Genomic DNA, 56,751 nt, shown 5'->3' on the forward strand with positions numbered 1-56,751 from the left:
GCGGCCGGCTACACGGGCGGTTACACGCCGAACCCAACCTACCGCGAAGTCTGCTCCGGCGAAACCGGGCATGCGGAAGCGGTCCGCGTGGTGTATGACCCTGCGGTCATTAGCTACGAACAGCTCCTGCAGGTCTTCTGGGAAAACCACGACCCGGCCCAGGGCATGCGTCAGGGCAACGACCACGGCACGCAGTACCGCTCGGCGATTTATCCGCTCACGCCTGAGCAGGATGCCGCCGCGCGCGCCAGTCTTGAGCGTTTCCAGCAGGCCATGCGTGAAGCGGGTGATACGCGCGACGTGACGACAGAGATCGCCGCCGCGAAACCGTTCTACTATGCCGAGGACGATCACCAGCAGTACCTGCACAAAAATCCGTACGGCTACTGCGGTATCGGGGGCATCGGCGTCTGTCTGCCGCCACAGCTAGCATGATTAGCGTTCCAGCGCCACGCGAGCCGCGTGGCGCGTGGCGTTACTGACCGAACCGTAGTCCATTACCTTCCCCTGCAGCAGCAGGTTAAAGACCGGCGCCTGCGGCCGGTTGAGCCGCGTTTGCAGCAGGTGTACGGCTTCAATCCCCAGCTCGCGACAGGGCACCGTCACGCCCGTGACCGGTTTTTCCAGACGGTGCGCCAGGTTCCATGCAAAATCGGTCGTAATCAGCGAAATGTCTTCCGGAATGCGCAGCCCGTGGCGGGTTAACACCCTGACTACCCCCTCCACCATACTGGTGCTGTTCGGGAAAATAACCTCCGGCCACTGGGATCTGTCATGATTCATCAGCCACGCATCCAGCGCCCGCTCGGCCTCCTCTGCGGTAAACCACTCCGTCACCAGCAAATCTCGCTGGGGATCAAAGGCCACGTGAAAATGGCGGTACCCCTCTTTAATGCCGTCCAGACGCGCATACAGCGTTTCTCGCCGCAGGCAGGTGAGCGTGAGTACCCGCCGATGTCCCTGCTCAAAAAGATACTGCATGGCGGTAAAGCCAATCGCCCGGTGATCGGGCGAAACGGCATCCAGCTCACTATCCCGGTCAACGGAATTAATTAATACGCAGGGCTTATTCAGCGTACTGGCGAGTTTAAATATGGTGGAATCATCAGTCCCAATAATAATTATCGCGTTGATATTCTTCTGGCTGGCCTTTTCCATAAATAATTTCACATCGGCGTGCTGCTCTTCTAATCCACAGCAGCTGACCCACACGTTGTGCCGCGCGCAGGCTTCAGCAATCCCTTTCGTCACCTCCAGATAAAAAATATCCCCGCGTCCCTGAAAGGTTCTTTCTGGTGCAAAAACAGCGATACCGTTAATTAATAGTCTGCCGCTCGCCATTGACTCCAGTACGCCTAATTCTCGTGCGGTGCGAACGATCGCCTCCCGGGCTTTATCGCTGGTATACGATTTGCCGCTTAACACCCGCGAAACCGTGCTGACGGAAAAGCCCGTCAGGGCCGCAATTTCCTCCATTTTTAACCTGCCGGGCATAGTGTGACCTCGCTCTCATTCAGTTTTTGCAAATATTTGCAGAAACAGCCTTTTGATTTTAAAACCAAATTTCAAAAAGCCTGGAGATTACTTAACCACCTTGCGAGTATTCTCACAAAAACACATTGTCGCTGCGGCTCGCCTTTCCTATTTTCCGGTCATCACTTCTTTTCAACAGAAATTAAGGTGTGACATGGAGAAGGTACGTTTTGGCATTATTGGAATAGGTAATATCGGTACGGTCCACGCACGCTATTTACTGGCGGGTACGGTCAGCGACGCCTGCCTGACGGCAGTTTGCGATAATGCCGTTGAAAAGCACCCGGCTATTCGCCAACTGGTCGGCACCCTCCCGTTATTCAGCGACGCGCAGGAGATGCTCCAGAGCGGGCTTATCGACGCGGTGATTGTCGCGACGCCGCACTACGAGCATCCGCGCCTGTCGATGCTGGCGATGCGCAACGGCATACACACCCTGTGTGAAAAACCGGCAGGCGTATATACGGCGCAGGTGCAGGAGATGAACTCCTGCGCCCGGGAGTGCGACGTGGTGTTTGGCATCATGTACAACCAGCGCCCCAATCCGCTTTACCTGAAGGTGAAAGATCTTATCGACAGCGGCGAGCTGGGTGAGATCCGCCGCTCCAACTGGATCATCACCAACTGGTATCGCTCGCAGAGCTACTACAACTCCGGCGGCTGGCGCGCCACCTGGAAAGGAGAAGGCGGCGGCGTGCTGCTCAACCAGGACCCGCATCAGCTCGATCTCTGGCAGTGGCTGGTGGGGATGCCGGTCCGCCTGCGCGCGTTCTGTCAGTTCGGCAAGCATCGCGATATCGAAGTGGAAGACGAGGTCACCGCCTACGCTGAGTATGCCAACGGCGCGACCGGCGTGTTTATCACCACCGTGGCGGAAACGCCGGGTACCAACCGGCTGGAAATCGTCGGCGACCGCGGCAAGGTGGTCGTCGAAGAGGGCAAGCTGCGCTACTGGCGGCTGCGTGAGTCCGAAACCGCCTTCAACGCCCGCTGGCAAAACGGCTTCGGTGAACCTGAATGCTGGGAGGTGACGCTCCCCGTCGCCCCGGAATGCAGCGATCATCACGTTATTACCGCCAACTTCTGTGCCGCCATCCTTCGCGGCGAGCCGCTGATTGCGCCGGGTCTGGATGGGATCCGCGGGCTGACGCTCTCCAACGCCATGCACCTCTCCACCTGGACAGACGACTGGGTCGACCTGCCGCTCAACGAGAAACAGTATCTGCGCCTGCTTCAACAGCGTATCAGCACCTCAGTAGCTAAAGAGACCGCCAGCGTCACGCTGGACGCCTCTGGCACCTGGTAACTTCGGAGATAAAACGATGTTAAATGTCGCCATCGTGGGAACAGGGAATATCTCCCATAACCATATTCAGGGCTATTTGCAGTTTGACCAGCGCTGCCGGATCGTCGCGCTGGTCGATATCTACCCGGAAAAAGCCCACGAGAAAAAAACGCGCTACGGCCTGACAGATGCGCGCGTGTATGAAAGCCACCAGCAGATGCTGGCGTCAGAGGCGGATATCCACATCGTCGACGTATGCACCCCGCCTTACGTCCATGCAGAAATCAGCATTGATGCCCTGCACGCGGGTTGCCACGTGCTGTGCGAAAAACCGATGGCCGCCTCGCTGGAGGAGTGCGACGCGATGATCGCCGCACAAAAGGCCAGCGGCAAGACGCTCTCCATCATTGCCCAGAACCGTTTTACCGATGCCTTCTGGCGCTTAAAAGCCGCGCTGGAATCGGGGCTCGCCGGGAAGATTTGCCACGCGCAGGTGGATTCGCTCTGGTGGCGCGGACACTGCTACTACGACCTGTGGTGGCGCGGCACCTGGGAAAAAGAGGGCGGCGGCTGCACCCTGAACCACGCGGTACACCATATCGACGCCATTCAGTGGATGCTCGGCTTCCCGTCAGAGGTGGTGGCGATGATGACCAACGTGGCGCACGACAACGCCGAAGTGGAAGACCTCAGCGCGGCAATTTTCAAATACCCCGGCGGCGCGCTCGCGCAGCTTACCGCCTCTGTTGTGCACCACGGGGAAGATCAGAAGATCGTCATTCAGGGCGATAAGGCGCGCATCTCCGCGCCGTGGCAGGCCTTCGCCAGCGTCAGTGCCGATAATGGCTTCCCGCAGGAAACTAACGATCTGTCGCGAGAAGCGCAGCTCAACGCCGTTTTTCACGACACCCGGAAACTCGAATGGACGCTGCACGCCGGGCAGATTAACGATCTGCTTTATGCCATCGAGCACGGCACGGCGCCGTTAGTGGATGGGTTACAGGGCAAACGCTCGCTGGAGCTGATTACCGCGATCTATAAATCCGCCATTATCCGGAGCGTAGTTTCGCTGCCGATTCAGCGCGATGACCCGTTTTATCGCGCCGGCGGGACCAACGCCCTCGCCCCCCGTTTTTATGAAAAATCTGCAAGCGTCGCCAACTTCAGCGAAGTGGGCGCTATCCCTCTGGGTAAAGATCTGGATCGAGGAGTATCAGCATGAACAAAAATGACGGAATGAACTACGCCCCGGTGGGCAAACCGCAGCCCGTTGTCAGGGAAGGAGAGTTTGTGTTTGCCGCCGCCGCGCTCGACCACGGCCATATCTACGGGATGAGTAACGGCCTGATTGAAGCCGGCGCCACGCTGAAGTGGGTGTACGACCCTGACCCGGCAAAAGTAGATAAATTTATCCAGCAGTACCCGCAGGCAAAAGTGGCGGAGTCGCTGGAGGTGATACTCAACGACGACGAGGTGCGTCTGGTTGCGGGTGCGGCCATCCCGTCCGAACGCTGCGCGCTGGGGCTGAAAGCAATGGCGGCGGGCAAGGACTACTTCACGGATAAAGCACCGCTCACCACCCTTGAACAGCTGGCCGACGCTAAAGCGATGGTGGAGAAAACCGGGAAGAAATACGCGGTGTACTACAGCGAACGCCTGCACGTAGAGAGTGCGGTTTTTGCCGGACAGCTGGTGCAGCAGGGCGCGATTGGCCGTGTCGTGCAAACCCTGGGAACCGGCCCGCACCGGGAAGGCACCGGTCGCCCGGACTGGTTCTACGATCGTCGTTACTTCGGCGGCATTCTGTGCGATATCGGCAGCCACCAGATTGAGCAATTCCTGTTTTACACCGGAAACAGCGAGGCCTCCGTGGTGGCAAGCCAGGTTCGCAACGTTAAACACCCGCAGTACCCGGCATTTGAAGATTTTGGCGATGCCATGCTGAAAGGAGAAAACGGCGCCAGCGGCTATTTCCGCTGCGACTGGTTCACCCCGGACGGGCTCTCAACCTGGGGCGACGGCCGCCTGACGCTGCTCGGCACCGAAGGCTATATCGAAATCCGTAAATATGTCGATCTCACTCGCGGCGAGCAGGACGTGGTTTACCTGGTCAATAAAGAGGGGGAATTCCGTTATCCGGTGGCTGGGCAGGTCGGGTTCCCGTTCTTTGGGGAACTGATCCTCGACTGCCTGCACCGTACCGAAAACGCCATGACGCAGTCGCACGCCTTCAAGGCGGCGGAGCTCTGCGTGAAGGCACAGATGCTGGCCAACGCGACGGCATAACGGGAGGTAACGATGACGATCCTGAACACGGCGGTTATCGGCGCCGGCGCGATTCACGGCTGCCATGTGAACGCCTTACGCCAGATCCCCAACGTCGCGCTGCGCGCGCTGGTAGACATCGACAGCGTCAAAGGACTGAAGCTGGCGATGGATTACCAGTGCCGTTTTTATCAGGATTACCGGGAAATGCTGCGGGATGATGCCATCGACGTGGTCCATATCTGCACGCCGCATTTCGAACATAAACGTATGATCCTGGATGCACTCTCTGCCGGGAAGCATGTGTTCTGCGAAAAACCGGTAGGGATGAACAGCAGCGAGCTCGACGATATCGCCCGCGCCGTTGAGCAGGCTCCAGGCCTGCTTGGCGTTTGCTATCAGAACCGGCTCAACCCCACCAGCCTGCGCATCCGTCAGGCGCTGAACGATGGCGAACTGGGGAAGATGCTCAGTATGAAAGCGGTGCTGACGTGGTCACGCTCGGGGGCGTATTACACCGAAAGCCCGTGGCGTGGACGGCTGGCAACGGAAGGCGGCAGCCTGCTGATCAACCAGGCGATCCATACCCTTGACCTGATGCAGTGGTTCACCGGCGGCGTGACGCGTTTGAAAGGCGTGTTGGATAGCGGTGAACTGGCGGACGTCACCGAAGGGGAAGACAGCGCAATGGCGACGCTGCACTTTGCCAACGGCGCGCGCGGCCTGTTTTATGCCAGCAACTGCAATACCGTGGATTCCCCTCTCTGGCTGGAAATCCACTGCGAACGGGGTTCGCTGTTATTGAATGACAACGTGCTCTGGCGCATCACCCCCGGCGAGCGTCGCAGGCTGGTGAGCGATGATTCCCCTGACGGCTCGGTCAAAAGCTACTGGGGGCTGGGACATCAGCAGGCGATCCGCCGTTTTTATCACGCCATTAATCACTCGGGAGAAACGGACTACACCGATATCCATTCTGCCGGAAAATCACTCGCGCTTGTGGAGGCCCTTTATCGCTCATCTCAATTGAGACAATGGATAGATATCAATAATTAGAACGTAATGTGTCGTCCAGCAGTAAATAAAAATACGACCTGAAAACAGGTTAATCATTACCCTACACTGGATATTATTATGGTCAAACCAACTGAACGTAGAGTTGGTTATGGCGTAGCGCTTGGCTACGGCGTAACCGATCTGTTTGGCGGAGGCGCTTTCGCCATTATCGGCACCTGGCTGCTATTTTTTTACACCACCTATTGCGGACTCTCGGTTATTGAAGCGGGTTCGATATTCGCGATTGCCCGCGTCATTGATGCACTCTTAAGCCCGATTATGGGCTATATCACCGATAATTTCGGCAATACCTGGCTCGGCCGTAAATTTGGCCGTCGCCGCTTCTTTTTATTACTCAGCGCCCCATTAATGTTTTTGTATGCCCTGCTGTGGCTGACGGATATGGGCTACTGGTATTACCTGGGAACCTATCTCTCGATCGAATTGCTGTCGGCGATGGTGCTGGTGCCCTGGGAGACGCTGGCGGCGGAAATGACAAACCGCTATGAAGAGCGTAGCCGCCTCTCCGGCGTGCGTATGATCTGCTCCCAACTGGGTGGTTTCCTTGCGGTTTCCGTCCCCGGCGTGATCATGCAGTTCACGGGGAAAGATAATCCGTTTACCTATACCCTCACCGGGCTGATATTTTCCTGCGTATTTTGCATCGCGGTATTTATTACCTGGTACACCACCTGGGAAGCCAAAGATGTGCAGCAGGAATCCGATTTTAAGGTGGATAACCAGCGCAGCAGCGGAATACTTAATCACCTGAAATATCTGGTACTGGATCTCTTTTCCTCATTCCGCATTCGCGCGTTCCGCCTGCATATTATTATTTATATCTTTTCGTTTACGGCGATGGACGTATTCGGTTCGGTGTTTACTTATTACGTCGTGTACTGTCTGAGCCAGGATGCGGCTGCGGTATCCGGCTGGTTGAGCATTGCGGCCTTCGCCTCGGTACCCGGCACGTACGGGTTTATGCTACTGCTGAACCGGCTGAATGTTACCCCTTCAGCCGCTCTGCGCCTCTCCTACGGCTGTATCTTCTGCGTGCTGGTATTCCTGTTTACGGTCTACCTCACCAAAACGCAGGTGCCGACGCTGCTGTTCTCGGCGGTCTTTATCCTGCTGGGCGCTTCACGCTCTGGCCTCTACTATATTCCGTGGAACATCTACAGCTTTATTCCGGATATCGACGAGATGGTGACGCAGCAGCGCCGCGAAGGGATTTTTGCCGGCGTGATGGTTCTGACCCGCAAAAGCACCGTGGCAATTGCCATCATGATTATTGGCCTTGTGCTGCAGAAGTCCGGCTTCGTGAAGGGCAGCGGCGCACAGCCAGAAAGCGCGCTGGGGGCAATTATCGGCCTGATGATCTTCGCAACGGCAGCCCTTCTGGCGGTGAGCTTCTTTACCACCTACAAATTTAAGCTCACCCGCGAGACGCATAAGCTGCTGCTCAAGGAGATTGCCCGCCGGAAATTGGGCGGAGATTACCGCGACTGCGACGCCAAAACCCGCCTGATAATCAAGCAGTTGACGGGTTATGAGTATGACCAGGTGTGGGGAGGCGATGCCACAAGACGGACGGTGGGAAGCGCCAGCTTATCTCCCGTGAAATAACCTCGCGTACCGGGCAGCCCCCCGCTGTCCGGTCTGTTTTTATGCCGAAATGTGACCTCTGGCAGGTTTACATCTCTTTACGCTCTACCTAAATGAGATTCTTGATCGATCATTTTTCAGTCAATACAGGGTTAGTGGAAAGTTCAGTACTGAGATCTGATTACACGGCATTTTGTCGGCGGGGTAGAAGCTGATCAGGTGAACGAGATTTTAAATCAGGTGGAAAAAAACAAACTGTACTTTTTCCTGATTAAAAGATTACTTAAGGTTTTTTGCCAAAATCGGGAGGACTGAGATTTGATTATTTTGTGCTCTAAAAACCAGTAACCTAATCGCTTTGTATTCACGTACAAGAAAAGCCGCTTTAGCGGCTTTATAAAAAAGACTTAGAGTAATAAGTAAGATGTTATGATGGTTGTACAAAACAGAACAATCATTATTAAGAATAAAGTGAACTTAATTTTTAGCCACGATACTTCCTCGCTAGGTAAATTTTTGATGAAATCATAATGTTCGGGGTTCATATTTCTCACAGGAAAACTTCCCTTTTTAAAAGCAAATGGGAAGATGAAGTACATATCTTTTTGAAAAGCTAAGAATATCCCCCCTGCTTGTGCAAGGATTATACCTGCGGGTACGTATCCAAATCGTTCTTTAAAAAGATCGCACAATAAAAGATGTTGTTTATTCTTCGTCACCGAATATGCACATGCTACAATTGTCGATAAAACAAACAATATGAATATGATAGCAGATACAATTTTCATCATTTTCCTACTGTGTTATAAATTATTTCACCATATTCTTCGCCTTTGTCTGAGAGATACTCTCCGCCTACATACCCCCCACCAGTACCAAGAATTACACCACAAGCTAATGCACCTGCTCCGGCAACTTCTATTGTTAAAGCCCCCAAAATGACAGAGCAGAGGCCAACACCAGTAGTACCGCCAGCATAACTACCAGCAAGCCCCCCTACAAAGCTACCTATTTCCGTGTATTTCTTTTTAGTACATTCGCTTTCACGACCAACAGAACAAGCCTCATTTATTTCATTGATAGAATGCAAAGCACTAAAGCCGATCCCGACATAACCAACATATCGCATAGCTGCTACATATTTTGCCGCTCGCTCTATATGTGTAGCGTAGCCATCAATATCACTTATTCCCGTTTCATTCCATTTATGAGTTATCGATTTAGTTGATAAACCAAGAGCACTTTTTAAGTTGTTGTACTCACCAAGTTTCATACCTTTATTAAGGAAGCCGACTTTAAGTACATGATCAAGTTCCTTGAATAGTTGAGCACGTCTTACATAGAACTGTTCACCAATCAAAGCCCCTCTTGTCATGTATGTATTCTTGTACGTTTCCTGAATTTCTTTCAGGATTTTCTCTATATTTTCGAAATACTTCCCAACAGGTTCAGCAGCAAGCCCTATTCCTTTATCGGCGATGTTGCTAAAGTTAGCTATTGTTGCATAGTGATCGTGTAAGAAGTTAGCCTCTTTATGCGTAAGCGGTTCTAATGCTGTATCAATACGTTGTTTAGCGACCTGCATATGTGCGATCTGATCACTGTCCTGTTTTTCTGGATCAACAACAAGTAGGATAGAACCAGCTTTGTATTCCTTACCTTCTCCATTAAGTGAACGGTAAAGTTCGCGTGTTCCTGCTGGCGGTTCACTTTCGAACAGATATCTTTCATAGGCTCCAGTTTCAGCACCGTAAGGAAGTACACAAAAGCCAGCATCTACTGGTTCACGTTTAGTTTCTTCCTTATGTGGTTTTTTAGCTGTCTGGGCGTGCTGTACGGGTTCTTCCGCTTTTGTTGGTGCAGGAACAGCTAAAGGGGCAGCAGTAACTACAGGGATAGCCTTAACTGCTTTCTTTTCCTCGACCCAATAGGAAGCATTTGGGAATGACGAAATGAAACTTGCGTTACAGGGGCATGTACTACGGCTATGCAAAGTACCTGCTGCGGCAACTCCATGAATCGAGTAAGTGGGGATACCACCTGCGATATGGTATACCTTGCCATCTTTACCACAAGAGACAGAATCGCCATTTCTCGCGGTTGCAATCCCTCCAAAGCTGTGATTTGGGGAACCTGAAAGAATACTACCGCCGCACGTTGTCTTGTCGCCAATCCTCAGAAAATGACCAGTAGCCATAGAATCATCCTTAATGAAGTTTGTTAGCAGGTTTAGAACCATTCACTGCCAGAGAAGATACGATCCACATTTGCTTTTCGATGGAATAGGTGGATACACAGTATTGCGTTGCAGGGCTGATCATCGGTATTGCGGTGACAAGTGCCGTTGATACAGCATTACGAGCGTGTTCTTTGATGAGATCGAGAGGTTGAGAGTTCAGGATCTCCATTGATTCACAGTAGCTGGGAAACTCTTCATGCCAGTAACCATTCATCCCGTCGAACAGGGATTCATCGAATTTCAGGATTACCTTGTTTGTGATGGGATCTAAGCCGTCACCGATAGGGAATGATTCAGGGAATTGCAGAGTTCGGTATAGATCAGATTGCAGTATTAGGTTTCTGAAATCGTCGATTGAGAACCCAAACACAAGCATCATGCCATAATGTGATTTATGCGCTTTCGTGTTGATCATCATTTCTGTAATGTTCAGATCAGAGAATGGGTAAACCTTCCATTCCGACGGGGTTTCTGCCTGATTAAGTACTTCAGCAGCAATTGCCGCATCAAGAATCGAAGTGTAAAGAGCCATCCCCTGAACATCGCCACCGCCAACCCACTGAGTCTCTAACCACTGAACCCCGTCATCATTTACTGTCATCCGGGCAACTGAAAAAAGTAAAGTTGGGCTGATGTAATCGTTTGTACCAGGTGCATAAAAATGAATCTTTTTGGTCATAACGTCCTGTACTCGTGTTGTTTTTTTTGACTCTAATTCTCACATTAACATTACGGTTTTGTACAGAGGTTGAGCTATTGACCTCACGTTTTTGCCATAAATACATAAAACAGAAAGTACTGAGATATCATTTAGTTGCTCTTAAAAAATGGCTACTTTCGCGACCTCGTGCCAGTACAAACAGTTATTGAGATTGATCGAGCACCATATACGCTGGCTGGCACATGCAGCCCCGATTCCACACGGTTGGTCTTAATGATCGACATTAACGATCTATTGTTGGCTTATCCCTGGCCCTTAGGAGCATTTTTCGTATTCGCCATTAGCAGGAAGTGCCTTATAAAAACCTCAGAGAGTTCTACGACACGGCGCTAAGCCACATTTTTGTCCTGGGTCCTAAGACTGACTCGGATTAGTTTTCCAACTAATCGACACTGCCACATAGCCACATAAAAGAGCGTTGAGAGGAAGCCGTCCAGACCCAAAAAATGCACATTTCGCTGTATAAAGATTGGATAAAGATCCGGTAAAGATTGCATGAAAACCCTCTTTAAATGAAAATGGTTCTCATCAAATCCCAAGTACAACACTTATCGATACTTAAGTGCCAAAAACGTGACCTCTGGCAGGTTTACATCTCTTTACGCTATACTACCGCTGAAATAATCGGCTCAACGCTACGAGCTGACGTTCTACGTGTTTTCACACAAATGGTATCAACTCCCCTTCTGAGGATCTGGCGTGAAGCCGGATAAACTATGTTAAACAGTATTTTAGTAATACTTTGTCTGATTGCCGTCAGTGCATTTTTCTCGATATCTGAGATCTCGCTGGCCGCGTCCCGTAAAATCAAACTTAAGCTGCTTGCCGACGAGGGCAACATCAATGCCACCCGCATCCTGAAAATGCAGGAAAACCCCGGCATGTTCTTTACCGTGGTGCAGATTGGCCTGAACGCAGTCGCCATCCTCGGCGGTATCGTAGGGGATGCAGCGTTTTCTCCGGCGTTTTATAGCCTCTTTGTGAAGTACATGTCCGCTGAGCTTGCCGAACAGCTGAGCTTTATTCTCTCCTTCTCGCTGGTAACCGGCCTGTTCATCCTTTTTGCAGACCTGACCCCGAAACGCATCGGTATGATTGCGCCAGAAGCTGTGGCTTTGCGTATCATCAACCCGATGCGCTTCTGTCTGTACGTGTTTCGTCCGCTGGTGTGGTTCTTCAACGGCCTGGCGAACGTGATTTTCCGCATCTTTAAGCTACCGATGGTGCGTAAAGACGACATCACCTCTGACGATATTTATGCGGTGGTGGAAGCCGGCGCGCTGGCCGGGGTGCTGCGTAAGCAGGAACACGAGCTGATTGAGAACGTGTTTGAACTGGAATCCCGTACCGTGCCCTCTTCCATGACGGGCCGTGAAAACATTATCTGGTTCGATTTACATGAAGATGAGCAGAGCCTGAAGAACAAAGTGGCGCAGCATCCGCACTCTAAGTTCCTGGTCTGTAATGAAGATATCGACCACATCATCGGTTACGTCGACTCCAAAGACCTGCTGAACCGAGTGCTGGCAAACCAGAGCCTCGCGCTTAACAGCGGCGTACAGATCCGCAATACCCTGATTGTGCCGGACACCCTGACGCTCTCAGAAGCGCTGGAAAGTTTCAAAACCGCCGGGGAAGACTTCGCGGTGATCATGAACGAATACGCGCTGGTGGTGGGCATTATCACCCTGAACGACGTGATGACCACGCTGATGGGCGACCTGGTAGGCCAGGGTCTGGAAGAGCAAATTGTCCAGCGTGACGATAATTCATGGCTGATTGATGGCGGCACACCAATTGAAGACGTGATGCGTGTGCTGGATATCGACGAGTTCCCGCAGTCCGGCAACTACGAGACCATCGGCGGCTTTATGATGTTTATGCTGCGTAAAATCCCGAAACGTACCGACTCGGTGAAGTTCTCCGGCTACAAGTTTGAGGTGGTGGATATTGATAACTACCGGATCGACCAGCTACTGGTGACGCGCATCGACAACAAGCCGACCGTGCTGGTGCCGAAGCTGCCGGACGCGGAAGAGAAAGTGTCGGCGTAACGTTCCTGCCCCCCACAAACATCAACGGCTCCCATCGGGAGCCGTTTTTCTAACTACTTACTGCATAGCACGTTGGTTAAGCCATCTCAGTTTGCAGACGCATAACCTGACGGTTGACTTCGGACATCACAGACAGGTGCTGTTTGTCCTTCACTTTTGGGACAAGGATCTTGCCCTTATCAAACTCAAAAGCGCCAACATCCTTGATGTACAACCGTCCACGGAACAGGATCTTCACGTACTTCGCCACCTGAAGCGGGTTGTAGCGTTGGAAAATTTTCATTCTTGTATCTCCTGCGAATCATACGCTCTTGCGGTGCCACAATCGGCCCGACTGTCCTGAGCGCAAATTTTGATGCCCAATGACTATAGACCAGAACTACGGTGTTACCCAGTGTGCATAAGTTTATTTACCGTTTGATTACAATTATTCAGAATAATCTTTGCAAAGCGTGATAGAGAGCAGTATAAGCCGTCGTTTTTTCATGGATATGTGCGTTCGCCCGCAAACTGGCATCGGGATTGCGGGAAAACCACATTGATCGCACTTATGATTAAAAGCGTATGACCAAGTGGTCGGATCACCTGCAAACAATAAGGAAACGCCATGACCCTACGTAATATCCTTGCAGCAGCTTGTCTGCTGCTGCCCCTGTGGGCTTGTGCTCACAACATTGAAAAAGGACAACGTGTACCGCCAGTCGGCATTGCAGACCGGGGAGAATTGAATCTCGACAATGATAAGTTTAGCTATAAAGCCTGGAATAGCGCGCAACTCGCGGGCAAAGTGAGAGTTGTACAACATATTGCCGGTCGTACATCCGCAAAAGAGAAAAATGCCAACCTGGTGGAAGCGATCAAGGCCGCAAAATTCCCTCACGACCGCTACCAGACCACCACGATCGTGAACACCGATGATGCTATTCCGGGCTCCGGGATGTTTGTGCGCTCGAGCCTTGAGAGCAATAAAAAGCTCTATCCGTGGTCGCAGTTTATCGTCGACAGCAACGGCATCACCCGTAAGGCCTGGCAACTGGAGGAAGAGAGCTCTGCGATTGTCGTGCTGAACAAGAACGGTCGCGTACAGTGGGTGAAAGACGGGGCGTTAACCCAGGAAGAGGTGCAGCAGGTTGTCGACCTGCTGCATAAGCTGCTGGCTCAATAAATAGAGACGCGGAAGCCGGGGTTGAGGAAGGATTCGCGCGGGGTGTAGTCCAGCGGCTTGCCCTGCCAGTCATGAACGTGCGCCCCGGCGGCCGCAGCCACGGCGTGACCTGCCGCAGTATCCCAGACGTTGGTTGGCCCAAAGCGCGGATACAGCTGCGCCTGACCTTCCGCCACCAGGCAGAATTTCAGCGACGAGCCAATCGAGGTAGTCTGGTGTTCACCCAGCTGTTGCAGGTACTCCTGCAGCTCTCTGTCGCTGTGCGAGCGGCTGATCACCACCAGCGGTGGACGCGCATCGCGCACCTGGATCTGCTTCCGTACGCCGCACTCCTCTTTCCAGGCCTTGCCTTCTGCGGCGCTGTACATCACGTTCATCACCGGCGCGTAGACCACGCCGAGCACCGCTTTGCCCTTCTCAATCAGGGCGATATTGACGGTGAACTCACCGTTGCGCTTGATGAACTCTTTTGTCCCGTCCAGAGGATCGACCAGCCAGTAGCGCTGCCAGTGCTGGCGCTCGTCCCAGCTTTGCGGCGCTTCTTCAGACAGAACGGGGATCTCCGGCGTTAGAGCCTGTAATCCTTTCAGGATCACCTTATGCGCCGCAATATCCGCCGCCGTGACCGGAGAGTCGTCGGCTTTGCTGACCACCTCCATAGGTTTACTACCGTCATACACCTGCATGATGGCATCTCCCGCATCCCGTGCGAGCTGACAAATTTTATCTAGCATTCTCCACCTCTTTGTTAACGCAGTGAGGTTAACTCTTTGTTTTAGTTATATCGTAATGTGAACAATTCCGCTATCTGTGAAGCAATTCCGGTTTCAGGACGCTTTTTTCTGTCAGGATTCACATTTCTGTAAGCAACAAGCGATAGATACATACTCTTTTGTGGTCTGCATCGAAAAAAGGACTCCTCTGATGATTAAGTTTAGTGCAACGCTCCTGGCAACGCTGGTTGCAGCAAGCGTACAGGCGGCGACGGTAGATCTGCGTATTCTGGAAACGACCGATCTGCACAGCAATATGATGGACTTCGATTACTACAAAGATACCCCTACGGAAAAATTCGGACTGGTACGCACAGCAAGTTTGATTAACGCCGCGCGCGGTGAAGTAAAAAATAGCGTGCTGGTGGACAACGGCGATCTCATTCAGGGCAGCCCGCTCGGCGATTACATGGCGGCGAAAGGCCTGAAGAAAGGCGAGATCCATCCGGTTTATAAAGCGATGAACACGCTGGATTATGCCGTCGGTAACCTGGGCAACCATGAATTCAACTACGGCCTGACATACCTGCACGATGCGCTGGCCGGCGCGAAATTCCCGTACGTTAACGCCAATATCATTGACGTTAAGACCCGGAAACCGCTCTTTACCCCTTACCTGATAAAAGAGACTGACGTTGTCGATCAGGACGGTAAAAAGCAGACGCTGAAAATCGGCTATATCGGCTTCGTACCGCCGCAGATCATGACCTGGGATAAAGCCAATCTCGACGGTAAAGTGACCGTTAACGACATTACCGAAACCGCGCGCAAATACGTGCCGGAAATGCGCGAAAAAGGCGCGGATCTGGTCGTGGTTGTCGCCCACTCGGGTCTCTCCGCCGACCCGTACCAGGCCATGGCTGAAAACTCCGTTTATTATCTGAGTGAAGTTCCGGGCGTTGACGCGATCCTGTTCGGCCACGCCCACGCCGTCTTCCCGGGCAAAGATTTTGCCAGTATCAAAGGGGCTGATATTGAGAAAGGGACGCTCAACGGCGTGCCGTCGGTGATGCCGGGCATGTGGGGCGACCATCTTGGCGTGGTGGACCTGGTGCTGAATAACGACGGCGGCAGCTGGAAGGTGACGCAGTCAAAAGCCGAAGCGCGCCCGATTTACGACGCTGCGGCTAAAAAATCTCTGGCGGCTGAAGATAAAAAACTGGTCGACGTGCTGAAGCACGATCACGACGCCACCCGCGAATTCGTCAGCAAGCCGATCGGCAAATCCGCCGACAATATGTACAGCTTCCTGGCGCTGGTGCAGGACGACCCAACCGTTCAGGTGGTCAACATGGCGCAGAAAGCCTATGCCGAACACTTTGTGCAGGGCGATCCGGATCTGGCAAAACTGCCGGTCCTGTCTGCCGCTGCGCCATTCAAAGTGGGCGGGCGTAAGAATGACCCGGCAAGCTATGTTGAAGTCGAAAAGGGCCAGCTGACCTTCCGTAACGCCGCCGATCTCTATCTCTACCCGAACACGCTGGTGGTGGTTAAAGCCACAGGAAAGGAGGTGAAAGAGTGGCTGGAGTGCTCCGCCGGACAGTTTAACCAGATCGATCCGACAAGCAGCAAACCGCAGTCGCTGATTAACTGGGACGGCTTCCGCACCTACAACTTCGACGTGATCGACGGCGTGAATTACCAGATTGACGTCACCCAGCCGGCGAAATATGACGGCGAGTGCCAGACCATTAATCCGCAGGCGGAGCGCATTAAAAACCTGACCTTCAACGGCAAGGCGATCGACCCGAATGCCACCTTCCTGGTGGTGACAAATAACTATCGCGCCTACGGCGGTAAGTTTGCCGGTACGGGGGATAGCCACATCGCTTTTGCGTCACCGGACGAAAACCGCTCGGTATTGGCGGCGTGGATCGGCGCAGAGTCGAAGAAGGCGGGCCAAATTCACCCGGCGGTGGATAACAACTGGCGTCTTGCGCCGATTCATAGCGAGACAAAACTGGATATCCGCTTTGAAACGTCACCGTCCGATAAGGCGGCCAGGTTCATTAAGGACAAGGCGCAGTATCCGATGAAGAAGGTTGCGACGGATGATATCGGGTTCGCGATTTATCAGGTGGATTTGAGCAGGTAAAAGCAAAACGGCAACGCACGTTGCCGTTTTTGGTGTTTGTTCCCTCTCCTTGTGGGAGAGGGGCATCAGGCCTCACATACCCGGCTTTTACGCCGCACGCTCATCCCGATTCGCCATCACCTTCGGCGTATTGACCTCAATCCAGTCTGCCAGCGCGGCCACTTTCTCACTGACCTCAATCCCCATCGGCGTCAGGCTATACTCGACATGAGGCGGCACGACCGGATACGACACGCGATCGACAAATCCGTCCTGCTCCAGCGCCTGAAGCGACTGGGACAGCATCTTTTCGCTCACCCCACCCATTTTACGGCGCAGATCGCTGAAGCGGTGCGTTCCCTCCTGCAGGGCCAGCAGAATCAGTACCCCCCAGCGGCTGGTAACGTGCTTGAGCACCTCCCGTGAAGGGCACTGTTCCGCGAAAAGATTGCCATCGCGCATTTGTTCGCTGAGCGTTGGTATCGTTGTTTTCATACTTACCTTTTTGTACGTACTTACTAAAAGTTAGCTATGGTGCTAGTGTGCCACAACACCAGACAAACACGAAGGAGATTCATCATGATCGCGATTACCGGCGCTACTGGCCAGCTTGGCCATCTCGTTATCGAGCAGCTGTTAAATACCGTACCGGCCAGCCAGATTGTGGCTATCGTGCGTAACCCAGCGAAAGCTGAAGCGTTGAGCCAGCAGGGCATTGTGGTTCGTCAGGCGGATTACACCGACGAAGCCGCCTTCACCGCCGCGCTGAGCGGTGTGGATAAGCTGCTGCTGATCTCTTCCAGCGAAGTAGGCCAGCGCGCAACCCAGCACCAGAACGTCATTAACGCCGCCAAAACGGCAGGCGTGAAATTTATCGCCTACACCAGCCTGCTGCATGCGGACAAATCACCGCTGGGTCTGCACGTTGAACACGTCGCGACGGAAAAAGCGCTGGCGGCGTCCGGCATTCCTTATGCCCTGCTGCGCAACGGCTGGTATACCGAAAACTACCTGGCGAGCGCGCCGCCCGCGCTGGAACACGGCGTGTTTATCGGTGCCGCAGGCGAAGGCAAAATTGCTTCTGCGACCCGTGCAGACTATGCAGCGGCGGCCGCCAAAGTCATCGCTGAAGAGGGTCATGCGGGCAAAGTATACGAACTGGCAGGCGACCACGGCTGGACGCTGAGCGAGCTGGCGGCGGAGCTCAGCAAGCAGAGCGGAAAGCCGGTAACCTATCAGAATCTCAGCGAGGCAGATTTCGCCGCCGCGCTGAAAAGCGTCGGCTTGCCTGCCGGGCTGGCAGATATGCTCGCGGACTCCGATGTGGGCGCGTCCAAAGGCGGTCTGTTTGACGACAGCCGTACCCTCAGCAAGCTGATTGGCCGTCCAACCACGTCGCTGGCGGAGAGCGTCAAAGCCATTTTGTAATTGTTACGGATTGGTTATTTTTTGTGGCATCCCCTCGGGTCATCTCTGATAATGAAACGATGACCCATGAGGAGGCTCACCGTGCAAGGCGTACCGGAACAGTTTATTGATGAGAGAGACAGAGCGCGCTTTCGCCACCTGGCGCAGCTGCCGGGCCTTGAACTCTATCACGCGCATATCTCTGACTACGCCTTTGAGCCTCACACCCATGAAGCCTTCGGGATCGGCACGATTGAAACCGGTGCCGAACGCTTTCGCTATCGCGGTACCCAGCATCTCGCACCTGAAAAATCCGTTGTTACCATGAACCCGGATGAGATCCATACCGGGGAATCCGCCACTGAAGACGGCTGGCGCTACCGGATGGTTTACATCGAGCCTGACCTGCTGGAAGAGGTAACCGGCATGCGCCACTGGTGGTTCAGCGACGTAACCCGCTATGACCCGCTGCGCTCGCAGCAAATCGGCAGGCTGATTTACGGCCTGTGGCATACGGACGACCCGCTGGCGCAAAAAGGCTTATTGCTGGATTTGATTGAGACCTTTCAGCCGTTAGCCCATCACGCGCCGGTAGTTCAGGAAGGTGCACACCGGTTCGAACGCGTGCGCGAGTATCTGCACGACAACTATATGCACGCCCTGACGCTGGACGAGCTGGCGAACGTTGTCTCGCTCAGCCCGTACCATTTCCAGCGCCAGTTCAAAGCCCATTTCCACGTTACGCCGCACCAGATGCTGATGGCCATCCGCCTGTGGCGCGCCAAAGCGTTCCTCACCCACGGCATGCCCGCAGCTGAGGTCGCCGCCGCAACCGGGCTGACCGACCAGTCGCATTTAACCCGCGCGTTTACCCGCCGCTACGGCATTACTCCCGTTCGCTACCAGAAGCAGGTCACCCGGCGCTAAAGCGCAATCTCATACAATACGTGCGTATTTGTCCCTCCTACACTGAGTGCAACGTGAATCAAACAGGATGGAAAAATGATTAGTGGCGTGTTGTATGCCCTGCTGGCAGGGATGATGTGGGGGCTGATTTTTGTCGGCCCGCTGATCGTACCCGAGTATCCGGCCATACTGCAGTCGACCGGACGTTACCTGGCGCTGGGGCTGATTGCCCTGCCCCTGGCGTGGCTGGGACGCGCGCGCTTGCGTCAGCTCAGCCGTCAGGACTGGGGTACCGCGCTGGCGCTGACCATGATGGGTAACCTGATCTATTACGTCTGTCTGGCAAGCGCCATTCAGCGTACCGGTGCGCCGGTTTCCACCATGATTATTGGCACGCTGCCGGTGGTCATCCCCATCTTCGCGAATCTGCTCTATAGCCACCGGGACGGCAGGCTGGCGTGGTCAAAAATGGCGCCGGCGCTGATGTGCACCGCTGTGGGACTGGTGTGCGTCAATATCGCCGAGCTGCGCCACGGGCTGGGCGATTTCAGCTTATGGCGTTACGGTTCGGGGATCGTTTTAGCGTTCGTCTCGGTAGCGTGCTGGGCCTGGTACGCCCTGCGCAATGCGCGCTGGCTGCGGGAAAACCCGGACAAGCACCCGATGATGTGGGCGACGGCGCAGGCGCTGGTCACCTTGCCCGTATCACTGGTGGGGTATGTCGGCGCGTGCCTCTGGTTAGGCTATCAACAGCCAGACTTCGCCCAGCCCTTCGGGCCGAGGCCGTGGGTGTTTATTGGCTTAATGGTTGCGATTGCGGTGCTGTGCTCCTGGGTAGGTGCGCTGTGCTGGAACATTGCCAGCCAGAAGCTGCCGACGGTGATTTTAGGGCCGTTGATTGTCTTCGAAACCCTTGCGGGACTGCTTTATACCTTCCTGATGCGCCAGAGCGTGCCGCCGCTGTTAACGGCCTGTGGAATATTATTGTTGGTCGTGGGGGTGGTGATTGCGGTGAGAGCGAAGCCGGAAAAACCAAGGGTCGTTCCGGCGTCGGAGATGTGAGCATTGCCCGGCGGCGCTGCGCTTGCAGGGCCTACAAAACCGTAGGCCCGGTAAGGCGTAGCCGCCACCGGGCAAGTCCTTAAAACGTTTCCCAGTTCCCTTCTGACGCCGCCGCTGCGGGCTGCGCTTTTGGCACATAGGTTTTCACCGGTGCCGCTTTGACCGCCTGGTTGCGGGTGATTTTGAACACCGCCACCGCTTCGTTCAGGCGTGCAGCCTGATCTTCCAGCGCGGCCGCAGCAGCCGCAGACTCTTCCACCAGCGAGGCGTTCTGCTGGGTCACGCGGTCCATCTCGGCGACCGCCTGGCCCACCTGGTCGATACCGCGGCTCTGCTCGTCAGAGGCAGAGGCAATTTCGCCCATGATGTCGGTCACGCGGGTGACCGCGTTGACGATCTCCGCCATCGTCGCGCCCGCTTCATTCACCAACTGCGAGCCTGCGTTGACGCGCTCGCCGGAATCATCGATCAGCGCCTTAATCTCTTTCGCCGCCTGTGCGCTGCGCTGGGCAAGCGTTCGAACTTCCCCTGCGACTACCGCAAAGCCACGGCCCTGTTCGCCCGCGCGCGCCGCTTCCACCGCCGCGTTCAGTGCCAGAATATTGGTCTGGAAGGCAATACCGTCGATCACGTTGGTAATTTGCGCGATTTTGCTGGAACTGGTCGCGATTTCATCCATCGTACGCACGACGCCTTCTACTACATTTCCACCCTTCTTCGCCGTTGAGGAGGCATCCAGCGCCAGACGGGAAGCCTGACGCGCGTTATCGGCGTTCTGCTTCACGGTGGCCGTCAGTTGTTCCATGCTGGCTGCCGTTTCTTCCAGAGACGCGGCCTGCTGCTCGGTACGGGAAGAGAGGTCGTTACTCCCGGCAGAAATTTCACCGGCGCCGGTGTAGATGGTATCCGCACCTTCACGCACCACGCCCACGGTGTTCGCCAGCGAGGTTTGCATCTCCTGAACGTTGCGCGCCAGAATAGCCATTTCATTCTTACCTTCAGCCTGAATCGGCTGGGTTAAATCCCCCGCCGCAATGGCGCGAATATGGTTAATCACCTCTTCCAGAGGCAGCAGCAGCACGCGGCGCATAGCGATCCAGCTGGAGACAATCACCACAATCACCAGCAGCATCACCGCAGAGAGGATCCACAGGATGCGTTTGTAGTCGCTTTCATTATCCTGGATGCCTTTATCGGTAAGCGTTGCCTGCGCTTCGCGCCACTCGCGGTAAACCGCCTGCATCGCGGTCTGTTTATGCTCCGCGTTCTGCTTGAACATCTCTTCCAGATTGCCCTGGCTCAGCAGGACGTTCATTTGCGTCAGTGTGGAGGAGTAAATGCGGTACTGCTCTTCGAGACGCTTGGCCAGATTCTCATCCAGCCCCGGCGTATTCGGCAGGGCGTAGTATTTATCGTAATGGGCTTGCGCATCGGCCAGCAGATTCTTCGCCGTGTTAACCAGCTCATTGAGCTGCCCACCGTTAATCTGAGAGGCCATGCTGCTTTGCAGGCGCAGCATCCCGCGGTTCAGCGTCACCCGCGCCTGATTCAGGCTGATCCACGCATCGGTAAACTCCGCGACGTTTTTACTGGAGAGCTGCGACACGGTGAAGTTGTCTTTATCGTTATTCAGCGCGTTAATAAAAATACCCGCGGAAATCACTTGCATGATGCCGAGCACAAGCAGCACCGAAATAAGAAGAGTAATGACTTTTATACGTTTAAACATACGTTGCCTTTGTTATATGCAGGTTTCTCTGACGAGTATCTATCGGCACGCGCGGCGGGTTGTTTACTGTTTCTCCACCTTTAAAAAGTTTCTAAACCACTTTCCTAAGTCCATTCAGGGAGTTAAACGGGACATTTTTTTGTGATCCCCGTCGCACTTTTTCCCTTCCCTCTAAAGGGTTATAGCGCCGCCATAAAGATGCATTTAATATGCATCTTATATTCTTGATGACGAGGTAACTGCTATGGCCTTTCGCGACCAACCCCTTGGCGAGCTGGCGCTCTCCATCCCTCGCGCTTCTGCGCTGTTCCGTAAATACGATATGGATTACTGCTGCGGCGGTAAGCAGACCCTGGCGCGAGCGGCCTCGCGTAAAGAGCTGAACGTGGAGGCTATCGAAGCGGAACTGGCACTTCTGGCCGAACAGCCTGTCGACAAAGACTGGCGTACCGCCCCGCTCGCGGAAATCATCGACCATATCATCGTGCGTTACCACGACCGCCACCGTGAGCAACTGCCTGAGCTGATCCTGCAGGCGACGAAAGTTGAGCGCGTCCACGCCGACAAGCCTTCCGTACCGCGCGGTCTGGCAAAATACCTGACCATGCTGCACGAAGAGCTTTCCAGCCACATGATGAAAGAAGAGCAGATCCTCTTCCCGATGATTAAACAGGGAATGGGCAGCCAGGCGATGGGACCCATCAGCGTGATGGAAAGCGAACATGATGATGCGGGCGAACTGCTGGAAGTGATCAAACACACCACCGACAACGTCACGCCGCCGCCAGAAGCGTGCACCACCTGGAAAGCGATGTACAACGGCATTAACGAGATGATTGACGACCTGATGGAGCACATCAGTCTTGAGAATAACGAGCTGTTCCCGCGGGCATTGGCGGGGGAATAAAAAAGCCCGGTGGCGCTAGCGCTTACCGGGCCTACAACGTCCTCGAACATAGGCCGGGTAAGCGTCAGCGCCACCCGGCAACATGCTTAACGCATGCCAGCCATACGTTTCTTGCCGATAAACAGCCAGCCCAGCCCCAGCGCGATAAACCACAGCGGCGTGACGATGAGCGCCTGACGGGTATCATCTTCCAGCGTCAGCAGCACCAGAACGAACACGAAGAACGCCATGCACACCCAGCACATCAGCTTGCCCAGCGGCATCTTGTAGATCGATTTCTCATGCAGGTGTGGACGCTGTTTGCGGTACACCAGGTACGAGCAAAGGATAATGGTCCAGACGAACATGAACAGGATTGCCGAGACCGTGGTGATCATAGTGAACGCGCCAATCACGCTTGGGTTCACGTAGAGCATCACCACGCCCCCCAACAGGCACATGCAGGAGAAGGTCAGCCCTTTCGCCGGCACCGCACGTTTAGACAGTTTCGCAAAGGCGCTCGGCGCCACGCCCTCCTGCGCCAGACCAAATAGCATACGGCTGGTTGAGAATACGCCGCTGTTCGCAGACGATGCCGCTGAGGTCAGTACCACGAAGTTAATCAGGCTAGCGGCAGCGGGCAGCCCTACCAGCACGAACAACTCAACGAACGGGCTCTTGCTGGGCACCACGGAGCTCCACGGCGTCACGGACATAATAATGATCAGCGCGAAGACGTAGAACATAATAATGCGCAGCGGAATAGAGTTGATGGCACGCGGCAGGGATTTCTCCGGGTCTTTGGTTTCTGCAGCCGTAGTCCCCACCAGCTCAATCCCTACAAACGCAAACACCGCAATCTGGAAGCCAGCAAAGAAGCCGCTGATGCCTTTCGGGAACCAGCCGCCGTCGTTCCACAGATGGGTAAAGGACGCCTGAACGCCCGTTGGCGACTGGAAGTGCGTCAATACCATCACCAGGCCCACAACAATCAGCCCCACGATAGCGACGATCTTGATCATCGCGAACCAGAACTCCATCTCACCGAACATTTTCACGGTGGCGAGGTTGAGGCTCAGCAGCAGAATAATCACCGCCAGCGAGGCGACCCAGTCCGACAGCCCCGGGAACCAGAACTGCGCGTAGGCGGTAATCGCCACGACGTCCGCCATTCCGGTGACTACCCAGCAGAACCAGTAGGTCCACCCGGTAAAATAGCCCGCCCATGGCCCGAGCAGGTCAGACGCGAAGTCACTGAAGGATTTGTATTCGAGGTTCGAGAGCAGCAATTCACCCATTGCACGCATCACGAAGAAGAGCATAAAACCGATGATCATATAAACGAAAATGATCGACGGCCCGGCAAGACTGATGGTTTTGCCCGATCCCATAAACAGCCCGGTGCCGATGGCACCGCCAATGGCGATAAGCTGTATATGACGGTTTGTGAGATTGCGCCGTAGCGACTGTTCAGACGTCGCCTCTTCTGCAGCGGCGACTTTGACCTGATCTACCATGTAATTTTTCCTGTTTATGCCTGTCTGTGTTGTTAAGGCTCTTCTGGCCTTTAAAAACGTCAAATAAATGACGGTCCCTTTGTAAGGGTTTATCGATATTAGGTAAGAATCGGCGGGATGAATACTATGATTTAGATATTATGTTAATAATATGTTGAAAGTGAGTGTCATATCACTCATACAGCGCGAAACAGCTCACAAAAATACACGCAACAGTTTCGTTTGCAAGATAAAATATTGATTCTGTCGTAACTATAGGTTTTATCACTATTTCCTCTCCCCGAGCGGAGAGAGGAAATAAGAAAAGTCGATTACAGGATTTCCAGCAGTTCGACTTCAAATACCAGGGTGCTGAATGGCGGAATGGACGCGCCAGCGCCACGCTCGCCGTAGGCCAGGTTGTGCGGGATGGTCAGTTCCCATTTGGAACCGACTGGCATCAGGGTCAGGGCTTCGATCCAACCCGCGATAACGCCGTTGACCGGGAATTCAGCCGGTTCGCCGCGCGCCACGGAGCTGTCGAACACGGTACCGTCGATCAGTTTACCGGTGTAGTGAACGCGAACGTGGTCGGTACGCGCCGGAATAGCGCCGTCGCCCTGGTTGATCACGCGGAACTGCAGGCCAGACTCGGTGCTGTTCACGCCTTCACGCTCGCGGTTCTCTTCCAGATATTTCACGCCTTCGGCTGCCATCTCTTCGAAACGCGCGCGACGCACGGCGTCAGCACGTTCGTGAATTTCACGCAGCGCACGGTGCACAACGTCAACCGGAACGGCAGGCTGTTTACCTTCCAGCGCGTCAGCGATACCCGCCACCAGCGCTTCAGGTAACAGACCTTCCAGGCCGGATTCGCTCAGCTGCTGTCCTACCTGCAAGCCGATACCGTAACTTGCCTGCGCTTCGATAGTGTCAAAAGTCGGGGTGGTCATGGGTTTTCCTTCCATCACATTTAAAGTAGCGGGCAGCATATCAGCCATGCCCTTATGGGTAAAACTTTGTCTTAAGTTAGGGTGACAAACCGCGACGAAACAGAAACAATAGAGGCAACCAGGATTAATCCCGAACTGATGTCACGGAAGTCGGGTTTGTTACGTCGTTCAGGCAGTTAGCGAACTATACTTCGAAGCACAGGATATAAAAGACGCGGAGCAGGAGGAGAGCCATGCCCGGGCGATTTGAACTGAAACCTACCCTGGCGAAAATCTGGCAGGCGCCGGACAATTTTCGCATTATGGACCCGCTGCCTCCTCTGCACCGCAGGGGGATCATCATTGGTGCGCTGATGGTCATCGTGGGCTTCCTGCTTCCTTCCGGCGGTGATGATGTCGATACCGCGCCTGTCACCCGCAATGCACAGCTGGATCTTCAGTCGCAAACGCGGCCGCAGCCTGACGCGCAGCCCATGCAGACACAGCTGGTGACCCCGTCTAACGATCCAGGCCAGGTCGCGCCGGTTGAACCTGAACCCGTTCAGGATGAACAGCCGCAGGAGCAGGCCGCGGCCCCGTCTGAGCCGCAAACCCAGCAGCCTACCGGCATTGAGCAGCAGTGGCGTTCCTATCGCGTGGAGCCGGGCAAAACGCTGGCACAGCTTTTCCGCGACCACAACCTGCCACCAACCGACGTGTATGCCATGGCTAAGGTTGAAGGTGCAGGTAAGCCGCTCAGTAACCTGCAGAATGGCCAGATGGTGCAGATTCGCCAGAATGCCAGCGGCGTGGTCACCGGGCTGACGATTGATACCGGAAATGGGCAGCAGGTACTGTTTACCCGCCAGCCGGACGGTAGTTTCATCAGAGCACGTTAATGGCATAGGCCGGGTAAGGCGAAGCCGCCACCCGGCACTTTTGTTCTCAGGCACTCCGTTTATTCACCCACCAGATCCCCGAGCAGACCAGCACCAGCGCAATCGCATATTTGATGTCCAGAATATTTTCGCCGAGAAAGATTGCGGAAAGCACCGTCCCTGCAACCGGAATGACAAAGTTGAACGGGGCAATCATGCTCACCCGGTTCACTTTCAGCAGTGCACTCCACAGGGCGAACGCCACGGATGAGAGCAGCGTCAGATACCCCAGCACCGCGACAGCCTTCATGCTGTACACTTCCAGCGTCCCGCCCGTGGCATAGCCTCCTGCAACCAGCGCAGCCCCGCCTATCGCCAGCTGCCAGCCGGTCATCACCGTTGGGTCAACAGTCTGGGAAATACGTTTCCCGTAAAGCGTGGCGGCAGAGAGAATAAAGGCCGCCAGCACCACGAAGCCGTCACCTTTCCAGACAAACTGGAAATCGCTTAACCCACTGTGGAAATTCACCAGCATCACCCCGGCAAACCCGAGAATACAGCCCAGCGTTTTGTTATAGCTGAGTTTGTCGTTGTGATAGATAAAGTGCGCCAGCAGCACGCTGAAGAAGGTTCCGGTGGCGTTCATGATTGAGCCATTCACCCCCGTCGTGTAGGCAAGCCCTACATAGAAGAAAGTGTACTGGATTGTCGTCTGGGTCAGTCCGAGGATCGTGAGCTGGCCAAACTGCCTGGGCGTGAGCCTGCCAATCGGTTTTCGCTGGGCCAGAGCAAACAGCAGCAGCAGCGCACCGGCAAACAGAAAGCGGTATCCGGCAAAAACAACTTTGGATGGGATGTCATCGGTCGCAATCTGAAAGAGTTCATAACCATTTTTAATGGCCGGGTACGAGCTTCCCCAGAGTAAACAGCAGAGCGTGGCGCAGGCATAGGCCACATTTCGACGGGCAAAGACGGGCGTGGGCAGAGCGGTATCCATGACAAATCTCATAAATAAAATTGCGTTTCATTTTATTATCTGAGAATGCGTCAGGAATAGCTACCATACAAGATAAAAAGAGAATGGCCGGTAGCCTTAAAAAAGCAAAACGCCGGCACAAGGCCGGCGCTTCGACGCGAGCAGAGTAAAATTACTCAGCTACAACGTTAACAACCAGTTTAGCGAACACTTCGCTGTGAACCTGGAAGTCAACTTCGTGCTCACCAGTGGTACGCAGAACGCCGTTCGGCATGCGAACTTCGCTCTTAGCCACTTTAACGCCTGCTGCAGTAACTGCATCAGCGATATCGCGGGTACCGATGGAACCGAACAGTTTACCTTCGTCGCCAGCTTTGGAAGCGATGGTAACAGTGCCCAGTGCGTTGATTGCTTCAGCGCGAGCGTTAGCAGCCGCCAGAACGTCAGCCAGTTTGGCTTCCAGTTCAGCACGACGTGCTTCGAAAAACTCTACGTTTTTCTTAGTAGCTGGAACAGCTTTACCCTGTGGAACCAGGAAGTTACGAGCGTAGCCCGCTTTAACGTTTACCTGTTCACCCAGGCTGCCCAGGTTTGCTACTTTATCAAGCAGAATAACTTGCATTACCTTATCCTCTTAAAGTCGTATTAATGGACCGTGCCCGATTACTGATGACGATCAGTGTACGGCAGCAGGGACAGGTAGCGAGCGCGTTTGATAGCGCGAGCCAGCTGACGCTGATATTTTGCACGAGTACCGGTGATACGGCTTGGGACAATCTTACCGCTTTCGGTGATGTAGTTTTTCAGCGTTGCGATATCTTTATAGTCGATCTCTTGAACGCCTTCCGCGGTGAAACGGCAGAACTTGCGACGACGGAAATAACGTGCCATATGGCTAGTCTCCAGTATCTATCAAATCAATCTGCTCGGCATGCAGAACCATTTTGCTCAGGCCGTTCTTTGCCTTATGGCAAGAGATGAACCCCTGAACGATTACTGCGCTACCGACCGTTAAACTGTGAGTAATGGCCTGGTTTTCGTGTCCGCTAATAATAACGGGCATTTGGCACCACGCCTGCCGGTGAAACCCGGCTTCCTCTTGCACAGAACGATGCTCAAGCACGAACTGGCAATGCGGAATTCCTGATGGACTGACCTTTCGAAGGGGAGCCCTGCATACGATGCCGGACAACGCCAGACGGTTGGTCATCAGAAATTACTCTTCAGAATCCCCAGCATCAGAATCATCTGCGGTTTCGTTTGCGAAATCATCGCGACGCTCACGGCGCTCGTCTTTCGCTTTAACCATCGGAGATGCTTCGGTAACTGCGTTTTTGGTACGCATAACCATGCTGCGGATAACGGCATCGTTGAAGCGGAAGGTAGTTTCCAGCTCATCGATCACTTCCTGCGGCGCTTCAACGTTCATCAGAACGTAGTGTGCTTTGTGCAGTTTGTTGATCGGGTAAGCCAGCTGACGGCGGCCCCAGTCTTCCAGACGGTGGATCGTACCTTCTGCACCAGTGATGGCAGCAGAATAACGCTCGATCATACCCGGAACCTGTTCGCTCTGGTCAGGATGGACCATAAAAACGATTTCGTAATGACGCATCGAATTGCTCCTTACGGATTATTCAGCCTCCTGTCTGGGTCAGCCGAGGCCCGGGGAGGCAAGGAACGTGTTAAAGGTCGGCTGAAAAATTGACGCGTCATAATACTTGCGCGCCCCTGGAAACTCAAGCTGATCGCACAAATAATTCGCACAAAGCGTAAAGCTGGTCTAAGTGGGTGATTTAATATTAAACGCATCCGGAAGCGTTGCTTTTTTGAACAACTGCATCAGAAATGGTCACGTATCCCCGCCGGATGAGTGATTACACTTTAATCAGAGACCCACTGAATTAAAGAAGGAGCATTCCCCTCTCACAGCACGCAGTCGTGGAGCGCATATCATGAAAAAAATCGCATTAGCCATAATGGCTGCGCTTTTGCTCAGTGCAAACGCGATGGCAGCCATCAAAATAGACGGCCGGCAGGCCAGAAACATGGATGATGTGCACAGCTTAGGCGTAATCTATATCAATCATAATTTCGCCACTGAAAGCGAAGCAGATCAGGCACTAAATGAAGAGACCGATGCCCAGGGCGCAACCTATTACCATGTGATGTTAACCCGTGAGCCCGGCAGCAACGGCAATATGCACGCCAGTGCAGATATCTACCGGTAATGCCTTAACGCTAGCACCAGGAAAGCCAACAACGAGAACATAGCCATAGTTGACGTTGCCCCCTGCCCGGGGGCTTTTTTTGTGAATGGCTCCGGAATACCACCGGTTACAACTGTTTTTTGGTATTCCAGAGCACTTATTCACTTCTGCCCGTAGTAGGCATTTGGGCCGTGCTTGCGCATGAAATGCTTGTTCATCAGGTAATCATCAATGCCCTGAAGCTGTGGATTAATGCCGCGGGCAATCCACGCCATTTTAGCCACCTCTTCCATCACGACAGCATTGTGTACCGCGTCGTGAGCATCTTTACCCCAGGAGAACGGACCGTGCTGATACACCACAATCCCCGGCGTATGCAGCGGTTCGCTTTCGCCCAACGTTTCGATAATCACCTTGCCGGTGTTGCGTTCGTACTCCCCTTCTACTTCAGCCTGCGTTAACGCTCGCGTGCAGGGAATGTCGCCAAAGAAATAGTCCGCGTGGGTCGTGCCCAGCGCCGGGATGGGCAGCCCTGCCTGTGCCCAGGCCGTCGCGTGCGTGGAGTGGGTATGCACCACGCCGCCAAGGGACGGATATCGCCGGTACAGCGCCAAATGGGTTGCGGTATCTGAAGAGGGACGCCATTTTCCCTCCACGACGTTTCCGTCGAGATCCACTACCACCATATCCTCTGCTTTCATGGTGTCATACGCCACGCCGCTCGGCTTAATCACGATTAGCCCCTGCTCGCGGTCGATAGCGCTCACGTTGCCCCAGGTGAACGTGACCAGGCCATAGCGCGGCAGATCCATATTGGCTTCAAAGACCTGCTGTTTCAGCTTAAGCATGTTCAACCTCCAGCAAACCCGCCCGCACCATCCGCTCGCGCACCCAGTCCCGCGCTTTTGCTACTTCCGCAGCCGGGTCGTCTGACGTTTCGCTCCACATCTCAATCAGGTAAGGCCCGCAATAGCCTGTCTGCCTGAGCGTCTCGAAGCACCGTTCAAAATCCACCACCCCGGTGCCGAACGGTACGTTTTTAAACACGCCAGGACGGGTATCTTTGACGTGCACCGCCACGATATGCCCGATGCCCGCCTGCAGCTCCATCTGTACGTCGTTATCCCATGCCGACAGGTTGCCGATATCCGGATAAAGCTGGAACCACGGGTTATTCAGATAGTGCGCGTAGCCCAGCGCCTTGCTGATGGAGTTCATCAACGGGTAGTCCATGATCTCCATCGCCAGCGTGACCTGCGCGCGGCTTGCCATCTCAACGCTCTCTTTCAGGCCGTCACGGAAACGACGGCGCGTTTCATCGTTGGCTTCCTGATAGTAAACGTCATAACCCGCCAGTTGGATCACGCGGATACCCACGTCCTGGGCAAAGCGAATGGCTTTGCGCATGATCTCCAGACCTTCAGCACGCACGGCATCATCTTCACATCCCAGAGGGAAACGACGATGGGCGCTCAGGCACATGGACGGCACGCGCACGCCGGTCTCGGCAATGGCGCTCACCAGCGCCAGACGCTGTTCGCGGCTCCAGTCCAGGCGAGAGAGACGCTCGTCCGTCTCATCCACTGACATTTCGACAAAATCGAAACCCAGCTGTTTTGCCAGCTGTAACCGCTCCAGCCAGCACTCCCCCGCAGGGAGTGCCTTTTCATAGATGCCAAGCGGGACCTGTTTTGACAACATACCCGCTCCTTAGCCCCAAAGCTGAGCGATTGAGCGTTTGAACTGACGCGCCGCTTCGACCGGAGATGCCGCGTCGCGAATGCTGCGGCCGGCGATAAAGACGTGAATTGGGATGCCCTGGAACAGCGGCAGATCTTCCAGCGCCAGGCCACCGGTGACGGTGACTTTGAAGCCCATATCCGCCAGACGCTTAATCGCGCTGATATCCGCTTCGCCCCACGCCACGCCTGCGGCCTGGGCATCGCGGCTGCGGTGGTAAACCACCTGCTGGATGCCCGCTTCGCGCCATTCCTGCGCCTGCTCCCAGGTCCAGAAGCCGGTCAGCTCAATCTGCACGTCGCCGTTAAACTCTTTTGCCACGTCCAGCGCGCCTTTGGCGGTGTTGATATCCGCACAGCAGATCACGGTGACCCAGTCGGCGTTGGCTTCAAAGCACATGCGGGAAAGGATTTTGCCTGCGTCGGCAATTTTGGCATCCGCCAGCACGATTTTGTGCGGATAGAGCGCCTTCAGGTCGCGAACAGCGCGCACGCCTTCGCCCACGCACAGAATGGTCCCCACTTCGATGATATCCACCTCTTCCGCAATCAGGCGGGTGGTTTCGTAAGCGTGAGACAGCGTCTGGTTATCCAGCGCAACTTGCAACATTGGTAATGACATGTTCAATTCCTCTTAAACGGCCGCCGCAGTGGCGTTATCAATTAAATCCAGCACGTCCTGCGCGGTGCGGCAGGCGCGTAAACGGTCAAAATTGGCTTCGTCATCAAACAGATTGACGATCTGCATAATGCCCACCTCCTGGTGGGTGTTGGCATCAACGGCCGCCATGGTGATGAGAATATCGACCGGGTCGTTATCTTCGTGGTTAAACACCAGCGGCGTTTTCAGCGTCACCAGCGCGAAGCCGGTTTTCTTGACGCCCTCTTCCGGGCGGCCGTGCGGCATTGCCAGGCCCGGCGCAATCACAAAGTAGGGGCCGTGCTGCGCCACGCCATCGAGAATGGCCTGGTAATAGCGCGGCTCGACAACGTCCGCCTTAACCAGCAGATCCACACTCAGCTTCACCGCTTCCTGCCAGGTGCTGGCGTCGGCCTGTAAAAGGATGGAGTTATTCTCTGCCAGCGAATCACGTAGTTTCATGTGGCGTCCTTACTTCACGTCTTGTGGGAAGTGCTCTTTGATCACTTCCAGCAGTTTTGGCCCGAAATCCGCAGGCGACAGCATGTTGCGTACGCCTACCACATATTTGTTGCCCGACACGCTAATCTCACCGGCAATGTGAGTTGAAGCGATGATGATGTCCGCGCCGTTCAGTTCACTTTTGTATTCACCCACTGCGCAGCTGTTCACCGTGTGGTCGATGTTTGACTGGGTTAAAAACTGGTCCACTTTCATCTTCATGATCATGGAACTACCTTGCCCATTGCCACACACAGCCAGGATACGTACGGTCATAATCAATACTCCTTAGTGAGCAGAAACTTCTGCTGTTTGTTTTTCCGCATCTTCTTCTGCTCGCAGCGAACGGCCAGCGAAGAACATATAAGCCAGAGCAATCAGGATGATGACGGCCATAAAGACCAGCCCGACGGAGGCAAAGCCCTGCATCATCGGCGGTGCCAGAATTGACCAGTCCGCCATACCCATCCAGGCGCTCATACCGGTGAGCTTGACCGCCCACACGCAACCGAAGATTTCCACCATGCCCATCACCAGGCAGATCTTGAGCGCCGCGCGCCAGCCGCCGAAGTGGTTAGCAAACACGCCGATGGTGGCGTTGGAGAAGAACATCGGGATAAAGCCAGGAATAATCAGGATTGAGGAACCGCAACCCACCAGAATGCCCACCGCAATCAGCTGGCCGATGGTGCCCCACATAAAGCCCCAGACGACGGCGTTTGGCGCAAAGCTATAGATAGCCGCACAGTCAATCGCCAGTACCGCACCAGGGATCAGGCGCTGAGAGATACCGTTGAAGGCTTCCGACAGTTCGGCGACGAACATACGTACGCCCTGAGTGATGATGAAAATCGCCACCGCGAAGGAGAAGCCGGTCTGCAGGATATAGACCGTCCAGTGGGTTTTCCCTGCCATCGCCTGCACCACGTCAATACCGAAGGAGAGCAGAATGGCGCCGAAGAAGATGGTCATCACAATCGCGGTCGAAACGATGTTGTCATGGAAGATATTGAGCCAGCCCGGCAGCTTAAGGTCTTCAACGCTCTCTTCTTTTTTGCCCAGGTACGGCGCAACTTTATAAGCAAGCCAGGCGGCAAACTGCTGCTGGTGACCGATGGAGAAGCCGCAGCCGTCAGTCACTATCTGCGTTGGCTTGTACATCATGTTGGAGGTGATACCCCAGTAGAGCGAGACCAGCACGGCGGTGCAGATGATCGTGGTCCACATGGGGTAGCCGAAGATATAGAGAGAAACCGCGATCAGCCCCGCCTGCTGGAACATAATGTGCCCGGTGAGCATGATGGTGCGAATACCGGTAATGCGGCGCAGCAGAACATAGATAATGTTCAGCGCCAGCGCGAGCAGAACCGCATATCCCACCCAGCTATAGGCGTCGCCCATGCGATCGATGGTCGCCATCATTGAGGCGTAGGTATCAGAGATAGCCCCGTTAATGCCGTACACTTCCGACATTTTGGCGACAACTGGCTTAAACGTGCTGGTCAGAATGCCTGACCCCGCCTGTAACAACATGAAACCGATAATGGTTTTGATGGTGCCTTTAATAATCACGCTGACGCTTTTGCGCAGCAGGATGTACCCCAGGCACGTCACGATACCCAGCAACAGCGGGGCGTTGGTCATTACCTGATTAAAGAAAACGGTAAAGACGTTGTAGAGGATCTCCATAACTCTCTCCAGAAATGAGAACACAAGGGGCAATCCCTGTGCGGTTGGTGTCATCACTCTATTAATCACAAATAATCACCACAAGATTGCATTTGATTATTTGTGACGCATCACGCAATTTATTTCCATGCTGTTAGTAATGATTTTCACTACCGTACCGTGAAAATAAATTAATCCTTATAATTCATTAGATTAATGTTTGATATGCGATACTCTAACAAGTAAATAGCGGAGAGTCCGTGAAGTCGCGCAGATAAAATTCCTCATTTTTATCATTGCAAAGCGCGTTAAATGGTGCCAGCATTAATCACAACAAATCACCATGTGATTACTTTTGATTAAACCCAGGAGTCAAAACGATGAGTAAAGTGAAAACCATCACCCGTGAATCATGGATTCTGAGCACATTCCCGGAGTGGGGTAGCTGGCTGAACGAAGAGATCGAGCAGGAACAGGTTGCTCCTGGCACGTTTGCAATGTGGTGGCTGGGCTGCACCGGTATCTGGCTGAAATCAGAAGGCGGCGCCAATATCTGCGTTGATTTCTGGTGCGGCACCGGCAAGCAGAGCCACGGTAATCCGCTGATGAAAAAAGGCCACCAGATGCAGCGCATGGCCGGCGTTGAAAAACTGCAGCCGAACCTGCGCACCACGCCGTTTGTGCTTGATCCGTTTGCCATTCGTCAGATCGACGCTGTGCTTTCTACCCACGATCATAACGATCATATTGACGTGAACGTGGCGGCAGCGGTAATGCAAAACTGCGCGGACGACGTACCCTTTATCGGGCCGCAAACCTGCGTAGATCTCTGGATTGGCTGGGGCGTGCCGAAAGAGCGCTGCATCGTAATGAAGCCTGGCGACGTGGTGAAAATCAAAGACATTGAAATCCACGCCCTGGATGCCTTTGACCGTACCGCACTGATTACCCTGCCGGCCGACCAGAAAGCTGCGGGCGTACTGCCGGACGGCATGGACGAGCGCGCGGTGAACTACCTGTTCAAGACGCCGGGCGGCTCCCTGTACCACAGCGGTGACTCCCACTACTCCAACTATTACGCGAAGCACGGCAACGAACATCAGATTGACGTAGCGCTGGGCTCGTACGGCGAAAACCCGCGCGGTATTACGGACAAAATGACCAGCGCCGACATGCTGCGTATGGCGGAAGCGCTGAATACCAAAGTGGTTATTCCGTTCCACCACGATATCTGGTCAAACTTCCAGGCCGATCCGCAGGAAATCCGCGTGCTGTGGGAGATGAAAAAAGACCGCCTGAAGTATGGCTTTAAGCCGTTTATCTGGCAGGTCGGCGGCAAGTTCACCTGGCCTCTGGACAAAGACAATCTCGAATATCACTACCCACGCGGTTTCGATGATTGCTTCACCATTGAGCCCGATCTTCCGTTCAAGTCCTTCCTCTGATTATGAGGCCACATCGCCAGACCCTGTGTCTGGCGATTTCATATTTATTTTAGTAATTTCACGCTATTTCAAATATCATCTTTTCAAATCAATTCTTATCGGAATAGCTCATGACGGAAGCGCAACGGCATCAAATTTTACTGGAACTCCTGGCGCAAACAGGGTTTATCACCGTCGAGAAAGTGATCGAACGTTTAGGCATCTCCCCCGCTACCGCGCGGCGGGACATCAACAAGCTGGATGAGAGCGGCAAGCTGAAAAAAGTCCGCAACGGCGCGGAAGCCATCAGCCAGCAGCGTCCACGCTGGTCGCCGATGAATATCCATCAGGCGCAGAATCACGATGAAAAGGTACGGATTGCCAGAGCGGCATCGCAGCTGGTGAACCCCGGTGAGAGCGTCGTCATCAACTGCGGCTCCACGGCGTTTTTGCTGGGTCGCGAGATGTGCGGCAAGCCGGTGCAAATCATCACCAACTATTTGCCGCTGGCTAACTACCTGATCGATCAGGAACATGAGAGCGTGGTGATCATGGGCGGCCAGTACAATAAAAGCCAGTCCATCACGCTCAGCCCACAGGACAGCGAAAACAGTCTCTACGCCGGGCACTGGATGTTTACCAGCGGCAAAGGCCTGACCGCTGACGGTTTGTATAAAACCGATATGCTGACCGCAATGGCGGAACAAAACATGCTTAACGTTGTGGGCAAGCTCGTAGTGCTGGTCGACAGCAGCAAAGTCGGTGAACGCGCAGGCATGCTGTTCAGCCGCGCAGAACAGATCGACATGGTGATCACCGGCAAAGGGGCGAACCCCGAGATCCTCCAGAAGCTGGAAGATCAGGGCGTCAAAGTCCTGCGCGTTTAAAGGTGCTGGCGGAAAAATGCCACCGTGGCGTCCAGCGCCGTTGGCGTGATGCGGTGGCGGACGCCCGATTCCCACAAACAGGTCAGATTAGCGTCCAGTCCTTCATTCTTTAACGCCTGTTGCAGGCGGAAGGTTCCGTCCGGCGGCACCACATCATCCGCATCACCGTGCCACAGCAGCAGCGGGCGATCGGCAAGGCGCGGCAATGCCCGGGTCACTTCCCACTCTGCCAGCATCGCCGCAATTTGCGTTAAATCCTGAGGGGGGAAAAGCGTCTTCGCCAGCGAGGTAAAATAGCCCGAGCCCATCAGACAGGCGACAGACATCACGTCAGGATGATGCGTCATAATCCCCAGCGCCGTCATACCGCCCATCGACGCCCCGGCCACCGCCAGCCGATTATCGGCCACCAGCCCTGCCTCATAAAGCGCATCGCGCAGCCCGGCAAACTCGGTCAGGCTGCCGTGCAGAATGTGCCAGAACTGCCCAAGCCGCGCATGTCCATCGCCCGTGAAGCGCGCCCCGTGGTCAGGGGCATCCGGCATCACCACGCGAAAACCCGCCTGCGCCAGCGCCACCGCAAAATAGCTGTAAACCAGTTTAGAGGAGGTAAACCCATGATAAAAAACCACAACAGGCAGCGGTTTATCACGTTTTCCTGCCGGCACGGCATGTAAAATTTCATGTTCACCGAGATGGCGTATTTCAATTTCAATCATTGTCGACCCTGTACGAATGAATGATTCATAATGTTGAGAACTGGGTTACGGTTTGACGCTATTTTCATTCGAAAATAGCGTACCAGATAACACTTCGGGAACATTCCCCCAAAACTAAATTCGCAGACAACTACACTATGGCTAACAGGAAACGAGATATGGTTATGCACAGGTTTGCTGCTTTATTGCTGGTGTTTCTGCTCAGCGGCTGTAGCGCACTGCAAGGTACACCGCAACCCGCTCCCCCGGTTGCCGATCATCCGCAGGAGATTCGTCGTAATCAGACGGAAGGATTACAGCGAATGGGCACCGTCTCCGCGCTGGTTCGCGGTTCGCCGGATGACGCAGAAGACGCAATAAAGGCACAAGCCGTCGCCGCCAAAGCAGATTATTACGTCATTATTATGATCGACGAAACCATCATAACGGGACAGTGGTATTCACAAGCCATTTTGTACCGAAAATAATGGTTTACCTTTGAACGAGATTTACACTGCTTTGCGTCCATAGACATTTTCCTGTCCACAATAAACTCCATGCCAGCGACAAGGAATGGGAGTTTATTCGCGAAGGATTGCCCGGCGGATACCGGAAATATGTGAAATGGAGCTGACGATGAAACGAACTCTTGCTTTGACCTCTCTGTTGCTCTCAGCAGGCCTTGTGAGCACCACCGCGCAGTCAGCAGAATTCGCCAGTGCGGATTGCGTAACGGGTCTGAATGAAATAGGCCATATCTCCGTCAATAACATTTCGGGGAGCCCGCAAGACGTTGAACGTATCGTGGCATTAAAGGCCGATGAACAGGGCGCGTCATGGTATCGCATCATCCAGATGCAGGAAGATAACCATATCGATCACTGGCGGGTACAGGCCATTCTCTACGTATAAGTCCTTCCTGATAAAAGCCACTTATTTTTAGTGGCTTTTCGTTTTTGCAAATTTTTTATCTATTTTTAAACCACTCAAAAACAATAAAATAACATTTTGTTACATTAATTCAGTAAACGTAATCTCCGCTCTGCCGTTGAAGAACCATACCTTTTCAATGATGAGCAATTTATGATCAATTTTTTCCGCCGTGCGGGTCTTGGAACAAAGCTGTCGCTGCTGACGGGCGTCAGTGTCGCCACGCTGTTTCTGCTTTTCACTTTCCTGCTCAGCCAAAAAGCCAGCCAGCAGCTTGAAGCCCTCGCGGTAGAAGATCTGCATAATCAGTCCACCGGTATGGTCGACATGGTGCAGATGTTTAATACCAGCCTGAGCGAGGAAGTCGAAAGCTATACCAGACTGTTTACAACATTTCTGCCCCAGCCGTTTAGCGTCGATACTAATCAGACCCGGACCATTAACGGGCTCACCGTTCCCCTGCTGAAAGGGGGCGACGCTGAACTCCATGAAAACACGACATTTTCTGATGACTTTCTGAGTCGTACAGGAGCAATCTCCACGCTGTTTGTTCGCAGCGGTAATGACTTCATTCGCGTTGCCACTTCCCTGCGCAAAGAGAATGGCGATCGCGCCATGGGAACCGTTCTGGACGCGAGCAGCCCGGCGTTTGCCGCCGTCAGCAAAGGTGAAGTCTACCGCGGCCTGGCGCTCCTGTTTGGCAAACGCTACATCACCCAGTACCAGCCCGTGAAGGATAGTGAAGGCCAGGTCATTGGGATCATCTTCGTTGGGGTGGATATCACTCACTCCTGGAACGTCATGCGCGAGAAAATCCTTAACCGCCGCCTGGGCGAGAGCGGGCACTTCTTTGTGCTGGACCGCAGCAACGGCAAAACGCGCGGTCAGTATCTGTTCCATGCCAGCGAAGAGGGAAAACAGCCGAAGTGGGATAGCGCCACCCAACAGCAGCTGCTGAGCGATTCCTCAGGTACGCTGGAACGCGTAAGCGACGACGGCCGCACGCTGAAAATGGCCTATACGCCGCTGCCCGGCTGGAACTGGACCATCGTCGGTGAAGTGGATAAATCAGTCCTGCTCGCGAGCGTTAACACCATGCGCGACCGTTTCCTGCTGGCCGGCGTAGCGTTGTCAGTCCTCTTCGCGGGCCTGTTTGTGGTGCTTATTCGCCGGATGCTGACCCGTCCGCTGCGTAACGTGATTGACCTGGCCCGCCAGTATGCCGCAGGCGATTTGCGCTCCAGCCTGCCCGTCACCCGTCAGGATGAGGTTGGTCAGCTGGTTGATGCCATCAACGGTATTGGCGATGGGCTACAAAAAATTGTCCTGCAGGTCCGTGAAGCCGCGGGCGAGATCCATCTGGGCACCAATGCGCTGGCCTCCGATACCGGAGACATCTCCGAGCAGATCAACAAGCAGGCCAGCAGCGTGGAAGAAACCTCCGCCAGCATGGAGCAACTGGCCGCAACTGTGCAGCAAAATGCCGCCAACATGGAGCAAACGCAGCAGTTGGTAGGTGAAACCTCACGCGCGGTTCATCAGGGTGGTGAAACGGTAACCCATGCGGTTGCCACGATGGACGACATTCGCGAAGCGTCAAAACGCATCGAAGACATCACGCGCGTAATCGAGTCCATCGCGTTCCAGACCAATATTCTGGCGCTGAATGCGGCGGTTGAAGCAGCACGCGCAGGGGAGCACGGAAAAGGGTTTGCGGTGGTCGCGCAGGAAGTTCGCGCCCTGGCAGGACGCAGCGCTAACGCGGTGAAGGAGATTGAACAGCTGATTGGCGATACGCTACGGAAAGTGGGCGAAGGCCACGCGCTGTCTGAACAGACGCGTCTGGCGATGGATTCCATCATCGTTCATATCGACAACATCAGCCAGCTGGTCACGGAGATTAACCATGCGTCACGCGAGCAGTCCGCGGGGATCGGCCAGGTCAATCTTGCGATGACCCACATTGGCGAAGCGTCGCATATCAACGCCGATCGCATCTCACGCAGCGAGCAAACCGCACGCACGCTGCGCGAGAAAGGGTCACACCTTACCCAACTGGTCAGCCTGTTCCAGCTTAAGCGCTAGCCAACCCTGCCCGTGGCGCGCAGCAGCAGATCGCTTTGCACCTGCTCGCTCATCAGCGTACCGCCACGGGTATCCAGCATCATGCGGCACCACGCCTGCGCCACGGGCGGCGATGCGTGCCGCAGCATCTGGCTTCCGGCGCCCAGCAAAAAGAGCTGCCGCGCGATCTCCCTCCCCTGTGCCTCCTGCGGTTTACGCAGCTTTTGCTGAAGCTGCCGCCAGCTGCGGTCAAAGTGTCGGTCCTGTCCTTTCACCTGGGCAAACTCATCGGCAAGCAGGTCGTGGATCCCTGGCTGCTTCGCCAGCACGCGCAGCACGTCCAGGCACATGATATTTCCCGATCCTTCCCAGATGCTGTTCACCGGCATCTCGCGATACAGGCGCGGAAGTTCACTCTCCTCGCAATACCCTACGCCGCCCAACACCTCCATCGCCTCCGCGACAAACGGAATGCCCGCTTTGCACACGCTAAATTTTGCAGCCGGGGTAAAAAGCCTTGCCCAGGCGGCCTCCTGCGGCTCGGTACGGTTATCCCACGCCCTGGCCAGGCGGAACAGCAGCGCCGTTTGCCCCTCCAGCACCAGCGCCATGCGGCTTAACGCTTCGCGCATTAACGGCTGATCGATGAGATTTTTGCCGAAGGTTTGCCGCTGATGGGCATGGTACAGCGCCACCGAGAGCGCCCGACGCATCAGCCCGTGGCTGCCCAGGGCGCAGTCAAAGCGCGTCAGACCGCCCATTTTGAGGATCTGCCGTACCCCTTCGCCCTCTTCCCCCAGCAGCCAGCCGGAAGCGTCGAGGAACTCCGCCTCACTGCTGGCGTTGGAGCGGTTGCCAAGCTTCTCTTTCAGACGCTCAAGGCGCACGGCGTTGCGCTGTCCGTCGGGCAAGAAACGCGGAACAAAAAAGCAGGACAAACCGCCTTTCGCCTGCGCCAGCACCAGATGCGCATCGCTCTGCGGCACGGAGAAAAACCACTTGTGCCCCACCAGCCGGTAGCTGCCGTCGCTGCATTTTTCCGCTCTGGTGGTATTGCTGAGCACGTCTGAGCCGCCCTGCTTTTCCGTCATCCCCATGCCGATCAGCAGGCCGCGCTTTTGCCCACCCGGCGCGAGATGGGGATCGTAGCGATCGCTCATCAGCGGCATTAACCAGCCATGAAACGGTTTGGGCAGCGACTGCTGCAACAGCGGCGTGGCGGCAAAGGTCATGGTCACCGGGCATAACGTCCCCGCTTCTACCTGAGCATGGAGCACGAAGCGCGCGGCCCTGGCGACAAAAGAGCCTTTTCGCGCTTCTTCCTCCCATGCCAGATTATGTACCCGGTTGGCGCAGAGCCCCTGCATCAGCAGGTGCCACGCGGGGTGAAAGCGAACGTCATCCAGCCGCTCTCCGGTGGCGTCGTAGCGTAATAGCTCCGGTGGATTCACGTTCGCGAGCCTGCCCAGCTCCAGCGATTCCGCCGTACCCAACTGCTGACCAATGCTGGCGAGGAGTTCTATATCCCACTCGGCCCCTTCACGCGCCACCGCATCACGCAGGGCGCAGTCTGAAAGGAAAAGGTTGCTGTTAGAGAGTGGGGCAGGTTGATTAAAAACGGTATGGGTCTGCCAGTGCATGCTGTCTCCCTCCTTCAGTGGCAATGAAGGTAAGTATGGACAGACCGCGTGCACGCTGTATGGGATTGAGGTCACACGGTGGTGATCCCGCTGATATCATTCGTGAAATAGCTCACAGAACATAAGAATAAACTATTTCATTACCCCGCTTATGTTGAATAATTTATTCTTAACCCGTCTTTGTGAGGATCGTTATGCAACAGGATGCGCACAAGCGTGCATTAATTGCAGGCTCCATTGGTAACTTCATCGAGTGGTATGAGTTTGCGGTCTACGGTTTTCTGGCGACCGTGATTGCGAAGAACTTCTTCCAGCTTGAGGGAGAGGCGGGACTGACCAGTCTGATCCTCACCTGGGCCTCGTTTGCCATCGCCTTCTTCTTCCGTCCGCTGGGTGCGGTGGTATTTGGCCGAATTGGCGACAGGATTGGGCGAAAACCGACGCTGATTATTGTGCTGGTGCTGATGACGCTCGCCACCACGGCCATCGGCATCGTGCCCGTCTACGCCAGTATCGGCATTGCTGCGCCGTTAATCATTACGCTGCTGCGCATCCTGCAGGGGCTGTTCGCGGGCGGCGAGTACGGCGGTGCGGTCTCGCTGATGACCGAGTTCGCCCCGCGCGGCAAGCGCGGCCTGTACGGCGCGTGGCAGTCCTTTACCGTAGCGCTCGGGCTGTTAGCGGGCGCTGCTATTGTCGCGCTGCTCTCTGCCGTTCTTACCCCTGAAGACCTGCATGACTGGGGCTGGCGCATTCCGTTCTTCCTTGCCCTGCCGATGGGTGCGGTCGCGCTATGGCTGCGGGTGAGTATGGAAGAGACGCCGAGCTTTGTGCAGCAGCAGGAAAAACCGGCTGCTGCTCAGGCCAGCACTTCCGCCACGCTCAAAACCATCCTGATGGGCATTGGGCGCGTGATGGTCTGGTCCGCGGCGGGATATACCTATCTGGTGATTATGCCAACCTACCTGCAGTCGGCGCTGCACACCGGCTTTAACCAGGCGCTGCTGATCGCGGTGATTTCGAATATCGGCTTTGCGCTGACGATTATCCCGGCCGGGATCCTGAGCGACAGGATTGGCCGCCGCACGGTGATGATTATCGCTACCGCGCTGCTGCTGATCCTCGCCCTGCCGCTGCTGAAAATTCTTCAGGCGGAGTCGAGCACGCTGGCGGTGAAGGCTGGTGTGGTACTCATTGCGGGCGGTCTGGTGGGCATGCTGGCGGGGCCGGGCCCGGCAATGCTATCTGAGATGTTCCCGACTCGCGTGCGCTATACGGGGCTGGGGCTGGCCTACTCTTTGTCGAACGCGATTTTCTCAGGATGTGCAGGGCTAATCATTACCGGGCTGATTAAGCAGACGGGCAACCTGGATATTCCGGCGTATTACGTGATGGCGACGGCGGTAGTGAGTATTTTCGCGCTGATGACGCTGAGGAAGGATGACCATTTGCGGTTGCTGGAGGAGTGAGGTTAATGCCCGGTGGCGCTGCGCTTACCGGGCCTACGGTACCGTGCCTTTGTAGGCCGGGTAAGGCGAAGCCGCCACCCGGCACAACAGGCTACCCGCGCTGGCGCACCGCTTCAAACAGGCAGATGCCCGTCGCAACGGAAACGTTCAGAGACGACACGCTGCCCGCCATCGGGATGCTAATCAGCTCGTCGCAGTGTTCGCGGGTCAGACGACGCATGCCTTCGCCTTCCGCTCCCATAACCAGCGCCAGACGGCCGGTCATTTTGCTCTGGTACAGAGTATGATCCGCTTCACCGGCGGTACCGACGATCCAGATGTTCTCTTCCTGCAGCATACGCATGGTGCGCGCCAGGTTGGTCACGCGGATCAGCGGAACGTTTTCCGCCGCGCCGCAGGCCACTTTCTTCGCAGTCGCGTTCAGCTGTGCGGAGCGATCTTTCGGCACGATCACCGCGTGCACGCCCGCCGCATCGGCGCTGCGCAGGCACGCGCCGAGGTTATGCGGATCGGTTACGCCATCGAGGATCAGGAAGAACGGGTTATCCAGCCCGGCAATCAGATCCGGCAGATCGTTTTCCTGATACTGACGGCCCGGCTTCACGCGGGCAATAATCCCCTGGTGCACCGCGCCTTCGCTTTTCTCATCCAGGAACTGGCGGTTAGCCAGCTGGATCACCACGCCCTGCGCTTCCAGCGCGTGGATCAGCGGCATCAGACGCTTATCTTCACGTCCTTTCAGAATAAACACTTCCTGAAAACGCTCCGGTGCGCGCTCGAGAAGGGCCTGCACCGCGTGGATGCCGTAAATCATTTCACTCATTGATGGTTCTCGTAATAAGTATTTCCCCTCTCCCGGTTGGGGAGAGGGTCAGGGTGAGGGGAGAATTACTCCGCCTGCTTTTTCTTGGCCGCGCGCTTCGCTTTGGTGGCGGCAGCAATTTTCTGCGTTTTCGCGGAAGGCTTTTTCGCTGAACGGGCTTCTTTCTTCGCCGCCTTCGGCTTCTGTTTCTTCTCGCCGCGGAACGCGCTGTCCGGCTCGAAGTTTACCTTTTTGCCTGCCTGCCGACGTTTACCGCTCGCTTTACCGTTGCCGCCCTTTTTCGCCCTTTCACGCTCGGTTTTACCGACGTTACGCGGCGCGCGCTCGCTGGAGATCAGGCTGAAGTCGATTTTACGGTCGTCCATATTCACGGCTTCAACCTTCACTTCCACACGGTCGCCCAGACGATAGGTCTGGCCGCCAGATTCGCCAATCAGGCGCTGGCCGACCTGGTCGAAGCGGTAGTAGTCGTTATCCAGGCTGGAGACGTGCACCAGGCCGTCGATGAACAGCTCATCCAGACGAACGAAGAAACCAAAGCCGGTAACGCTGGCAATCACGCCTTTAAAGACATTGCCCACCTGGTCCAGCATAAAGTCACACTTCAGCCAGTCCGCTACGTCACGCGTGGCTTCATCAGCACGGCGTTCGGTCATGGAACAGTGCTGGCCCAGCTGCAGCATCTCTTCCATCGAATAGTGATACCCGCCGGTTTCGGTGGTGTTCCCTTTATGACCCAGCTCCTGCGCCAGCAGATACTTGATCGCACGGTGCAGGGACAGGTCAGGATAGCGGCGGATCGGCGAGGTAAAGTGCGCGTAAGACTGCAGCGCCAGGCCGAAGTGCCCCCGGTTTTCCGGATCGTAAATAGCCTGCTTCATAGAGCGCAGCAGCATCGTCTGCAGCATTTCTGCGTCAGGACGGTCGCCAATGGACTCCAGCAGCTCGGCGTAATCACGCGGCTCTGGCTTGTTACCGCCAGGCAGCTCCAGACCCAGTTCAGCCAGCACGGAGCGGAACGCGGTGATGGCTTCCGTCGACGGCTTATCGTGGATACGGAACAGCGCAGGCTCTTTGGCTTTCTCAACAAATCTCGCCGCCGAGATGTTCGCCAGAATCATACACTCTTCGATCAGCTTGTGCGCATCGTTACGCTGGGTCTGCTCGATACGCTCAATGCGGCGTTCCGCATTGAAGATAAACTTCGCTTCTTCGCTCTCAAAGGAGATCCCGCCGCGCTCTTCGCGCGCCTGATCCAGCGTTTTGTAGAGGTTATGCAGCTCTTCGATGTGCTTAACCAGCGGCGCGTACTGCTCGCGAAGATCCTGGTCGCCCTGCAGCATATGCCAGACCTTGGTATAGGTCAGACGCGCGTGCGAGCTCATCACCGCTTCGTAGAATTTGTAGCCCGTTAAGCGCCCTTTGGTGGAGATAGTCATCTCGCAAACCATACAGAGGCGGTCAACCTGCGGGTTAAGGGAACACAGGCCGTTTGAGAGCACTTCCGGCAGCATCGGTACAACCTGAGACGGGAAGTAGACCGACGTACCGCGGCTGCGCGCTTCGTTATCCAGCGGCGTGTGCGGACGAACGTAGTAGCTTACGTCAGCAATCGCCACCCACAGACGCCAGCCGCCGCCGCGTTTTTTCTCGCAGTAGACGGCGTCATCGAAGTCGCGGGCATCTTCACCATCAATGGTGACCAGCGGCAGGGAGCGCAGATCCACACGGCCCGCTTTGGACTCTTCCGGCACTTCTTCACGCAGGTTTTCAATCTGCTCCTCGACCGCTTTCGGCCAGACGTACGGGATCTCATGCGTGCGCAGCGCCATATCGACGGCCATGCCGGTGCCCATGTTATCGCCCAGCACTTCGACGATTTTCCCGACCGCTTTGGTGCGACGGGTTGGGCGCTGGGTAAGTTCCACCACCACCACAAAGCCCATGCGCGCGCCCATCACCTCTTCAGGTGGGATCAGAATATCGAAGCTCAGACGGCTGTCGTCCGGCACAACAAAACCCACGCCCGCATCGGTAAAGTAGCGGCCCACAATCTGGCTGGTTTTCGGCACCAGCACGCGAACCACGCGCGCCTCGCGGCGGCCTTTACGGTCGGCACCCAGCGGCTGCGCCAGGATCTGGTCGCCGTGGATACACATTTTCATCTGTTCGGATGAGAGATACAGATCGTCTTTACGGCCTTCCACGCGCAGGAAGCCAAAGCCGTCACGGTGACCAATCACGGTGCCTTTCAGCAGGTCGAGGCGTTCAGGCAGCGCGTAGCACTGGCGGCGGGTAAAGACCAACTGCCCGTCGCGCTCCATGGCGCGCAGGCGGCGGCGAAGGGCTTCAATTTGCTCTTCACCTTCAATATTTAATTCAACGGCAAGTTCTTCACGATTGGCGGGTTTTTCGCGTTTTGTTAAGTGTTCAATGATGAACTCGCGGCTGGGAATAGGATTCGCGTATTTTTCGGCTTCGCGTTCCTGGAAAGGATCTTGTGACATGTCGGTTCCTCCGTTGTCAGCTCCGGTGGAAATTTTCTTCATTCCACCAGCAATAATTTATAAAGCGGTTGATTCTCTTCAACCAAATCGGCCAGCGTGTAGTTATCCAGTTCCTTGAGAAAACTTTGCACGGCCTTAGAAAGCGCCTGTTTCAGGCGGCAAGCGGGCGTAATGTGGCAGAACTCGCTGCTGCAGTTCACCAGAGACAAGGGCTCCAGCTCGCGTACCACATCCCCGATACGAATACTCTGTGCCGGTTTACCAAGACGGATCCCTCCATTCTTCCCGCGGACGGCAGCAACGTATCCGGCACGGCTAAGTTGATTGATTATTTTGACCATATGATTACGGGATACACCGTATACCTCTGTCACTTCAGAGATACTGGTCATCTTCCCTTCGGGTAACGACGCCATGTAAATCAGCGCGCGTAAGCCGTAATCGGTGAAACTTGTTAACTGCACATCAACCTCAGGAAAAAGGGAAATCGCGGTCAAACCGCTGAGATATTCATTAATGATGATAAACCAGCCAGATAGTTAGGGGCTAATTTATTTGACAGACGGGGCGAAAAAGCGGAGATCCAGGAGCGGTCGCCGGTTGGCGCTACGCTTATCCGGCCTGCGGGTCTCCCCGCAGGCCAGCAGTCACGAAGATTATGCGTCGAACGGGTCGCGCAGAATCATCGTTTCAGTACGATCCGGGCCGGTAGAAATAATATCGATCGGCACTTCGGTCAGTTCTTCGATGCGCTTGATGTAATCCAGCGCCGCCTGCGGCAGGCCGCTACGCTCTTTCACACCGAAAGTGGTCTCAGACCAGCCCGGCATGGTTTCGTAGATTGGCTCGATGCCTTCCCAGTCGTCAGCGGCCAGCGGAGTGGTGGTCACTTCACGGCCATCTGGCATACGGTAGCCTACGCAGATTTTCACTTCTTTCAGGCCGTCCAACACGTCCAGCTTGGTCAGGCAGAAGCCAGACAAGGAGTTGATCTGCACTGCACGACGCACTGCAACCGCATCCAGCCAGCCGGTACGACGACGACGACCGGTGGTCGCGCCAAACTCGTTACCCTGCTTGCACAGGAACTCGCCGGTTTCATCAAACAGTTCGGTCGGGAATGGACCCGCACCCACGCGAGTGGAGTACGCTTTGATGATGCCCAGAACGTAATCCACATAACGTGGACCCAGGCCAGAGCCGGTCGCCACGCCACCCGCGGTGGTGTTAGAGGAGGTTACGTACGGATAGGTACCGTGGTCGATGTCCAGCAGCGTACCCTGCGCACCTTCGAACATGACGAAATCGCCACGCTTGCGCGCCTGGTCCAGCAGATCGGACACATCAACAACCATACCGGTCAGAATGTCTGCAATCGCCATGACGTCATCCAGCACTTTCTGGTAGTCAACAGCGTCAGCTTTGTAGAAGTTCACCAGCTGGAAGTTGTGATATTCCATCACTTCTTTCAGTTTTTCAGCGAAGGTCGCTTTGTCGAAGAGGTCGCCCACGCGCAGACCGCGACGTGCAACTTTATCTTCGTAAGCCGGGCCGATACCACGACCGGTGGTGCCGATTGCTTTCGCGCCGCGCGCTTTTTCACGTGCTACGTCCAGCGCCACGTGATAGTCCAGGATCAGCGGGCAGGCTTCGGAGAGCAGCAGACGCTCACGAACAGGGATACCACGGTCTTCCAGACCTTTCATCTCTTTCATCAGCGCAGCAGGAGACAGCACAACGCCGTTACCGATGATGCTGGTGACGTTATCGCGAAGAATGCCTGATGGAATAAGATGGAGGACGGTTTTTTCACCGTTGATTACGAGAGTATGGCCTGCGTTGTGACCGCCCTGGTAGCGTACAACATATTTAGCCCGTTCAGTCAGAAGATCAACAATCTTCCCTTTACCTTCGTCACCCCATTGGGTGCCCAGTACGACGACGTTGTTACCCATTTTTTTCAAAATCACCGTTTGCTTAAAAATGGATTCTACCATCGCTTTTTCAGATATACAGCACTTTTTGACCCTAAAATATGCCAATTGCGGCTAGTTTTTGATCAGCCAATCGTTTTCCTCAACATGTAGTAGATAACGATACCGGCAACCACAAGACCACCGCCGAAACGACGCAAGATATTATCCGGCAGCTGGCTCATGGTCGCGATCATACGACGCCATGCGCGCGGATAGAGCATCGGGCCGAGGCCTTCCAGCACCAGAACCAGGGCCAGCGCAAGCCAGATCGTTGAATTCATTTTTCATCCTTATAAAAGAAAACCACCGCTCCGTTGGGAGCGGTGGTTTGAATACTCAAACGAGCCTGAGTTTATCGCGTTGCGTTGGTCGGCGTCTTCATATAACGGAAGAAATCGCTGTCCGGGCTGAGCACCATCACATCCTGGTTGCTCTTGAAGCTATTCTCGTACGCGCGCAGGCTACGGATAAAGGCGTAGAAGTCTGGATCCTGGCTGAAGGCATCGGCGAACAGCTTCGCGGCTTCGGCATCGCCTTCACCGCGCAGGATACGGCCCTGACGCTCAGATTCCGCCAGCGTCTTGGTCACTTCATAGTCCGCTGCCGCACGCAGTTTTTCCGCCTCTTCCTGACCCTGTGAACGGTGACGACGGGCTACCGCTTCACGCTCGGCGCGCATACGGTTGTAGATCGCCTCGGACACTTCAGCTGGCAGGTTGATCTGCTTGATACGCACGTCAACCACTTCGATACCCAGCGCTGCCATACTGTTCGGGTTGATCACCGGAACTTTACCGTTGGTTTCAGCCTGAACGCGCTCAGCGGCTTTAGCAATCGCGTCATCCGCTGCTGGCGTTTCCACTTCGTCTTCCGTACCCGCTGTACCGGAGTTCAGCGCATCGCGCACTTCCAGCGTCAGACGACCACGGGAGTCGGTCACGATGTCTTTCACATCCAGACGACCAATCTCAGAACGCAGACGGTCAGAGAACTTACGTTTCAGCAGCACTTCCGCCTGAGAAACGTCACCACCGCCCGTTGCCAGGAAGTAGCGGCTGAAATCGCTGATGCGCCATTTGATATAAGAATCAACGATCAGGTCTTTCTTCTCTTTGGTCACGAAACGGTCAGCCTGGTTGTCCATGGTCTGGATACGCGCATCCAGTGTTTTCACTGACTGAATAAACGGCACCTTGAAGTGCAGACCCGGCTCGTAAATCACCGGACGTTTGTCACTGTCACGCACGACGCTGCTGAACTGGAATTTGATCCCACGCTCGCCCTCTTTCACCACAAAGATCGAGGTATACAGCACGACCAGTACGATGACGACGATCGCAATAACTGACTTACGCATCCTTATTCCCCCTGACGCTGGTAGTCGTTACGCTGCGCGTTAGCACGGCGTTGGTCCATAATGTCACCATCGTTCGAAGAAGGCGTTGTGTTCGCTCTGGAGCTGCCTGATGAGGCTGGCGGCAGACGCAGCAGGTTGTTTGCTCCGCTGGTGTCTTTCGCTGCCGGCGCAGAACCGCCTTTCAGCATCTGATCCAGCGGCAGAACCATCAGGTTTCCACCTTTGCTATCGTTAACCAACACTTTGCGGGTGTGGCTCAGCACTTTTTCCATGGTCTCGATATACAGACGCTCGCGGGTAATTTCCGGCGCGGCTTTGTATTCCGGCAGGATGCGCGCGAAGCGAGCCACTTCACCCTGAGCTTCCAGGATGGTCTGGGTCTTATACGCACGCGCCTCTTCCAGAATACGCTGTGCCTGACCGTTAGCACGCGGCTGCACTTCGTTGGTGTACGCTTCTGCTTCGCGGATGTACTGCTGTTCGTTTTCACGGGCGGCAATCGCATCATCAAACGCGGCCTTCACCTCTTCCGGCGGACGCGCAGCCTGGAAGTTGACGTCCAGCAGGGTGATCCCCATGTTGTACGGACGAATCGTCTCTTCCAGCTCGCGCTGGGTATCGCTACGAATAACGGTACGACCTTCGGTCAGGATGCGGTCCATCGTGTATTTGCCGATTACACCACGCAGGGCGCTGTCGGTCGCCTGACGCAGGCTGTCATCGGCGCTGGTCACGCTAAACAGATAACGCTCAGGATCGGTCACGCGGTACTGCACGTTCATCTCGACGCGCACCACGTTTTCGTCAGAGGTCAGCATCACGCCGGAGGCGGCCAGTTCACGGACGGACTCCACGTTGACTGCAGTAACGTCGTCAATGAAGGTCGGTTTCCAGTTCAGGCCCGGCTCAACCAGATGGCTGAACTTACCGAAACGGGTGACCACGCCGCGTTCTGCTTCTTTAATGGTGTAGAACCCGCTGGCTGCCCAGACGATCACCAGCCCGGCAGCAACGATGCCCACCAGGCGGCCACCTAATTGCGGGCGCGGTCCCTGGCTGGAACTGCCACCCGAGCCTGAACCTTTTCCTCCGCCAAGGCCACCAAGCTTTTTGCTCAGCTTGCGGAAGATATCATCCAGATCCGGCGGCCCCTGCTCGCGACCACCTTTGTTGCCATTTCCCCCAGAGTTGCCGCCTTGATTATTGCTGCTTCCCCACGGGTCGCGGTCTTGTCCGTTATTACCGGGCTGATTCCACGCCATGTATATGCTCCATATTTGTTATGCAAGGGCGAATTTTTCAGGCTTCCCCTTTCTGATCAGACGATATAGTCCGCCAGCGCAGGTTCTTGTTTACAGAGGCGACGCCAGTCAACGATCGGCATACGCACCTGCATCCCCACGCTGCCGTCATCCTCCATCCACTCTTTTTCTATCGCCTGAAGCTGATAAAACCGGCTGCGCAGCCTGCCTTCCTGTGGCGGCAGTCGCAGCGTGTGCTGAGCTACCTCACCGGAAAGACGTTCTGTCAAAGCCTGGAAAAGCAGTGGCACACCAATACCGGCCTGAGCAGAAAGCCAGACCCGAATCGGTTTGTTCTCTTCATCTCGGTCGATACGCGGTTCGAAATCCTCCAGCATATCGATCTTATTCATCACCAACAGCGTGGGAATTTCGTGGGCGTCAATTTCTTCCAGCACCACGTTCACCGCGTCGATGTTCTCCTGCACGCGTACGTCAGCCGCATCAATCACGTGCAGCAGCAGGGTCGCCTGACGCGTCTCCTGCAACGTCGCCTTAAACGCCGCCACCAGATCGTGCGGCAGATGGCGGATAAACCCTACGGTATCCGCCAGCACTGTTTCACCCACGTCTGCAACGTCAATGCGGCGCAGCGTCGGGTCCAGGGTCGCAAACAGCTGGTCTGCGGCATACACCTTGGCCTCGGTTATCTGGTTAAACAGGGTGGATTTACCGGCGTTGGTATAGCCCACCAGCGACACCGTTGGGATGTCGGCTTTGGTTCGCGCCCGACGCCCCTGTTCACGCTGTTTCTCTACACGTTCCAGACGTGAGAGGATCTGGGTAATACGGCCACGCAGCAAACGGCGGTCGGTTTCGAGCTGGGTTTCACCCGGACCGCGCAAACCAATCCCGCCTTTTTGTCTTTCAAGGTGGGTCCAGCCACGCACCAGACGCGTCGCCAGATGGCGCAACTGCGCCAGCTCAACCTGCAGTTTCCCCTCGTGGGTTCGGGCACGCTGAGCAAAAATATCTAAAATCAATCCCGTGCGATCGATAACACGGCATTCGCAGAGAGCTTCCAGGTTGCGCTCCTGGGCTGGAGACAGCGCATGATCAAACAACACGACTGACGCGCCGGTTGCTTTTACGGCATCCGCAATTTCTACTGCTTTACCTTCACCAACAAAATACTTTGGGTGCGGCGCTTTACGGCTACCGGTAATCACCTGCATTGCTTCGACACCGGCGGAAGAGACCAGAGATTCAAACTCCTGGAGGTCTTCCATATCTTTGTCTTGCGAAAAATAGATGTGTACCAGCACCGCCTGCTCACCGGCATCATAACGGTCAAACAAGCGTAAACCTCTCTAAAAAGATCAGCGGGGAACGCAGGATCCCTGGCTCCCCGTGTGGATAACAGCTGAAACCTTATTCGGTCTCGTCGCTGTCCTGCGCTGGCGTTGAAGAACCCTGCGCGTTGCTGCCGTGATGGTAGTTACTGCCTGTGCCGCCGCCAGCGTTATTGCTGTGATGAGAGACCGGACGGGACGGAACAACAGTAGAGATAGCGTGCTTGTAGACCATCTGGCTGACCGTGTTTTTCAACAGGATCACGAACTGATCGAAAGACTCAATCTGACCTTGCAGCTTAATACCATTCACCAAATAAATAGAAACTGGAACACGTTCCCGACGCAATGCGTTCAGGAACGGATCTTGTAAAGATTGCCCCTTAGCCATTCTATCTTTTCCTTATATGCTTGTTTTGTACTTAGAACCTTGCGATTCTGAAAAATTGCGCACGATACGTCTCAATTGTACACATTCAGTGGGCGATATCACCAACAACCTCAATCACCTCGTTTAACGCCTGTTGCGGTTTTTCACTGTCTAACCAGTGAACTCCCTCCCAACCGCGCAACCAGGTGATCTGGCGCTTCGCTAACTGTCTCGTGGCGCAAACACCTCGATAAACCATTTCATCGTATGAAATCTCACCTTCAAGATACGACCACATCTGGCGGTATCCCACACAACGAACGGAAGGCATATCCGTATGCAAATCTCCACGGGCAAATAGCGCCCGCACTTCTGCTTCAAAATCTGAAGCCAACATCTGATGAAAACGCTGCTCAATTCGTTGATGGAGCAGTTCACGGCTCGCCGGGGCGATGGCGAACTGATGCACCTGATACGGCAGAGCGTCTCCTGACGTTTGCGTCAGTTCCGTTAAAGTTTTACCCGAAATGAAAAAAACTTCCAGTGCCCGGGAAAGCCTTTGCGGATCATTTGGATGGATCCGCGCTGCCGCAACCGGGTCAACCTCCGCCAGTTGCTTATGCAATACGTCCCATCCCTGCTCTGCCGCCTGCTGCTCAATCTTTGCTCTCACCTCAGGGTCCGCGGAAGGTAAAGGAGACAACCCTTCGAGCAGCGCCTTGAAGTAGAGCATGGTTCCGCCAACCAACAGCGGTATACGCCCCGCGGCGGTGATCTCGGCCATCTCGGCTAAGGCATCCCGGCGGAAATCCGCTGCGGAGTAAGCCTCTGCCGGGTCGAGAATATCCAGCAAACGGTGCGGTGCCGCACGCAGTTCATCTGCGCCGGGCTTCGCCGTGCCGATGTCCATCCCTCGATAGATGAGGGCGGAATCAACGCTAATCAACTCTACAGGCAAAACTTTACGTAACTCAATGGCTAACGCCGTTTTGCCCGAGGCCGTTGGGCCCATTAAAAAAATTGCCTTTGGCAGGCTCGCCTTACTTACGTCAGTCATGTTTCAGGGCGGTCATCGCCGTTTTTAAATCAACAGGTTGTAATAACCCACCCGGCGGCGCTTTCACCAGCTGTGGGCAGAGGCGTTCCACCTCCGCAAGCACGGTAATCGCCTGCGCCATACTCCACGGTGAATGTTCGCTGGCCAGATGGCGGGCGATCCACTGCGCGGTGTTGGCAGCCTCAAACGATGTCTGCTGCGCCAGGTAGCCTATCAGTTCAGGAATCAAGTTTTGTAAATTTTGTTGGCGTAAGGGTAAAGGCACTGCGCGAATTGTCACATGTTGTGGTTCAAGCACAATTTCAATGCCCATTTGCGCCAGCTGGGCCTCTGCACGCTGCAATACCCTTGTTTCTTCAGTGGATATTTTCAGGCGAACCGGGATTAACAGCGGCTGCGCACATGCCACATTATCCCCCGGCGTCAGCTGCGCCTGCTTGAGCCAGCGTTCGGCAACCGGCAGCGCCAGAAGCAGCAGTTTGCCGTCGCGCTCAAGCAGCGCCATATCCGGTGCGATAATCGTCAGCACCCGGCCAAAACTCTGGCTATGGCCTTCAAGGGAAGGTGTCGCCACCGCAACGTGCTCTTTGCGCTCGACTGCCGGCGTTTCCAGCAGTTTACGGTACAGCGCCCCCTGCTGCTTTTGATAGCCGGGCTGAGCGTTCGGGTAGTTCGCGCCCGTCGGACGCGGTGCGGCCCCTGCTGAGGAGAAACGCGGGGCGTCCGGTTCACGCGCGACGGCAGGCTCCGCAAAATGGTTGCGACCCGCAGCGACACGATTTTCCGGAATGGGGCGCGGTGCGGAGTCTTCTTTTTCCAGCGGCAGTGTGGGTTCAAGCTGCTGTTGCAGTACGCTCAGCACGCCCTGGTAGATAAAATCATGTACCAGACGCGACTGATGGAACCGCACCTCATGCTTGGCAGGATGGACGTTGACATCCACCTGATGCGGGTCGATCTCCAGATAAAGTACAAAGGCAGGTTGCTGATCTGCCCCGAGCTTATCTTCGCAGGCCTGGCGAATGGCGTGGTTAATGAGGCGGTCGCGCATCATACGGCCGTTAACGTAGCAATACTGAATTTCAGAGAACGCCGCGCTGCTGGCATGCGGATCGGCCACCCAGCCACGTAAAGCCAGATCGCCGTGCTGCCACTCGATAGCCAGCGCCTGTTCCAGGAACGGCGTCCCGCAGATAGCCCCTAAACGTCGCTCTTTCTGCCCACCTTCAGCCACCGCGCGGTACTGGCGCATTACCTTGCCGTTATGGCTGAGGTTGATGGTGACGTCGAAACGGGCGAGCGCAATTCGGCGGATGATCTCGTCGATATGGCCGAACTCGGTTTTTTCGGTACGCATAAACTTGCGGCGGGCGGGAGTGTTGTAGAACAGATCCAGAACTTCCAGCGTGGTACCGACAGGGTGCGCCGCGGGTTTGACCGTCACGTCCATATCCCGCCCTTCAGCGTAGGCCTGCCAGGCTTCCTGCTGTTCAGCGGTGCGGGAGGTCAGCGTTAAACGAGAAACCGAACTGATACTGGCCAGCGCTTCGCCGCGAAAACCGAGGCTGATAATAGCTTCCAGGTCATCCAGAGAGGCAATTTTACTGGTGGCATGACGCGCCAGCGCCAGCGCCAGCTCCTCTTTTTTGATCCCGCAGCCGTTGTCGCGAATGCGGATAAGCTTCGCGCCGCCGCGTTCAATATCAATATCAATGCGGGTTGCGCCCGCATCGAGGCTGTTTTCCACCAGCTCTTTCACTACCGACGCAGGGCGTTCCACCACCTCACCGGCGGCGATTTGGTTCGCGAGCTGCGGCGGCAGAACCTGAATCGGCATGAATTCTCCTTAATTTGTGGCGGTCAACTCACCCGGCTGCGCGGCGCTGGCCGTCTGGGCTGCCCCGCCCTGCGGCGCGGACTGCAGAGGATGCGCCTCAAAATATTTACGTAAACCGTTGTATATCGCTTCGGCAATTTGCTGCTGGTAGCTGTCGCTGCCCAGCAGGCGCTCTTCGCTGTTATTGCTGATAAAGCCCGTCTCCACCAAAATTGACGGAATATCCGGCGAACGCAGAACGCCCAGGCTCGCATGTTCCGGGCGACGCTTATGCAATGCTCCGATGCCCTGCAGCTGATTCAATACGTTAGTGGCGACATCATACCCGACGCGCTGAGAATGACCGAACTGTAAATCCAGCACCGCCTGGCTGAGATACGGGTCAGACTGGCTGTTAGCCAGCACATCACCCGCGCCGCCTAACAGTTCAGACTGTTTCTCATGCTCTTCCAGCCAGTTTGCCATTTCGCTGTTCGCCCGACGGTTCGACAGGACCCATACCGAGGCGCCCGTCGCGTTACGGTTCGGTGCGGCATCCGCGTGAATGGAGACCAGGAAATTGGCGTTTTGCTTACGCGCCACGTCTGAGCGGCCCATCACAGAGATAAAATAGTCGCCGTCGCGCGTCAGTACGCCTTTAAACATCGGATCGTCGTTTAACAACGTCCGCAGCTTGCGGGCCACTGCAATAGTGACATTTTTCTCTCGCGTGCCGCCCGGGCCAATCGCACCAGGGTCCTGACCACCGTGCCCGGCATCAATGGCGATAATCACTTTATCACCGCTGACCGCACGCCGCGCGCTGGACGCCGGACGCGTTACCGTATTGCTGCTGGTTGCCGCGGTGATGCGATCGTTCTGAGATTTAAACGGATTACGCGCAGGTTCCGATGGGCGCGGCGTATAGACCGGCTCTTCCACGCGTTTCGCGACAACCGGTGGCGGCGGAGGCGGCGGAACATCGGCATTGATGGTGAAGACCACCGTATAGTTCGCCCCGTTTTGCTGCTTCACCGCCTTCGTTTTACCCTTTTCGGTCAGATCGACCACCAGACGCAGCGACTGGCTGTCCTGCGGGGTACCCGAACGGATACTTTTCACCAGGTTGTTACCGCTGAACCGCAGCGGTAATCCCTGGATCACGCCAGTCTGTTTGATATCCAGCGCCACGCTGCGGCTGTCTGGCTGTGAAAACGCATATTCAGGGTCACCCATAAAGCTGAACGTGATCCGGGCCTGGCTTTCGCCGTTTGACACCTGAATATCCGAAAGGCTTGCCGCCCCGGCCTGCGCGCACAGCAGCACCGTCGCAGCCAACACCC

Annotated in this window: 55 protein-coding genes (2 of these 55 running past the window's edge); 21 read left to right on the forward strand and 34 right to left on the reverse strand. The window is 55.1% G+C overall.

Features of this window, described 5'->3' with window-relative positions; all coding sequences use genetic code 11:
• Positions 1 to 435 carry the 3' portion of a peptide-methionine (S)-S-oxide reductase MsrA gene (gene msrA, locus AB8818_RS14850; protein ID WP_116343585.1) on the forward strand. Its footprint begins 207 nt before the window's first position, so the window shows 435 of its 642 coding nt (coding positions 208-642); its start codon lies beyond the left edge, outside the window; its stop codon occupies positions 433 to 435.
• On the opposite strand, the gene AB8818_RS14855 is transcribed toward msrA, so the two are convergent.
• A complete protein-coding gene (locus AB8818_RS14855; RefSeq protein WP_192981779.1) occupies positions 436 to 1,494 on the reverse strand; it encodes a LacI family DNA-binding transcriptional regulator in 1,059 nt (352 codons plus the stop codon).
• A 193-nt stretch (positions 1,495 to 1,687) separates the two neighbouring features.
• On the opposite strand from AB8818_RS14855, the gene AB8818_RS14860 reads away from it, so the two are divergent.
• From AB8818_RS14860 to AB8818_RS14880, 5 genes are all read left to right on the forward strand, one after another.
• Positions 1,688 to 2,839: a Gfo/Idh/MocA family protein gene (locus AB8818_RS14860; protein WP_192981777.1), complete on the forward strand. Its 1,152-nt coding sequence runs from the start codon at positions 1,688 to 1,690 to the stop codon at positions 2,837 to 2,839.
• Positions 2,840 to 2,855: 16 nt separating this feature from the next.
• Positions 2,856 to 4,040: a Gfo/Idh/MocA family protein gene (locus AB8818_RS14865; protein ID WP_192981775.1), complete on the forward strand. Its 1,185-nt coding sequence runs from the start codon at positions 2,856 to 2,858 to the stop codon at positions 4,038 to 4,040.
• Positions 4,037 to 5,104 (forward strand): Gfo/Idh/MocA family protein, encoded by a 1,068-nt coding sequence (locus tag AB8818_RS14870; RefSeq protein ID WP_192981773.1) that lies wholly within the window; start codon positions 4,037 to 4,039, stop codon positions 5,102 to 5,104. Before AB8818_RS14865 ends, AB8818_RS14870 begins: the two co-directional genes overlap by 4 nt.
• Positions 5,105 to 5,116: 12 nt before the next feature.
• Positions 5,117 to 6,139, forward strand: coding sequence for a Gfo/Idh/MocA family protein (locus AB8818_RS14875; protein ID WP_192981771.1), 1,023 nt, complete (start codon positions 5,117 to 5,119; stop codon positions 6,137 to 6,139).
• A gap of 78 nt (positions 6,140 to 6,217) precedes the next feature.
• The gene (locus AB8818_RS14880; protein WP_192981769.1) at positions 6,218 to 7,765 is read left to right on the forward strand and encodes an MFS transporter; all 1,548 of its coding nucleotides are present in this window, start codon (positions 6,218 to 6,220) and stop codon (positions 7,763 to 7,765) included.
• Positions 7,766 to 8,531: 766 nt separating this feature from the next.
• On the opposite strand, the gene AB8818_RS14885 is transcribed toward AB8818_RS14880, so the two are convergent.
• Both AB8818_RS14885 and AB8818_RS14890 read right to left on the reverse strand, forming a co-directional pair.
• Positions 8,532 to 9,941: a PAAR domain-containing protein gene (locus AB8818_RS14885; RefSeq protein ID WP_192981767.1), complete on the reverse strand. Its 1,410-nt coding sequence runs from the start codon at positions 9,939 to 9,941 to the stop codon at positions 8,532 to 8,534.
• A gap of 10 nt (positions 9,942 to 9,951) precedes the next feature.
• Positions 9,952 to 10,662 carry a hypothetical protein gene (locus tag AB8818_RS14890; protein ID WP_192981765.1) on the reverse strand — a complete coding sequence of 237 codons (711 nt, stop codon included), beginning with the start codon at positions 10,660 to 10,662 and terminating at the stop codon, positions 9,952 to 9,954.
• A gap of 758 nt (positions 10,663 to 11,420) precedes the next feature.
• Between AB8818_RS14890 and AB8818_RS14895 the strand changes: the two genes are divergently transcribed.
• Positions 11,421 to 12,758 carry a hemolysin family protein gene (locus AB8818_RS14895; protein ID WP_028015283.1) on the forward strand — a complete coding sequence of 446 codons (1,338 nt, stop codon included), beginning with the start codon at positions 11,421 to 11,423 and terminating at the stop codon, positions 12,756 to 12,758.
• A 76-nt stretch (positions 12,759 to 12,834) separates the two neighbouring features.
• Here AB8818_RS14895 and AB8818_RS14900 read toward each other — a convergent pair whose 3' ends face one another.
• Positions 12,835 to 13,041: a DUF1107 domain-containing protein gene (locus AB8818_RS14900; protein ID WP_008501430.1), complete on the reverse strand. Its 207-nt coding sequence runs from the start codon at positions 13,039 to 13,041 to the stop codon at positions 12,835 to 12,837.
• A gap of 324 nt (positions 13,042 to 13,365) precedes the next feature.
• On the opposite strand from AB8818_RS14900, the gene AB8818_RS14905 reads away from it, so the two are divergent.
• Positions 13,366 to 13,923: a YtfJ family protein gene (locus AB8818_RS14905; RefSeq protein ID WP_192981762.1), complete on the forward strand. Its 558-nt coding sequence runs from the start codon at positions 13,366 to 13,368 to the stop codon at positions 13,921 to 13,923.
• Here the strand turns inward: AB8818_RS14905 and cysQ are convergent.
• Complete coding sequence (cysQ, locus tag AB8818_RS14910; protein WP_192981759.1) at positions 13,917 to 14,657, reverse strand: 3'(2'),5'-bisphosphate nucleotidase CysQ; 741 nt, start codon at positions 14,655 to 14,657, stop codon at positions 13,917 to 13,919. The genes AB8818_RS14905 and cysQ overlap by 7 nt on opposite strands.
• Before the next feature lie 190 nt (positions 14,658 to 14,847).
• Here cysQ and AB8818_RS14915 point away from each other — a divergent pair, with 190 nt between their 5' ends.
• On the forward strand, positions 14,848 to 16,791 hold the full coding sequence (locus tag AB8818_RS14915) for a bifunctional 2',3'-cyclic-nucleotide 2'-phosphodiesterase/3'-nucleotidase (RefSeq protein WP_192981756.1): 1,944 nt from the start codon (positions 14,848 to 14,850) through the stop codon (positions 16,789 to 16,791).
• Between the two features lie 87 nt (positions 16,792 to 16,878).
• Here AB8818_RS14915 and AB8818_RS14920 read toward each other — a convergent pair whose 3' ends face one another.
• Entirely contained in the window at positions 16,879 to 17,265 is a 387-nt protein-coding gene (locus AB8818_RS14920; protein WP_116343595.1) for a helix-turn-helix domain-containing protein, read from the reverse strand.
• Between the two features lie 84 nt (positions 17,266 to 17,349).
• Here AB8818_RS14920 and AB8818_RS14925 point away from each other — a divergent pair, with 84 nt between their 5' ends.
• The 3 genes from AB8818_RS14925 to AB8818_RS14935 all read left to right on the forward strand — a co-directional run bounded on the left by AB8818_RS14925 (position 17,350) and on the right by AB8818_RS14935 (position 20,145).
• Positions 17,350 to 18,198, forward strand: a complete 849-nt coding sequence (locus AB8818_RS14925) for an SDR family oxidoreductase (protein WP_192984728.1) — start codon at positions 17,350 to 17,352, stop codon at positions 18,196 to 18,198.
• A gap of 81 nt (positions 18,199 to 18,279) precedes the next feature.
• Positions 18,280 to 19,104, forward strand: a complete 825-nt coding sequence (locus AB8818_RS14930; RefSeq protein ID WP_192984726.1) for an AraC family ligand binding domain-containing protein — start codon at positions 18,280 to 18,282, stop codon at positions 19,102 to 19,104.
• A gap of 75 nt (positions 19,105 to 19,179) precedes the next feature.
• Entirely contained in the window at positions 19,180 to 20,145 is a 966-nt protein-coding gene (locus AB8818_RS14935) for a DMT family transporter (protein ID WP_116343598.1), read from the forward strand.
• A gap of 79 nt (positions 20,146 to 20,224) precedes the next feature.
• Here AB8818_RS14935 and AB8818_RS14940 read toward each other — a convergent pair whose 3' ends face one another.
• The gene (locus AB8818_RS14940; protein ID WP_116343599.1) at positions 20,225 to 21,874 is read right to left on the reverse strand and encodes a methyl-accepting chemotaxis protein; all 1,650 of its coding nucleotides are present in this window, start codon (positions 21,872 to 21,874) and stop codon (positions 20,225 to 20,227) included.
• A gap of 244 nt (positions 21,875 to 22,118) precedes the next feature.
• Between AB8818_RS14940 and ytfE the strand changes: the two genes are divergently transcribed.
• Complete coding sequence (ytfE, locus tag AB8818_RS14945) at positions 22,119 to 22,781, forward strand: iron-sulfur cluster repair protein YtfE (protein ID WP_192984724.1); 663 nt, start codon at positions 22,119 to 22,121, stop codon at positions 22,779 to 22,781.
• 86 nt (positions 22,782 to 22,867) lie between these two features.
• Here ytfE and cycA read toward each other — a convergent pair whose 3' ends face one another.
• Both cycA and fklB read right to left on the reverse strand, forming a co-directional pair.
• On the reverse strand, positions 22,868 to 24,277 hold the full coding sequence (gene cycA, locus AB8818_RS14950; protein ID WP_116343601.1) for a D-serine/D-alanine/glycine transporter: 1,410 nt from the start codon (positions 24,275 to 24,277) through the stop codon (positions 22,868 to 22,870).
• 311 nt (positions 24,278 to 24,588) lie between these two features.
• The gene (fklB, locus tag AB8818_RS14955) at positions 24,589 to 25,209 is read right to left on the reverse strand and encodes an FKBP-type peptidyl-prolyl cis-trans isomerase (RefSeq protein ID WP_008502892.1); all 621 of its coding nucleotides are present in this window, start codon (positions 25,207 to 25,209) and stop codon (positions 24,589 to 24,591) included.
• A 233-nt stretch (positions 25,210 to 25,442) separates the two neighbouring features.
• Between fklB and AB8818_RS14960 the strand changes: the two genes are divergently transcribed.
• A complete protein-coding gene (locus tag AB8818_RS14960) occupies positions 25,443 to 26,087 on the forward strand; it encodes an OapA family protein (RefSeq protein ID WP_192984722.1) in 645 nt (214 codons plus the stop codon).
• A 46-nt stretch (positions 26,088 to 26,133) separates the two neighbouring features.
• Here the strand turns inward: AB8818_RS14960 and AB8818_RS14965 are convergent, their stop codons facing one another.
• The 5 genes from AB8818_RS14965 to rpsF form a co-directional block, all read right to left on the reverse strand.
• The gene (locus AB8818_RS14965; RefSeq protein ID WP_192984720.1) at positions 26,134 to 27,063 is read right to left on the reverse strand and encodes a DMT family transporter; all 930 of its coding nucleotides are present in this window, start codon (positions 27,061 to 27,063) and stop codon (positions 26,134 to 26,136) included.
• Between the two features lie 151 nt (positions 27,064 to 27,214).
• Complete coding sequence (gene rplI, locus AB8818_RS14970; RefSeq protein WP_192984719.1) at positions 27,215 to 27,664, reverse strand: 50S ribosomal protein L9; 450 nt, start codon at positions 27,662 to 27,664, stop codon at positions 27,215 to 27,217.
• A 41-nt stretch (positions 27,665 to 27,705) separates the two neighbouring features.
• Positions 27,706 to 27,933, reverse strand: coding sequence for a 30S ribosomal protein S18 (rpsR, locus tag AB8818_RS14975; RefSeq protein WP_000135199.1), 228 nt, complete (start codon positions 27,931 to 27,933; stop codon positions 27,706 to 27,708).
• Positions 27,934 to 27,937: 4 nt separating this feature from the next.
• The gene (gene priB / locus AB8818_RS14980; RefSeq protein ID WP_028015270.1) at positions 27,938 to 28,252 is read right to left on the reverse strand and encodes a primosomal replication protein N; all 315 of its coding nucleotides are present in this window, start codon (positions 28,250 to 28,252) and stop codon (positions 27,938 to 27,940) included.
• 6 nt (positions 28,253 to 28,258) lie between these two features.
• Entirely contained in the window at positions 28,259 to 28,654 is a 396-nt protein-coding gene (gene rpsF, locus AB8818_RS14985) for a 30S ribosomal protein S6 (protein ID WP_014068637.1), read from the reverse strand.
• A 340-nt stretch (positions 28,655 to 28,994) separates the two neighbouring features.
• Between rpsF and yjfY the strand changes: the two genes are divergently transcribed.
• On the forward strand, positions 28,995 to 29,270 hold the full coding sequence (gene yjfY, locus AB8818_RS14990; RefSeq protein WP_116343604.1) for a DUF1471 family protein YjfY: 276 nt from the start codon (positions 28,995 to 28,997) through the stop codon (positions 29,268 to 29,270).
• Between the two features lie 140 nt (positions 29,271 to 29,410).
• On the opposite strand, the gene AB8818_RS14995 is transcribed toward yjfY, so the two are convergent.
• The 6 genes from AB8818_RS14995 to ulaA are packed head-to-tail and all read right to left on the reverse strand — an operon-like array spanning position 29,411 to position 33,818.
• A complete protein-coding gene (locus tag AB8818_RS14995) occupies positions 29,411 to 30,097 on the reverse strand; it encodes an L-ribulose-5-phosphate 4-epimerase (protein WP_192984717.1) in 687 nt (228 codons plus the stop codon).
• The gene (locus tag AB8818_RS15000) at positions 30,090 to 30,950 is read right to left on the reverse strand and encodes an L-ribulose-5-phosphate 3-epimerase (RefSeq protein ID WP_116343606.1); all 861 of its coding nucleotides are present in this window, start codon (positions 30,948 to 30,950) and stop codon (positions 30,090 to 30,092) included. The genes AB8818_RS14995 and AB8818_RS15000 overlap by 8 nt, the downstream gene beginning before the upstream one ends.
• A 9-nt stretch (positions 30,951 to 30,959) precedes the next feature.
• Complete coding sequence (ulaD, locus tag AB8818_RS15005) at positions 30,960 to 31,610, reverse strand: 3-keto-L-gulonate-6-phosphate decarboxylase UlaD (protein ID WP_017694667.1); 651 nt, start codon at positions 31,608 to 31,610, stop codon at positions 30,960 to 30,962.
• A 12-nt stretch (positions 31,611 to 31,622) separates the two neighbouring features.
• Positions 31,623 to 32,090 carry a PTS ascorbate transporter subunit IIA gene (gene ulaC, locus AB8818_RS15010; RefSeq protein ID WP_061099468.1) on the reverse strand — a complete coding sequence of 156 codons (468 nt, stop codon included), beginning with the start codon at positions 32,088 to 32,090 and terminating at the stop codon, positions 31,623 to 31,625.
• Between the two features lie 9 nt (positions 32,091 to 32,099).
• Complete coding sequence (gene ulaB, locus AB8818_RS15015) at positions 32,100 to 32,405, reverse strand: PTS ascorbate transporter subunit IIB (protein WP_003856022.1); 306 nt, start codon at positions 32,403 to 32,405, stop codon at positions 32,100 to 32,102.
• A 12-nt stretch (positions 32,406 to 32,417) separates the two neighbouring features.
• On the reverse strand, positions 32,418 to 33,818 hold the full coding sequence (ulaA, locus tag AB8818_RS15020) for a PTS ascorbate transporter subunit IIC (protein ID WP_080328803.1): 1,401 nt from the start codon (positions 33,816 to 33,818) through the stop codon (positions 32,418 to 32,420).
• Between the two features lie 359 nt (positions 33,819 to 34,177).
• On the opposite strand from ulaA, the gene ulaG reads away from it, so the two are divergent.
• On the forward strand, positions 34,178 to 35,242 hold the full coding sequence (ulaG, locus tag AB8818_RS15025) for an L-ascorbate 6-phosphate lactonase (protein ID WP_006810379.1): 1,065 nt from the start codon (positions 34,178 to 34,180) through the stop codon (positions 35,240 to 35,242).
• Positions 35,243 to 35,352: 110 nt separating this feature from the next.
• Positions 35,353 to 36,108, forward strand: a complete 756-nt coding sequence (gene ulaR / locus AB8818_RS15030) for an HTH-type transcriptional regulator UlaR (protein ID WP_024907324.1) — start codon at positions 35,353 to 35,355, stop codon at positions 36,106 to 36,108.
• On the opposite strand, the gene yjfP is transcribed toward ulaR, so the two are convergent.
• Positions 36,105 to 36,827, reverse strand: coding sequence for an esterase (gene yjfP / locus AB8818_RS15035; RefSeq protein ID WP_192984715.1), 723 nt, complete (start codon positions 36,825 to 36,827; stop codon positions 36,105 to 36,107). The genes ulaR and yjfP overlap by 4 nt on opposite strands.
• Positions 36,828 to 36,964: 137 nt before the next feature.
• Here yjfP and bsmA point away from each other — a divergent pair, with 137 nt between their 5' ends.
• From bsmA to AB8818_RS15050, 3 genes are all read left to right on the forward strand, one after another.
• Positions 36,965 to 37,294, forward strand: coding sequence for a biofilm peroxide resistance protein BsmA (bsmA, locus tag AB8818_RS15040; RefSeq protein WP_028015263.1), 330 nt, complete (start codon positions 36,965 to 36,967; stop codon positions 37,292 to 37,294).
• A gap of 136 nt (positions 37,295 to 37,430) precedes the next feature.
• On the forward strand, positions 37,431 to 37,718 hold the full coding sequence (gene yjfN, locus AB8818_RS15045; RefSeq protein ID WP_045134420.1) for a DUF1471 family protease activator YjfN: 288 nt from the start codon (positions 37,431 to 37,433) through the stop codon (positions 37,716 to 37,718).
• 171 nt (positions 37,719 to 37,889) lie between these two features.
• Positions 37,890 to 39,821 carry a methyl-accepting chemotaxis protein gene (locus AB8818_RS15050; protein WP_163330675.1) on the forward strand — a complete coding sequence of 644 codons (1,932 nt, stop codon included), beginning with the start codon at positions 37,890 to 37,892 and terminating at the stop codon, positions 39,819 to 39,821.
• Here AB8818_RS15050 and AB8818_RS15055 read toward each other — a convergent pair.
• Complete coding sequence (locus AB8818_RS15055; RefSeq protein ID WP_192984711.1) at positions 39,818 to 41,440, reverse strand: isovaleryl-CoA dehydrogenase; 1,623 nt, start codon at positions 41,438 to 41,440, stop codon at positions 39,818 to 39,820. The two genes, AB8818_RS15050 and AB8818_RS15055, sit on opposite strands and share 4 nt — an antisense overlap.
• 194 nt (positions 41,441 to 41,634) lie before the next feature.
• Between AB8818_RS15055 and AB8818_RS15060 the strand changes: the two genes are divergently transcribed.
• Positions 41,635 to 42,909: an MFS transporter gene (locus AB8818_RS15060; RefSeq protein WP_192984709.1), complete on the forward strand. Its 1,275-nt coding sequence runs from the start codon at positions 41,635 to 41,637 to the stop codon at positions 42,907 to 42,909.
• Positions 42,910 to 43,000: 91 nt separating this feature from the next.
• Here the strand turns inward: AB8818_RS15060 and rlmB are convergent, their stop codons facing one another.
• From rlmB to amiB, 12 genes are all read right to left on the reverse strand, one after another.
• Positions 43,001 to 43,732, reverse strand: a complete 732-nt coding sequence (gene rlmB / locus AB8818_RS15065; protein ID WP_192984707.1) for a 23S rRNA (guanosine(2251)-2'-O)-methyltransferase RlmB — start codon at positions 43,730 to 43,732, stop codon at positions 43,001 to 43,003.
• Between the two features lie 65 nt (positions 43,733 to 43,797).
• On the reverse strand, positions 43,798 to 46,239 hold the full coding sequence (rnr, locus tag AB8818_RS15070) for a ribonuclease R (protein ID WP_192984705.1): 2,442 nt from the start codon (positions 46,237 to 46,239) through the stop codon (positions 43,798 to 43,800).
• Positions 46,240 to 46,277: 38 nt separating this feature from the next.
• Positions 46,278 to 46,703, reverse strand: coding sequence for a nitric oxide-sensing transcriptional repressor NsrR (gene nsrR / locus AB8818_RS15075; protein ID WP_061099476.1), 426 nt, complete (start codon positions 46,701 to 46,703; stop codon positions 46,278 to 46,280).
• A 192-nt stretch (positions 46,704 to 46,895) separates the two neighbouring features.
• Complete coding sequence (locus tag AB8818_RS15080) at positions 46,896 to 48,194, reverse strand: adenylosuccinate synthase (protein WP_024907332.1); 1,299 nt, start codon at positions 48,192 to 48,194, stop codon at positions 46,896 to 46,898.
• Between the two features lie 104 nt (positions 48,195 to 48,298).
• On the reverse strand, positions 48,299 to 48,496 hold the full coding sequence (locus AB8818_RS15085) for a DUF2065 domain-containing protein (RefSeq protein ID WP_003855996.1): 198 nt from the start codon (positions 48,494 to 48,496) through the stop codon (positions 48,299 to 48,301).
• Positions 48,497 to 48,567: 71 nt separating this feature from the next.
• Positions 48,568 to 49,572, reverse strand: a complete 1,005-nt coding sequence (gene hflC / locus AB8818_RS15090) for a protease modulator HflC (RefSeq protein WP_061099477.1) — start codon at positions 49,570 to 49,572, stop codon at positions 48,568 to 48,570.
• A gap of 2 nt (positions 49,573 to 49,574) precedes the next feature.
• Entirely contained in the window at positions 49,575 to 50,834 is a 1,260-nt protein-coding gene (gene hflK, locus AB8818_RS15095; protein WP_192984703.1) for an FtsH protease activity modulator HflK, read from the reverse strand.
• Between the two features lie 56 nt (positions 50,835 to 50,890).
• Positions 50,891 to 52,171 carry a ribosome rescue GTPase HflX gene (hflX, locus tag AB8818_RS15100; RefSeq protein ID WP_163330670.1) on the reverse strand — a complete coding sequence of 427 codons (1,281 nt, stop codon included), beginning with the start codon at positions 52,169 to 52,171 and terminating at the stop codon, positions 50,891 to 50,893.
• 73 nt (positions 52,172 to 52,244) lie between these two features.
• Complete coding sequence (hfq, locus tag AB8818_RS15105) at positions 52,245 to 52,556, reverse strand: RNA chaperone Hfq (RefSeq protein WP_008502919.1); 312 nt, start codon at positions 52,554 to 52,556, stop codon at positions 52,245 to 52,247.
• 85 nt (positions 52,557 to 52,641) lie between these two features.
• A complete protein-coding gene (gene miaA / locus AB8818_RS15110; RefSeq protein ID WP_116343615.1) occupies positions 52,642 to 53,592 on the reverse strand; it encodes a tRNA (adenosine(37)-N6)-dimethylallyltransferase MiaA in 951 nt (316 codons plus the stop codon).
• Positions 53,585 to 55,429, reverse strand: a complete 1,845-nt coding sequence (gene mutL / locus AB8818_RS15115; protein ID WP_116343616.1) for a DNA mismatch repair endonuclease MutL — start codon at positions 55,427 to 55,429, stop codon at positions 53,585 to 53,587. The genes miaA and mutL overlap by 8 nt, the downstream gene beginning before the upstream one ends.
• Before the next feature lie 9 nt (positions 55,430 to 55,438).
• A protein-coding gene (amiB, locus tag AB8818_RS15120; protein WP_116343617.1) for an N-acetylmuramoyl-L-alanine amidase AmiB crosses the window boundary here: on the reverse strand, positions 55,439 to 56,751 show its 3' portion. It continues 22 nt past the right edge of the window; only the last 1,313 of its 1,335 coding nucleotides appear in the window; its start codon lies beyond the right edge, outside the window; it ends in the stop codon at positions 55,439 to 55,441.

This window comes from Enterobacter sp. KB-280D8 (genome assembly GCF_041399405.1).
GTDB lineage: Bacteria > Pseudomonadota > Gammaproteobacteria > Enterobacterales > Enterobacteriaceae > Enterobacter > Enterobacter cloacae_N.

Coding starts and splice junctions, on each gene's coding strand:
- rlmB (WP_192984707.1), bottom strand. CDS start 43,732: ATGAGTGAAATGATTTACGGCATCCACGCGGTGCAGGCCCTTCTCGAG.
- AB8818_RS14935 (WP_116343598.1), top strand. CDS start 19,180: ATGATTAGTGGCGTGTTGTATGCCCTGCTGGCAGGGATGATGTGGGGG.
- AB8818_RS14875 (WP_192981771.1), top strand. CDS start 5,117: ATGACGATCCTGAACACGGCGGTTATCGGCGCCGGCGCGATTCACGGC.
- AB8818_RS14915 (WP_192981756.1), top strand. CDS start 14,848: ATGATTAAGTTTAGTGCAACGCTCCTGGCAACGCTGGTTGCAGCAAGC.
- priB (WP_028015270.1), bottom strand. CDS start 28,252: ATGACCAACCGTCTGGCGTTGTCCGGCATCGTATGCAGGGCTCCCCTT.
- hflK (WP_192984703.1), bottom strand. CDS start 50,834: ATGGCGTGGAATCAGCCCGGTAATAACGGACAAGACCGCGACCCGTGG.
- AB8818_RS14920 (WP_116343595.1), bottom strand. CDS start 17,265: ATGAAAACAACGATACCAACGCTCAGCGAACAAATGCGCGATGGCAAT.
- AB8818_RS15060 (WP_192984709.1), top strand. CDS start 41,635: ATGCAACAGGATGCGCACAAGCGTGCATTAATTGCAGGCTCCATTGGT.
- ulaG (WP_006810379.1), top strand. CDS start 34,178: ATGAGTAAAGTGAAAACCATCACCCGTGAATCATGGATTCTGAGCACA.
- ulaA (WP_080328803.1), bottom strand. CDS start 33,818: ATGGAGATCCTCTACAACGTCTTTACCGTTTTCTTTAATCAGGTAATG.
- miaA (WP_116343615.1), bottom strand. CDS start 53,592: ATGACTGACGTAAGTAAGGCGAGCCTGCCAAAGGCAATTTTTTTAATG.
- AB8818_RS14890 (WP_192981765.1), bottom strand. CDS start 10,662: ATGACCAAAAAGATTCATTTTTATGCACCTGGTACAAACGATTACATC.
- AB8818_RS15000 (WP_116343606.1), bottom strand. CDS start 30,950: ATGTTGTCAAAACAGGTCCCGCTTGGCATCTATGAAAAGGCACTCCCT.
- ulaR (WP_024907324.1), top strand. CDS start 35,353: ATGACGGAAGCGCAACGGCATCAAATTTTACTGGAACTCCTGGCGCAA.
- AB8818_RS14855 (WP_192981779.1), bottom strand. CDS start 1,494: ATGCCCGGCAGGTTAAAAATGGAGGAAATTGCGGCCCTGACGGGCTTT.
- ulaD (WP_017694667.1), bottom strand. CDS start 31,610: ATGTCATTACCAATGTTGCAAGTTGCGCTGGATAACCAGACGCTGTCT.
- cysQ (WP_192981759.1), bottom strand. CDS start 14,657: ATGCTAGATAAAATTTGTCAGCTCGCACGGGATGCGGGAGATGCCATC.
- rpsF (WP_014068637.1), bottom strand. CDS start 28,654: ATGCGTCATTACGAAATCGTTTTTATGGTCCATCCTGACCAGAGCGAA.
- fklB (WP_008502892.1), bottom strand. CDS start 25,209: ATGACCACCCCGACTTTTGACACTATCGAAGCGCAGGCAAGTTACGGT.
- AB8818_RS14965 (WP_192984720.1), bottom strand. CDS start 27,063: ATGGATACCGCTCTGCCCACGCCCGTCTTTGCCCGTCGAAATGTGGCC.
- AB8818_RS15055 (WP_192984711.1), bottom strand. CDS start 41,440: ATGCACTGGCAGACCCATACCGTTTTTAATCAACCTGCCCCACTCTCT.
- AB8818_RS14895 (WP_028015283.1), top strand. CDS start 11,421: ATGTTAAACAGTATTTTAGTAATACTTTGTCTGATTGCCGTCAGTGCA.
- AB8818_RS14940 (WP_116343599.1), bottom strand. CDS start 21,874: ATGTTTAAACGTATAAAAGTCATTACTCTTCTTATTTCGGTGCTGCTT.
- AB8818_RS14960 (WP_192984722.1), top strand. CDS start 25,443: ATGCCCGGGCGATTTGAACTGAAACCTACCCTGGCGAAAATCTGGCAG.
- ytfE (WP_192984724.1), top strand. CDS start 22,119: ATGGCCTTTCGCGACCAACCCCTTGGCGAGCTGGCGCTCTCCATCCCT.
- yjfP (WP_192984715.1), bottom strand. CDS start 36,827: ATGATTGAAATTGAAATACGCCATCTCGGTGAACATGAAATTTTACAT.
- AB8818_RS15080 (WP_024907332.1), bottom strand. CDS start 48,194: ATGGGTAACAACGTCGTCGTACTGGGCACCCAATGGGGTGACGAAGGT.
- AB8818_RS14865 (WP_192981775.1), top strand. CDS start 2,856: ATGTTAAATGTCGCCATCGTGGGAACAGGGAATATCTCCCATAACCAT.
- hfq (WP_008502919.1), bottom strand. CDS start 52,556: ATGGCTAAGGGGCAATCTTTACAAGATCCGTTCCTGAACGCATTGCGT.
- AB8818_RS14885 (WP_192981767.1), bottom strand. CDS start 9,941: ATGGCTACTGGTCATTTTCTGAGGATTGGCGACAAGACAACGTGCGGC.
- AB8818_RS14995 (WP_192984717.1), bottom strand. CDS start 30,097: ATGCTTAAGCTGAAACAGCAGGTCTTTGAAGCCAATATGGATCTGCCG.
- ulaB (WP_003856022.1), bottom strand. CDS start 32,405: ATGACCGTACGTATCCTGGCTGTGTGTGGCAATGGGCAAGGTAGTTCC.
- cycA (WP_116343601.1), bottom strand. CDS start 24,277: ATGGTAGATCAGGTCAAAGTCGCCGCTGCAGAAGAGGCGACGTCTGAA.
- AB8818_RS14880 (WP_192981769.1), top strand. CDS start 6,218: ATGGTCAAACCAACTGAACGTAGAGTTGGTTATGGCGTAGCGCTTGGC.
- rnr (WP_192984705.1), bottom strand. CDS start 46,239: ATGTCACAAGATCCTTTCCAGGAACGCGAAGCCGAAAAATACGCGAAT.
- ulaC (WP_061099468.1), bottom strand. CDS start 32,090: ATGAAACTACGTGATTCGCTGGCAGAGAATAACTCCATCCTTTTACAG.
- rpsR (WP_000135199.1), bottom strand. CDS start 27,933: ATGGCACGTTATTTCCGTCGTCGCAAGTTCTGCCGTTTCACCGCGGAA.
- AB8818_RS14860 (WP_192981777.1), top strand. CDS start 1,688: ATGGAGAAGGTACGTTTTGGCATTATTGGAATAGGTAATATCGGTACG.
- AB8818_RS15085 (WP_003855996.1), bottom strand. CDS start 48,496: ATGAATTCAACGATCTGGCTTGCGCTGGCCCTGGTTCTGGTGCTGGAA.
- rplI (WP_192984719.1), bottom strand. CDS start 27,664: ATGCAAGTTATTCTGCTTGATAAAGTAGCAAACCTGGGCAGCCTGGGT.
- AB8818_RS14870 (WP_192981773.1), top strand. CDS start 4,037: ATGAACAAAAATGACGGAATGAACTACGCCCCGGTGGGCAAACCGCAG.
- AB8818_RS14905 (WP_192981762.1), top strand. CDS start 13,366: ATGACCCTACGTAATATCCTTGCAGCAGCTTGTCTGCTGCTGCCCCTG.
- yjfY (WP_116343604.1), top strand. CDS start 28,995: ATGAAAAAAATCGCATTAGCCATAATGGCTGCGCTTTTGCTCAGTGCA.
- AB8818_RS14900 (WP_008501430.1), bottom strand. CDS start 13,041: ATGAAAATTTTCCAACGCTACAACCCGCTTCAGGTGGCGAAGTACGTG.
- hflC (WP_061099477.1), bottom strand. CDS start 49,572: ATGCGTAAGTCAGTTATTGCGATCGTCGTCATCGTACTGGTCGTGCTG.
- AB8818_RS15050 (WP_163330675.1), top strand. CDS start 37,890: ATGATCAATTTTTTCCGCCGTGCGGGTCTTGGAACAAAGCTGTCGCTG.
- yjfN (WP_045134420.1), top strand. CDS start 37,431: ATGGAGCTGACGATGAAACGAACTCTTGCTTTGACCTCTCTGTTGCTC.
- mutL (WP_116343616.1), bottom strand. CDS start 55,429: ATGCCGATTCAGGTTCTGCCGCCGCAGCTCGCGAACCAAATCGCCGCC.
- bsmA (WP_028015263.1), top strand. CDS start 36,965: ATGGCTAACAGGAAACGAGATATGGTTATGCACAGGTTTGCTGCTTTA.
- AB8818_RS14925 (WP_192984728.1), top strand. CDS start 17,350: ATGATCGCGATTACCGGCGCTACTGGCCAGCTTGGCCATCTCGTTATC.